Here is a 57,671-nt window from a genome sequence, read left to right as displayed (position 1 = left end):
ACTGTTGATGGTCAAAAAGAAGAAATGGTTAACCACGATGGATATTACGTAGGTATGGGAACAAAACATGTGATTTTTGAATCTGATGATGCCAAGAATCCTGCTAAATTCTACGTAGTTTCAACACCCGCACATAAGACATATCCAAATAAGAAGTTGCCATTCGCTAATGCTTTAGCTAAGCCAATGGGTGACCAAGCACATATGAACAAACGTACTATTTATAAGTATATTGATGCATCTCAAATGGATACTTGTCAATTACAAATGGGATACACAGTTCTTGAGCCAGGTTCATCATGGAATACCATGCCAGCTCATACACATGCAAGAAGAATGGAAACATACATGTACTTTGACTTCGGTGCCGAAGATACACGTGTATTCCACTTCTTAGGCAAACCAGACGAGTCTAAACACATCGTACTATCACCTGAGCAAGCCGTAATTAACCCTAGTTGGTCAATTCATTGTGGAGTCGGCACTACAAATTACTCATTTATTTGGGCAATGTGTGGTGAGAATCAAACATATGATGATATGGATCAAGTATCAATGGACGAACTTAGATAATTCAAATTGAGAAGGAAAATGGTGAATAAAAATGGAACAATCAAAAGAAGAAATTCAAGCAAATGAAGAAGCACTTGATCAATTCAAAATGAACTTTTTTGATTTAACAGGCAAGGTTGCCGTTATTACTGGTGGTAATACAGGATTAGGACAAGGTTACGCTGTTGCATTAGCTGAAGCCGGAGCTGATATCTTTATTCCTACATTTGGTACTGCTGAATGGGACAATACACGTGCAATGATTGAAAAGCGTGGACGCAAGGTTGAATTCATGGACGTTGATTTGACCAAGGAAGGCGTCGCTGAAGAGGTAGTTAAGAAGGTTATCGAAACATACGGACATATTGATATTCTTATTAATAACGCTGGTATGATTCGTCGTAATCCACTTCTTGAATCACAAGACAAAGACTGGGATATGGTTATCAACATCAACTTGAATGCTGTATATCATATGTCTATGGCAGCTGCTAAAGAAATGGCTAAGCAAAAATCAGGTAAGATCATCAATATTGGTTCAATGCTTTCATTCCAAGGTGGTAAATTCATTCCTTCATACACTGCTTCAAAACATGGTGTTGCCGGATTGACTAAGGCATTTGCTAGTGAATTGGGTGCATATAACATTCAAGTTAATGCGATTGCACCAGGTTACATCAAGACTGCTAATACTGCACCAATTCGTGCGGACAAAGCTCGTAACCAAGAGATTCTTGACAGAATTCCAGCAAATCACTGGGCAGAACCTTCTGAATTAATGGGAGTCGCAGTATTCCTAGCAAGTAAAGCATCAAATTATGTTAATGGTCATATCTTAGCTGTTGACGGTGGTTACTTGGTACGTTAATAGAAATTCAGTAAAGGCCGCTCATAAAGCGGCCTTTTTTCAGAGGTGGGGAATATGAAAAGCTTTTTAACTATTGGCGAACCCTTGATTGTTTTCAGCTCAGAAGACTTGAACGCCGGATTAATGGACGCAAAACATTTTACTAAGTATCTTGCTGGTGCGGAATTAAATGTTGCCGTGGGTGTTTCTAGATTGGGTATAGAGTCAAAATATATTACGGCTATAGGAAACGATCCATTGGGACAATCAATAAAACATGAGATTGAACAAAATGGAATACAAACAAATTATGTTGAAACAAAGGATGACTATTGGACTGGTTTCTATATGAAACAACGTGTTGATAAAGGTGATCCGGAGATATTCTATTATCGTAAGAACTCTGCAGCATCGCACTATTGTGCAAGTAATTTGGATAAAATAAATTTTGATAATGTTGGATTAGTTCATTGTTCTGGTATTATGGCGGGAATTTCTGAGGCTGGTTATGAATCAGTTGAAAGATTGTTAGAGCTGGCAGATAGTAAATCAATAGTTACTACATATGACCCCAACATACGATTACAATTATGGCCAAATGAACGTGAAATGATTAGAAAGTTGAATTATTTGGCAAGTAAGGCAACTATAGTTATGCCTGGAATACATGAAGGTGAACGACTGGTTGGAACTGATGATCCAGAAGCTATTGCTGACTTTTATTTAAACCAGAGTAATACTACACAAGCAGTAGTTATTAAGGCTGGTCCCAAAGGTGCATATGTTAAAACTAGAGATGACGCTCTACAACTTATAGGCGGTTATAAGGTTGATAACGTTGTTGATACAGTTGGCGCAGGTGATGGATTTGCCGTGGGATTCATATCTGGATTGTTAGAAGAAATTGGTATGAGAAATTCTATTAAACGTGCTTGTGCTATTGGTGCATTAGCCGTTCAAGATGCTGGAGATAGTGACGGATATCCAACTAGACCAGAATTAGAAAAATTTATGGGGGTAAACAATGGATAATAATATTACTCTTCAGTTGTTGAATGCTGATGAAGTTATTAAGGAAAATAGTGGCATTGACACTACATATCTGGAATTTCATCATCACTACAAATTGAATGATAGTCTGAATGTAATTATTGAAGATGCTCCCAGGTATTTGATGGTACAGATGGATGTTGCTCTGAAACCAGCATTAATATATGTAACTAAAAAAGAATGGAAGTACCAAGTACCATTTAATCTCCAACGTGAATGGCCGTATCCTGAGAGTGCCTTTCAAACTAGAAGCAATTATGTAACAGTGCGGTATGCAACCAGTGATGAGATTAATTCTTATCGTAATTTAGCGGAGAATAGCCATGATCAACATGATGCAAGTGATGCATATCCACATGCAACAGCTAATGCTGAAACTCGTGGTGAATATGTCTTCTATTGTAAGAATGCGATTGATGGAATAGTAGCTAATGAGAGCCATGGTAACTTTCCATTCCAATCATGGGGGATTAATCAACAAGATAATGCTGAAATGAAAGTCGATTTTGGAAGAAAAGTTGAACTGGATAAATTAGCAATTATATTGCGTGCTGATTATCCTCATGATAGCCATTGGACTAATATTTCAATTGAATTTTCTGATGGTTCAATCCAATCTTTCCGATTGAATAAAATCAAAGATAGACAGATATTTGAAATAGATCACAAGCAGGTTACGTGGATCAAGTTATTCAATCTGATCAAAGATAAAGATGCATCGACATTTCCAGCTTTGACACAAATTGAAGCATACGGAACAAATATAGATAAATAGAAACAAGCTCAGTATTTGTTAGTACAAATGCTGGGCTTGTTTTACAATTAGAAGTAATAAATGTGAATTGAGGAGTAACTATGGAAGTCTATTTTGTGAGACACGGTGAAACAGTTCTGAATTTGATGGATAAAATGCAAGGATGGTCAGATTCACCACTGACAGATAAAGGTATTGAAGATCTAAAAAAGACGGGACAGTATTTGAAGAATATCAAATTTGATGCTCTTTACAGTTCAGATTTAAAGCGAACTATGGATACAGCGGAAATAATTATTAATGAGAATAAAGTAAGTAATTTGAAGTTACAAACTAGTAAAAATTTTAGAGAAATATTTTTTGGCTCATTTGAAGGTTTCAATAGTGCAGATACTTGGAAGGTTATTGCCAAGCCTTATGGATTTTCTACTCAAAATGAGCTTATTAAGAATTATTCAATAGATTTTATTAGGGATGCTATGAGAAAGGCTGATCCATTGGATTTTGCTGAGGATGCCAAAACGTTTAGATCACGCGTCATGGCTGGACTTGATCAACTTAGGGATGAGAATGAACCTGATTCGAAGATTCTAGTTGTTACCCATGGAGGTATTATTAAATATTTAATAATGAATTACTTTGGCTCCAAGTTGGACCCTTACAGAGCATTTCCTATGAATGGCAGCGTTACTAAGGTTAAATTGAATAGCGATGATTATGAAATAGAAGATTTTAATTTGTTACCATAATTTTTAGACAAAAAAAGGAGTGATACGAATGTATCACTCCTTAACTTTTAGTTTTAAACGATTGAAGTTACAACTAATGAAAGTGCAAATAAAATAGCAATAATAATGTTTACAATATTCAATTCGTCTTTCTTACCGGAAGCTAATTTAGCAATAGGGAATGCAATGAATCCGAATGCCATACCAGTAGCAATACTACCAGTAAATGGAATCATAATAATGATTAAGAAGGCTGGTAGCCAGTCACTTAAATCATCCATATTGATAAATTTGATGTTACCCATCATTGAGCAAGCTGTAAAAATGATAATTGAAGTTGTTGCACATGTTGGAATATATCCAATTACTGGAACTAGTACAAGTGATAATACAAATAGAATACCAACAACGATAGATGTGATACCTGTCTTACCACCAGCAGCAATAGCTGCACCAGCTTCAGCAGCATCAACTGTAGGACTTGAACCAAACATTGAAGCAAAGATATTTGAAATACCAGTAGCTTGAAGTGTTGGTTTAACTTTTGTTTGATCTTCCAATAGTCCTTTACAAATACCTACACCTTCGAAGATCATCAACATCAGCATTGAGAATACAGCTGTGATGAACTTGATCCATGAAGGAATGGTGAATCCAAATTTAAAGAATATTTGGTTGTACATGCCTAAATCACCCATAGTGATATTAGTTGTAGCACCGGTAGATACATGCATTACCAAAGCAATGATAGTAATGATAGCCATACTTGCGATCATGCCCCAAGCATAACCTCTAATTTGGAATATTATAGTCAGTGCAATTCCCAGCAAGGCTAGCAAAATTACAGGTGATAATACGTTACCAAATTTTAGAATAGAACTATTACTTGGCAAAATAAGGCCAATGTTCTTCAAAGCAACGAATGCTAAGAATGCACCGATACCAGCTGTAATAGCTGATTTCATTGATTGTGTAATACTGTCAGCAATCTTATCAATTAAGGAACTAAATGATATTAATGTGAAGATAATACTACTTACAAGAGCAATCGTTAGTGTCGTTTGCCATGTAAATCCCATATCTGTTTTAATTGTATATGAGAATAGAGCGTTGATTCCCATTCCAGGAACAATAATCATTGGTGATTTTGCGAAGAAACCAGATAATAGACAGCCAACAGCTGCGGCAAAAATAGTCGCAAAAGTAACAAGTTTGACTGGCATTCCGGTAACTGCAACAATTTGTGGGTTAACGAAGATAACATACATTATTGCAAAATATCCTGTAATACCAGCAATAATCTCTCTTCTGAAAGCACTTTTATCTCTAACTACGTCCATTAATGAGTCTGATTTATTCTTCATACTCACACCCCTCTATCTATAAATATTAGTCGGATTAGGGATTAATATAATGTGCTTTCTGTGTCGCCTTTGAAGTCCTTGAATGATTTCATAGTCATGTCACGGTCGTGTTGTTCAAGCTTCAAAACGTCACCGTCTTTAGCGTCACCCTTGATGAATGTGTAAATGAAGTCATCACGGAATCCAATATCAGCAGCATCTTTAGCTGTATTACCATAGTAACAAGTCTTGATATTTGACCAGATGATTGCACCTAAGCACATTGGACATGGATAAGCATTTGTGTATAATTCACAGCCAGTTAAGTCGTGAGTACCTAATTTTTGACAAGCTTTTCTGATTGTCGTGATCTCACCATGTGCTGAAGGATCGTGATTTTGTAGTACGCAGTTGTGACCACTTGCTACGATCTCACCATCTTTAACAATAACAGTTCCGAAAGGTCCACCAATTTGTGTACCAACGTTGGATTGAGCTTCCTTTTCTGCCAATTCCATAAACTCTTTGTTATAAGCCATTGTAATAACCTCCGTGTAAATTAATTTATTTTACGGTGATAATGTTAGCACTTTCATAATAAAGTGAATTAAAAAAATATAGATTTCTGTGTAATATTTACCAAGTAATAAGGTTCGTGTTTTACAAAAAGCTATATTTACCAGTAGATTGACCGATAAAATGATATAAAGGTGATAAACCAAAAAAAGAGTGGTAAATATTTTTAAACCTCATTTATTCTAAATATTAATAGTGTTTTTTGATCATAATATATATGATGTCGAAAATATTTGGCTAATTAGTTAGCCGTTATAACGCCCAAAACATTCTAAATACCAATGCAACCAAGAAGTGCTACCCCAAAACATCGCTCATCAGATATCCTTAAATTGAATCGAGGAGATAATAATGCAAATAGGGAAACAACTGCAACAACAGCGTAAAAAACATAATATGTCCCAGGAAGACTTAGCTAAGAAAATGCATATCTCAAGGCAGTCAATCTCAAAATGGGAAAACGGAACTTCTTTACCTACGTTTGCGAACGTGGTTGTGATCGGTGAACTGTTTGATATTTCTCTCGACGAATTAATTAAGGGGGATGAAGCTCTGATGAACAAATTTGAAGAAACAACACCAAAAATGAATAAGGCAATGGAAATATTATTATTTGGAATTGGGATAGCGATGGTAGCATTTGTATTTTCATCATCAATATTCAATATATCTGAGAGTACTTTGGAAAACTGGTTGTTTCTACCGATACTTGTTTCGTTCTTTTGTTTTATATTCAGTATTAAATGGCAGAATATCGATAAGATAACGAATAAATGGACTGTAATTTTGGGTGTCATCTGGTTGGCACTAGTTATGTGGCCAAATATTTACAGCTTTATTGAAGGATTTACAAGAGAAATGAATACTTTAAATGGTTAGTGAAATGAATTCAATACGAATCTGAATGATTTGATTGAATTCATTTTTTTTGCTATCAATGCTCTAATAATAGGATTATGATATAACCCATCGTTGTAAAGTATGGTTTACATAACCACCGTTATAACGATGATATGCAAATGCAACTGTCAAGTTCTACTAAAACATAAGATGAACAGTTATTCTGAAATTGAATCGAGGAGAGAGCAATGCAAATAGGTAAACAATTACAACAGCGTCGAAAAGAACAAGGTATGTCCCAGGAGTTGTTGGCAGAAAAACTTCATATATCTCGCCAATCCATTTCTAAGTGGGAAAACGGGTCTTCATTACCAAGCTTTGCAAATGTCGTTGCAATCAGCGAACTATTTGACCTCTCTCTAGATGAACTAATAAAGGGAGACGAAGATCTTATGAAGGAACTAGAAAAAGGCTCAAAAATTAACAAAGCATTACTTATAGTATTGGTGGGAGTAGCAGGGGCAATTATCGCCTTTATTCTCTCAACTACTGTATTCAACATATCTTATGACGTATTATACAATTGGCTAGCGTTACCAATATGGATATCATTCTTTGCACTGATTTGGAGTATCAAATGGAAGAACATTGATAAGATAGTTTCAAAGTGGACAACTGTTATAGCAATCATTTGGATCACAGTATCATTATGGCCACATCTTTATGAACTAGTTGCTGGATTCTTAGATGGATTCAATCATCGTTAAAGGGCGTTACAAAACAGGTTTTGTAAAGGTACCGCATTTGTGTAGTTGTAAATGCGGTGCCTTTTTTACGGTTAAACGGAAGAAGTTATCACATAATTTCTTTAGAGATATATTCTGAGATAGATCTCTGAGGGAGTGAAATTATATCATATATGATATAATGTGCGATGAGAAAAGTTAAATTTGTATTTTTAGAATTAGATGGTAAGAGTGAAATATTGAATTTCATTAATGGATTACCAAGCAAGGATAAAGCTAAGCTGTATGATGTGATCAAATCAATATCTGAATTTGGCATTTCGATTGCTTCTAGACAAGAATGGGTTAAAAAAATTGATTCTGATATATATGAAATTCGTTCTAAATATGGCAACAATATTCAAAGATGTCTGTATTTTCATAAGCATGAGAATACATATGTGATAACAAATGTATTTACTAAGAAGACTGATAAAACACCACGACGAGAAGTTAGACGTGCCAGATTATTAATGAATAGGAGCAAATCAAGAGATGAATAAAGTTAAATATATTGACGCACTAGATTACATTGCTTCAGAAAAAGAGAATGATTCCGAGTTATCTAAGGTAATGGATGAAGAAAAAAGTAAGATGGATTTGGCGGTTGAGATTACTGAATTAAGACGTTCCATGGGTCTAACACAGGAAGAATTCGCCAAAAAGGTAAACAAACCACAGTCAACGATTGCTCGAATTGAAAGTGGTGAAGAGAATCCAACTTTTAAAACTATTTTTGAAATCGGCTATGCGGTGGGAAAACAAGTTAACGTCTCATATGAATAAACATAAAAAAGCACTTGGCTGAAAATCAGTCAAGTGCTTTAAATGTAACTGCGAAAGTACTTCCTTGAGGGGAGTTATCATAAACAGTTACTTGTGCCTCGTTTAGAACGGCTAGTTTTGAAACAATAGCTAACCCCAAACCACTACCTTTAATCTCGGTAGAATGCGATTCATCGACACGATAGAAACGTTGGAATATCTTATCTTTCTTATTATCTGGGATACCGATACCTTGATCTGTAACGGTCAAAACAATATTTTCTCCAGATTTATGAACGCCTAAAGTGATAACTTTGTTTTCAAGTGAATATTTACTGGCATTGTCCAATAAGGCAATACTCATTTGTTGAATCATGTCAGTATTACCGTTTACCTTCAAATTGGGTTCAATATCAGCATGAATTTGTTGAGGGATTGAAGACTGATAATGCTCACTTAGCTGTTGAATTATTTTGGATAAGTTGATCTCAGTGAGTTCTACTTCAGCTTTATCTGCACGAGATAGGTGGAGGAGGTTTTCGATGAGTTTTTGCATCCTCAATGATTCTTCATCAATAAAATCAAGGGATTCAGGGATTACTTCGGGGTGTTTATCGCCACGGCGCTTTATCAAACTGATGTTTCCGCGGATTGCCGCAATTGGAGTTCTTAATTCGTGTGAAGAATCGGAAACAAATTGTTTCTCACGGTCCAGACGTTGATTTTGAACGTTCAATAAATCATTGAAGGAATTACCTAATTCGTGGATTTCTAAAGGGCTTTTTGGAACTGTTAGTGTAGGTTGCTGAGTGTTCAAATTTTGAGTAGTCTTTTTGGTTTCATTAACAAGTTCAAGCGTTGGTGAACTTAATCGCTGCGCCAGTCTTTTAGCCCACCAAGTACCAAATCCTAATGTCACGAAAACTACAAGGACAATCACCGTCAACAGTAGTAACAGACTTTTTATTAGATTATTCAAGCTGACCCATAGTTGATAAGTTGTGTCATTGTTCTTTTGAGTGTAGTAAAGGAATAATCCATAGCTTGGAATGTAAACAATATTTTTGTTAAAGAAAATGTGTAATTTTTTCCGAGCTAAGAATTTTTTGGATGATGGAGAAGTCATGATGATACGTTTGCGTTTCAAAGATGCGGCGGTCACTGATTTGTCCTGTGTTTTAACACGGATGAAAGAATTTTGCTTAGTATGTCGTTCATTAGCGTTATTCCATTCGATGAAACTAGGAATACTCTCAATGTTGGAACGATTTAAGCTCATCATCAGGCCCTGTGCATCGTGTGCAGTTCTAAGAGACTGTTGAACGCCGACAAATGCGAGAATTATCAAGCTAATTGATAAGGTAATGATGACGACTAAGCGATTAATACCTTGATTGATCAGTTTCTCATAAGTTGTAGTCTTCTTATTCATTGGCTGTGTCCTCGATCGAATAGCCAACACCACGTATTGTCTGGATCAAAGGCTGCTCATTCTTACCATCGATTTTGCTACGAAGATATCCAATGTAGACATCGACGACGTTTTGCTGACCAAAAAAATCCTCACCCCAGACATTATCCAGTAATTCATCACGAGTGAATACTTGTCCAACGTGCTGTAGGAAGAACAATAGTAGGTCGAATGCTCGGCGTGTTAGTGGGATATTTTCATTATTTTTCACGACTTGATGAGATTTGGTATAAAGTGTTAAATCGGCTATTTGATATGTTTGGTCAGGTTCAGACATTTGCTCTGCACGTCGCTGAATCACACGCACTCTGGCTAGTAATTCTTCAATTTCAAATGGCTTAGTTATGTAATCGTCCGCGCCATTGTCGAGTCCAGTGACTTTATCGCCAACATAATCACGAGCAGTCATGATTATAACTGGAACTTGATCATGCTTACGAATTCTACGCAGAACTTCCATTCCATCTAATTTTGGCAACATCCAGTCAAGGAGGATAAGTAATAGTTCGTTTTGATTTTTTGCGTATTTGTCCATAGCCTCAAGACCGTCATTAGCGACGACGACGTTGAAGTCTTCGAATTGTAATTCTTTGGTTAGATAGCTTGAGAGACTAAGCTCATCTTCCACGATTAAAATGGTATTTTTCATTTGAACCTCCTAAAAGGTGTTAGTTGTATTCATTATAAGTGATAATTCCTTTAATGAAATATGTTTTGTGGTTTGTGGGGGAGTTCGCCTCCGGTTGAAAATAACAATCCTGCAGTGGGACCGATTCCAGCCGAAGGGCGGTCTGGAATCTCGATTTTGAACTTTACATAACCCGTAAATTTCAAAAGTCGTCCGGTGCTGTAAGAACGGTAAACCACCGTTCAACACCACTGTCACTGCCGAATTATTATTTTCAACCTGCGGCTGGTTTGGGTTTTTAGGTATGTATGGATGCTATTTTCCAAATTATTTATAATCATTTTTCACATAGTAAAAAAATAAGTTCCTTCTCAAAAAGAGACGGAACTTATTTATTATTCATCTTAAGATTTTAAATACTGTGTCTATTAAGAAATCATCTCAAGCGGAGGAGGTCGAAAATATATCCAGCTGTGAGATGGCGTTAGCTGACGATTTTGGTCAGCTTAGGCCATGGGTCGAGCTTTAAGACATGCGTTCTTCATGGCTTAAAGTCGAGTCGGAAGCCCGTCCTTTGGCTGGAGCGACCCCACAGCAGGATATATTTCCGACTTCCGGAGCAACCCCCACTATTTAATCCCCAATTTAACCTGACACTCAGGACACAGACCATAAACCTCCATGTGATTACCAGAAATCATATAACCAGATATTTCAGCGGTCTTTTCTTCAAGGGCTTTTTCGTCCTTACTGAACCCAGGATACGAAACGTCTACGATTTTACCGCAATTTGTACATATTGCATGGTAATGTGGGGTACCAAAGTAGTCATAATGGGTACTGCCATCACCATTTTGTAATTCAACGACCAAATGGTGATCGACAAAAGTATTGAGAGTGTTATAAATCGTTGATGCGCCCATGTTGGGAAGCTCTTTGCTTAGGCCGTCCCGAATAGTTTCAACAGTAGGGTGGTTATGATGACTTGCCAAATACGCCAAGATTATGTGACGTTGTGGCGTAACACGTAATTTGTGCTCTTTGAGAACTTTTAGTGTATCCTCCATGACAGAACTATTAGCCATAAGCAATCTTCCTTTCTGTTACTTATTATTAACTTGGAATCATTACAATCTAATTATAATACTTGCATTGTAATAATATCAATTAATGTTTACTTATGTAGTCGAAGATGGGCGTGTGTTATAGTTTTACTTTTTCAGAAAAAAGTATTAGTATGTATTCGTTAGTAAGTGAGAATCATTCCAATATAGAAATGATTACAACAAAGGACTATGAGATAGGGGCGATAAAAATGCAAAAAGCCAAGAAGAAAAATAGAAGTCTCGCTGAAAAGATCAATGTTATGCGTGCCAGTGTTATGGGCGCAAATGATGGAATCGTTTCAGTTGCTGGTATAGTTATCGGTGTTGCTGGGGCCAAGAGTAGTAATTATGCAATTTTCTTAGCCGGTATAGCTGGAATGCTTGCCGGAACTATTTCCATGGCAATGGGTGAATGGGTCTCAGTAAGTACCCAACGTGACAGTGAACGTCGTGCTATTGAGAAGGAGTCAGCGGCACTCGATGGTAATTATGATCGAGAGTTTGATTTTATTAAGAATAAATATCAAGCGACTGGCATTTCTTCTGAACTATCGTTGAAAGCTACTAAAGAAATGATGAGTGATGATCCGCTGGATGTGGCTGTGCGTGAAAGATTTGGGTTCAATCCCAAAGAGCACACAAGTGCGATCGCAGCCGCTATGGCATCAATGATTTCGTTCCCAACTGGATCGATTTTGCCATTAGTATCAATTACATTTTTCCCAGAAAATATCAAAATCATTGCGACAGTGATTGCCGTTATTATCGCTTTGACTATAACTGGTTATACAGCCGCAGCACTTGGTAATGCCAATAGATTGAAGGCTGTCTTTAGAAACGTTGTTTCAGGATTATTAACAATGCTTGTGACCTATTTGATAGGTTCGCTATTCGCACACTAAGACTAAGGATGTGACAAGTTTGATGAAGGCAATAAATGTTCCAAAAGCAAAGAAACAAAAGAAAACAATGGCAGAACGTTCCAATACACTTCGTGCCGGAGTTCTAGGTTCCAATGATGGAATTTTAACAGTTGTCGGAGTTCTATTCTCAGTCGCTGTTGCCACAACAAACCAGTTTACGATCTTTATTGCTGGTCTGTCAGATCTTCTAGCATGTGCTTTTTCAATGGCTTCTGGCGAATATGCTTCAGTTAGCTCCCAAAAGGATACCGAAAAAGCAGCTATTGAAAAAGAACGTGAATTGATCAAAACTAATTTTGCTGGAGAGGTACAATCTGTCGCTAATTTCTACGTTGAACGTGGTGTTACCGAAGATACCGCTAGAGAAATCGCTGAAGAATTAATGCAAAAGGACGCTTTGGGTACTGTTGTCAAAGTTAAGTATGACTTGGAGTTGGGTCACTACATGAGCCCTTGGGATGCAGCCTTTTCATCACTAGTTGCCGCAGCATCAGGTGGCATTTTCCCACTTGTAGCTATGACGCTTTTGCCGGTATCATTGCAATGGCCAGGAACTATTCTCGCAGTTACATTGTCGGTTGCTCTGACGGGGTTCTTGAGCGCTAAGTTAGGTGATGGACTAGTCAAAACAGCCATCATCAGAAATGTTATTGTTGGTATTATTACTATGATTATTCACTATTCTGTTGGTTTGATGCTGTAGTTTCGAGCAAATGATCTGTTAGATGATATAATTAAATAAATATATCAATTAAGGTCGGATCATAGTGTTTAAAACATTGAAAAAATATTATCGTGATTACTGGGGTGTTCATATCATTCGATTGGAATTTCATTCTCCAATGAGCTTTGATCCACGAATGTATCCTCAACTTATGCGTATGGGTACATGGAATCGTAATGAAGAACGAACAGCATGCTTGTTGTTAGCCACTAAGTCGTCAAATTACAAAGAAGATGTTTTGATCGATACACTGACTAATGCAGGCATTGAGAGTAATGAATATGACATAAGACGCTGAAATTGATTTTTCAGCGCCTTTTTTACATGCTATTCTTATTAGTAGACAAAAAGAAATTTGGTAAATGAAATGAATAAAGATAAATTAAAAAGATTCTCAAATAGTCAGGAGTTCTTCAAATGTCCTAACTGTGGTGAAAAACTAGTATTAAATGGCACAAGTTTGGTTTGTGAGAATGGTCATAACTTTGATATTTCTAAATTTGGTTATGTAAACTTTCTATTAAACATGAAGCAACAGAAGAATTACGATAAGGCAAACTTTGAAAACCGTGGTCTGATTTTGAAAGACGGATTATACGATCACATTTTGAATAAGTTGACAGAAATCATTTCCGGATTGCCAATTGAGACAATCCTAGATGCAGGTTGTGGAGAAGGATATTATTCACGTGAGATTCATGATTCATTGAATAAGCAGTTATTAGCCTTCGATATTTCTAAGGATTCTGTCCAACAGGCTGCTAAAAATGACAAAGAGAATGCGGTTAAATGGTTTGTCGGGGATCTAGCTCAGTTGCCAATTCAAGATAATAGTATTGATTGTATTTTGGATATTTTTTCACCTGCCAACTACAATGAATTTCATCGAATATTGACAGATAAAGGATATCTGATCAAGGTTATTCCTGGAGAAAATCATGTAATTGAATTACGTAAGCAGGCAAGTGAATTCCTTAGAAGTGACAGTTATTCCAACCAACGTGTTCGTGAATACTTTGAAGAACATTTTGATGTTGTAGATGAAGTGAATGCTACCCAGACTTATCATGTATCACCAGAAGTTCGCGATGCTTTCATTAAAATGACGCCGTTACTATTTAATGTAGATACAGATGCCATTGATTGGACTGGAATTGATCAAATTACGGTTGATTCAAAGATTTTGATTGGTAAAGCTTGATGTATAATCATGTTTTAGATTCAACAAAATGGGGATTGTAATCCAAAAACGGATTACAGTCCCCATTTGACTTAATATGCAAAAGTTTAGCATTAAGTTACACTCTTATTTTGTTTTCAGCATCAAATCTAGTGAACTTTGAAGATTTTTAAGCTCATTTTCATCAACACAATTAACATTTTTACGGATATTTTGGGCAATGACGAGTTTCATAGCCTTATCGACACCAGACTTAACGGCTGATAGCTGAACCAAAACATCATCACAAGAGCGCCCTTCGTCCATCATACGTAGAATACCGTCTAGTTGGCCTCGGGAACGTTTGATCTGACTAGTTATTTTTTTACTAGCATCTTCTTCTTCGATAGTTTGAGACATTTGTTGCCTCCTGTAATTATTTATTAATGTAATTATACCTAGTAGGGTAGTGTACTTCAAATAATATGCTAAAAATTCTTTTGGAAGCAAAGGAAGCAGAATGTTTGATTAATTCTACCCTAGGGGGTATATTGTTAATTGAAGATAAACTTGATTCTTAAGGAGAGTAATAATATGAGTAATATCAAAGAAATTAGCGATGCAACTTATAACGATGAAACGAATTCAGGCTTGGTGATCACAGATTTCAATGCCGACTGGTGTCCTCCATGTAAGATGATGAATCCTATTCTTGAGAAGTTATCATCAAATGAGGAATTGGGTGACAAAATCAAATTCACATCAATGAATGTTGACCATAATCCAGAGACACCTAACAACTTTGGTATTCAAGGTATTCCTACATTTATTATCAAGAAGGATGGTAATGTAGTTGGTCGTATGGTTGGCTATCAACCAGAAGAGAAGTTCCGTGCGGCATTGGCTCAGTATATGTAGGTTTTTCGTCTCCGGTTTGAAAGCGATGAAGCCTGCAGTGGGACCGGCCTCAGCCAAGGTCTGATGCCTCGATTTTGAACTTTGCATAACCCGCAAATTTCAAAAGTCGTCCTGTGCTGTAAGAACGGTGAAAATCACACCGTACTAACACCACTACCACTGCTGGCTTCTTCACTTTCAACCTCCGACTATTTGGATGTTGATATATAGTAAATTTGGAATAGATATAGGTCGGTAATACTATTTTGTTAATGTACAGTTACTGAATGGGTTATATTCCAAATTTATTTAAAACCAACCAAGCTGTAGGAAACAAGATGTTTCATCAGCCGTGAAGGTGATGTTGAACGGCAACGCCGTTCTTACAGCACAGGACGAGCTTGGAGATTTGCGAAGCAAAGCTTCAAGTCGAGGCTCCAGACCTTGGCTGGAGCCGGTCCTATGGCAGATGAAATATCTTGTTTCCGGAAGTGTCAATAAAAGCAACACAGCAAACTAAAAGACAGATACTTGCAATTAAGCAAATATCTGTCTTTTTTAGTACGTATTATCAGTGTAATAGGTAGTATCAAGCCCATTAGTATCGTAATCAGTATTATCAGGATCTTTGAAATAAGCAGAATTAATTTTGTTCAGCTTAGTTTCAGTATTGTTCAAAGTCTTCTTATCTAATCCAAGATTGTCACGCAGTATATCAGATGCTGTCTGTAATGTGTCTGTAGATAGGATTTGATATGAACTCTTGTTTATCCATGCACCCTGACCTTGCAATTGGTAAGTCTTAAAATTGCCACTAACACTGTGGTATTTAAGTGGGAAACTTTCCATTTGTTTATCAGTTAAATCTGAATTTACATCTGGACCCAATTCTGTAATCAAGTTTGGAAGTTTAACCAAATATTTTGGTTGTTCAAGTTTCTTCACGACAGCTTTGAGAACTTGTTGTTGACGAATTTGTCGACCGTAGTCACCACGCGGATCTTGGTAACGCATGCGGACGTAGCTAAGTGCTTGTTTACCATTCAAGTGGTGAGTTCCCTTAGGGGTGGTAATTCCGTCATAACTTACTTTAATAGGGGTCGTGACGGTAACTCCACCGACAAAATCAACAGTCTTTTTTAGTGCTCCCATGTTGATAGCAACACTGTAATCAACAGGAATACCTAGTAACTTGCTGACGGTATTTTTTGCCATTTCGGACTTACCGATATTGTAAGCAGCGTTGATTTTTTGGACGTCTTTTTTCTTCTTGCCAGCTCCAACGATTTCAGCCATTGTATCTCTTGGAATGGAATACATAATTGACTTGTGAGTTTTGGGGTTCAGAGTAACGATCATCATTGTATCGGAATTACCACGATCAATACGACCATCAGCTCCAGTATCGGCACCCAATAATAGGATAGAAATAGGCTTGCCTTCATTTATCTTGTTAGAAACGCTAGTGTCATTGGAATCAACAGAATCCAAGGCCTTTTTACCTTGATAGACATAGAATCCTAGTGCAGCAGCGATAACTACTAGGATTGAAACAATAACAATTATAACTCTTTTAAAAATTTTCATTATATTCTCCGACAAAACACATTTTATGAATAGATACATTGTAATCATAAGTACTTAATAATGTAAAGTAATAATTTACTTTTAAAAGATTCTTGAACAGTGTATGATTTGTCTAATTAAAAAACAACGAGGTTGCATTATGAAAAAAATCTATTTTATTTGTACAGGTAATTCTTGTCGTTCCCAAATGGCGGAAGGCTTTGCCAAAAAGTATCTTCCAGGATGGGAAGTACAAAGTGCTGGAGTTGAAGTCCATGGGTTGAATCCTAAGGCAGTCGAAGTTATGGCAGAAAAGGGAATTGATATTTCTCATAACACTTCTAAATTAATAGATCTAAATTATTTCAACAAATGTGATTTTGTTATCACTCTCTGTGGAGATGCAAAAGACAAATGTCCAGTGGTTCCCAAAGGAGTAACACACTTACACTGGGGACTTCCTGATCCTGCACAGGCTACTGGTAGTAACGAAGAAGTTATGAATGTATTTCGTGAAGTAAGAGACAAAGTTGAACGAAAAATAGAAGACTTTAGCGAAAATCCCCATATTATAGTTAATTAATTTAAGATTACTTGTTATTTTTGTCACAATAGGCTTTTTAATCAATGGGCAAAGTGTTATTCTAGTAGTGGAGAATGAAACCGCTTGCATAGATTAAACTTATTGGGGAGATGATTTTTTGACAGACGGCAAAGTAATGAGAAGTATTAAGAGATATGTGGATTCTTTGGAGGTCAAGATAGTCTTTTCCGAACCAACAAACTTTAATCCTATTAAATATCCAGAATTGGAAGAAATGGGTAAATGGAGTCACGATAGAGTAAGAAATACTTTGACTTTACAAACAAAACATCTGATTGACTATAACGAACGTGATTTGGTACAAGCTTTGACCGATTCACGAGTTGATCCTTACAAATACGCTATTGAGTCCAAAACATTCGCAGACGCACTATAGTCATAAAATAAAGAAAATCCAGAAATTGTCCGGAGTTTCTTTATTTTTTTTGCCCAAGTGTTTTAATTAAGACAAGTAATAGGAGGGGGAAGATTATGCCAAAATTAGCACAGGTTCTACTCGTATTAGATATGCAGACGGCTTTTAAGTATGGTTATAACTACGATGGAGTTTTGAAAAACATAAATAGTAGAATTGAAGATTATCGCTCAGCAAAGTTGCCGATTATTTTTGTTCAGCATGATAGTGCTGACTTAATCAAAGATTCTGACTTGTGGCAGTTTTCCGTGGGATTGGATAAGCACGACGATGATATGACTGTTGAGAAAAACCATCCCAATGCATTTTATCGGACCAATCTAGATAGCATGCTCAAAGAAAATGATTTGAGTACTATTGAAGTTTGTGGAGTACAGACGGAATATGGATGTGATTCTACCGTTAAAATGGCCCATGGATTAGGTTATAAGGTCTATATGAAACATGATGCAACGACAACTTTTGATAATGATTATATGAGTGCCGAGAATACGATCGAATTTTACGAGAGTATTTGGAATGGTACTTTTGTAACGTTTGTATAGGAAATCAAAAGGTGCTGTGACATAACTATTTTCACCTTAAACGTGCAGCATAAACGTGCAGCATAAACGTGCAGCATAAACGTGCAACGAAACATAGCTTTTTCCGCTTAAAACAAACAAGACTAGCAATCCAAAATCGGATTACTAGTCTTGTTTGTTTTAATACTCGAAAGCTGACCATGTTTCGTAACACTTCCTTTTTTATAGCGTTATATCGGCGGTTATATGACTTCTTTGATATGGAAAATGTGTGATAGAAATCTCAAAAGGTTGTCCGTCATCCAAATAACTTAACTGATTTATAACCATCATAGGTTCATCGACTTCTGTAGCAATGCCGATGTCGACGTCTAGCTGGGTAGCCTTTTCGGCACTAATAACACGATGAGATCCTTCGATATGAAGTCCTTCTTCTTGTAGATGTGCGTAAACAGATCCCAGTAGAACTTCTTTAGTAATGGTAGTTATTTTGGTTGGCATGATAGTGTTTTCGTATGCAAAGATTTCTTTATTAACATAACGAACGCGACGAATAACATATACAGGATCAGTTGGCTGAATAATTAATTTATCAGCTTCTTCAGTTGTGGGCATACGAGCGGATAACTCAAGAACTTTGCTGGTAACTTTTTTGCCTTGATTAGTATATGTTGCGCCTAACGGCTTATCTATAGGTGAGACAGAACCATAGTTGGTACTATCTTCATCGGAAATATAATCTTTTCTAACAAAGGTACCAGCACCGCGCTTCGAATAAACCATCCCTTCCACAACCAATAATTGAATTGCCTTATGGACAGTTATTCTGGTAGTACTAAAATCCTTTGCTAATTGATTTTGATCTGGTAGTAGTTCTCCAGGAACATAGTTGCCAGAGCGAATTTGATCTCTTAATTTGTTTGCTACTTCTTTATATTTATATGCCATGTTACTGCTTCTCCCTGAATGTATACGTATACGACTAACATTTTATCATGTTTCAAGAATAATGGTTGATTTAAATGTATATACTTTTATAAAATTAAATGTTTACATTCGTGAAACTTAGTGTATACTGAAAGCGTATTCAAGTTAGCGATTCAAAAATTTTTAAGAGGCGGTGTAGTATGACAAAGCAGTTACCAAAAGATTTTGCATGGGGGAATTCAACGTCCAGCATGCAAACGGAAGGTGCTTGGAATATCGGTGGTAAGGGTAAATCAGTTTATGATGATCGTCCTGCTACAGAGAATTCCTCAGATTGGCATGATGCTATTGATGAGTATCATCGCTATGAAGAAGACTTCGATTTGATGGCAAAGCAGGGAATGAACTTCTATCGATTCCAAATTTCTTGGAGCCGTGTTAATCCAGATGGTGATGGCGAGTTCAATGAAGAGGGCATTGAGTTCTATAGTAAATTGATCGATGCACTTCTAGCTCGTAACATTACTCCAATGATCTGCTTGTACCACTTTGATATGCCATTACACTTGGCAGAAAAATATAACGGATTTTTATCACGTCACGTGGTTGATGCATTTGTCCGTTATGGCGAAGAAATGGTCAAGAGATTCGGTAGTCGTGTTAAGTATTGGATTACTTTCAACGAACAGAATCTATATCATATGGGAGAAGCATTCCGCATTGCCGGTTATTTGGAAGGTGATAAGACAGACGACGAGTTGTATCAAATCAGCCATCATGTAATGCTAGCTCATGCGGGGGTAGCAAATTACATTCATGACAATACCGATTGTAAGATAGGTGGAATGCTTGCATATAGTGAAGCATATCCCGCATCTCCAGATCCTAAAGATGTTTTATATGCACGTCAGATCAACGAATTTATGAACCGTGATCTATTAGATGCATTTGTCTATGGTCGTTATTCAAATGAAGTAATGACTTTTGTTAAGAATCATGGGATCGATATGGACTTCCAGCCTGAAGATGAAGATGTTCTCATTAAATTAACATCTGATTTTATTGCATTTAGCTATTATAGAAGCGACACGATCAGTGCTGCACAGGTTCCTGAAGGAACGATTCCAAATCATTACCTAGATGAAGGTATCAAAAAGAACCCTTATCTTAAAGCCTCAGAGTTTGGCTGGCAGATTGATCCACTAGGATTCCGCGATATTTTGACAAAGGTTTACAACGAATATGGAGTACCAATGTTCCCCATTGAAAATGGTATTGGTGTTCGTGAAGAATTTGATGGTGGAGAAATTCAAGATGATTATCGTATCTCATATCATCGTGAACATATCCAAGCAATGGAAGATGCCATCTTTGAAGATGGTGTTGATGTAATAGGTTATCTCGGTTGGGGATTAATCGATATACCTAGTTCTAGCGGCAATATGGACAAACGTTATGGAACAGTTTACGTCAACCGTACAAACCATGATCTAAAAGACATGCGTCGTGTGCCAAAGAAGAGTTATTGGTGGTTGAAACACGTTATTGAAACAAATGGCGCAGATTTAAGTGATATTAATTAAAATTTTTGAGGGGTGTTAACATGGCAAAGGAATCAACTTCCGAAAAACTAGAACATAATAGTTTTTTGGATAAGTTCACACAAGTTTCTGTTACCGTAGGTAATTGGGTTTATCTAAGATCTTTGCGTGATGCGTTCGCTGTTATCCTTCCAGTCTTCATTATTGCTGGTTTAGGAACATTGTTGAACAACACAGTCTTTATGTGGATATTCAAAGGTGACACATTAGCAAAGGTTCAAGTATTTGGTAACGCTATTTCAAATGGTACTTTGAACGTTGCCAGTGTCCTAGTTGCTCCAATGATTGGTTATGCTTTAGCTAAAAACAAAGGCTTCAATAACCCAATCGCTGCCGCAGCTATGTCACTAGCTTCACTATTCATTATGATGCCAGGAACTGTATCATTATCAGATGCAGCAGGTAAGGCACATAACGTATCTGGTGGTTTGAGCTTCTTGAACACAGGTACACAAGGTATGTTCGGTGGTATTATTATCGGACTTTTAGCTACAGCTATCTTCATTAAATTAGCTGGAATCAAGAAATTACAAATCAATTTAGGTGAGAATGTTCCACCTGCAGTTAGTTCTTCATTTAGTGTTTTACTTCCTGCTTTGATCTTAATGTCATTCTTTGCTCTACTAGCAGCATTATTAGCAGGTCTATTCAACACAGATTTGATCAACTTGATCAAGAACTGGGTCCAAGAACCACTTCGTGGATTCAATACAAGTATTTTAGGATTCTGTGTAATTTACTTTGTTGCCAACTTCCTATTTACTTTAGGTATTCACCAAACAGTTATTTCAGGTTCTTTGATGGATCCACTTGTACTTATCAACATGAACCAAAACATGTTAGCTTATGCACACCATGCACAAATTCCTAACATCATCACAACTTCATTCGTTTCAAACTACGTTCTAGTTGGTGGTTCTGGTTCAACAATTTCTCTTATTATCGCTATTCTGTTATTTAGTAAAGTTAAATCAAGTAGAGATGTTGCCAAACTTTCATTAGCTCCTGGTATTTTCAATATCAACGAACCTATGATCTTCGGTTATCCTATCGTCTTCAACTTGCCAATGATGATTCCATTCGTATTGTTCCCAGTTATCGGAGCTTTGATGGGTTATTATGCAACATTAGCAGGCTTAGTTTCAAGAACCGTCGTCTTAGTACCATGGACTACTCCTCCATTGATCGGACCATATCTATCAACAGCCGGTGATTGGCGTGCTGTAGTTCTTCAAGTTGTTATCCTAGCTGTCGGTGTTGCTTTGTATCTACCATTCATGAAGATTTCTGAACGTGTTGCTGCAAAACAAGCTGAACAACTACATGCTGAAGAAGCTGCTGGTGCAGCTAAAGCTTAAAAATTAAGAAAAGAGGACATATATAATGAAATTTGAAAGAATTTGGTTCAGTTATATCGCAATTGCATTGCTGATATTATTGGGATTATTCGACCTAGTCAATTTTGGATTGAGTCTTACTACTATCAGCACATTCGTAGTTGCAATCCTCTTTATCATTACATTACGCAAGCATTTAGAAGAAAATAATGCAGCTAAGAAAAAGTAGAGTGATTGTACTTTTCAAAACCTCACGACCAAAAATCGTGGGGTTTCTTTTTGTTCATAGATAAACTATTCTGTAATTAATTAACTAGGAGGGGACAACTAATGCAAAAACACGCAGCTTGCTCATCTATTATGGTCGGTAAAAAGGCATCGATGGATGGCAGTACTTATATTGCTAGAAATGAAGATAACTATGTGGCTATCTATCCAAAGAAGTTCTTTGTTCAACCAGCGGTGACTAATAGAATTGAAACCTACAAGTCAGTCTACAATGGCTTGACTGAGAAGTTACCAACAAGTGGGTACAGATATACGAGTTCTCCAGATCTTAATACAACTGAAGGATTATATGAAGAGGACGGCATCAATGAGAAGAACGTCGCCATGAGTGCAACTGAGAGTGTCTATGGCAATGAGCGGGTTCTTGGATATGATCCATTGATCGAGAATGGCGTTGCCGAGGATTCAATTACTACACTAGTTCTTCCCTATATTGATTCTGCTAGGGATGGTGTCAAACGATTAGGAGAATTGATTGCTAAGTATGGTGCGACCGAAAGTAACGGCGTTCAATTCAGTGATCAAGATGAAGTCTGGTATATGGAAATTGCGACTGGTCACCACTGGGTAGCTATTCGCATTCCTGATGATTGTTATGCCTTTGCTGCCAATCAAATTGGTATTGAAGAGATCGACTTCGATAATCCTGACTATTATATGTGGTCAGATGGTATTCAAGAATTTGTTGACGAACATGGATTGAATCCAGATGAAGGCAAGTTTAACTTCAGACATATTTTCGGTACTAATACTAAATCAGACCATCACTACAACACACCACGTGTTTGGTATGCACAGAAGTATTTGAATCCAAGCATCGAACAAAACCCTGAATCATCAGAGCTTCCATTCTTACGTAAGGCTGAACGTAAGATATCAGTTGAAGATATTCAATATATTTTGAAGTCTCATTATAATGAGACCCAATTCGATCCGCTGGGAAATGGTAGTGATGATGATAAGAGACGTTATCGCGCTATTTCGTTATCAAGGACCGCTAATTCTCATATTTTGCAGTTAAAGCCTGACAAATTGAGTGTTGAATGGAAGTGTTATGGCATTCCTAGCTTTACAACTTTTGTGCCATTTTTCACAGATGCTAACGAAACAGATGAAAGTTACAGTACTATTTCCAATAGTATGAATCTTAAAGATGCATATTGGATCTATGAGGCGTTATCAATGGTAGTTGAGTCACATTACAATGAATTCATTGAAGAAGACTTGGATTATCAAAAGGAATTATCACAATGGTCGCGTCAGAAGATTCAATCAGTTGAAAATGATGCGGCATCACTATTTGGTACTGAATTAACTGAATATTTGACGCAACAAAATCATGAGATTGTGACGTATTTTAATGATAAAGCTAAAGAATTGTTGGCAAAACTAGTTACAGAAGGAACGGAATTATCAGGATTAACATTTAAGATGGATCCCAATTTATAAATAATTATAAGTTAGTGAAAAAGTGAGAGAACTCTGTGAAAGCAGGGCTCTTTTTTTGTAAACAGCTGAAAGCAATTGCTAATAATTATTAGAAAATCATTTCATGAAATATGATATAAATAATATTTGGCGTAGTGTCCACTGTTACTGAACAAGTGTATATCCTTTTATATCAGGCAATGTAACTGTTTACAAGTCTACAAACGTAACTGTCCAAGGTTCATAAACATGTGTGTGTAGTTAGTGTATTTTGAGATATATTTCAGAAAAGTGCTTGACTAAACATATGTGAAGAAGTTAACATAAAGTTGCAATTGCGAGAGAAGTAGAAAGGACTGAAAGATAATGCGTGTTGGTGTTGTTAAAGAACAAAAGGCCGGTGAAGGCAGAGTTGCAGTAACTCCTGAGAATGTTGCTAAACTCATTTCATCAGGTGCTGAGGTTCTTGTAGAAGAGAATGCCGGTGTCGGTGCAGGTTTCAGTAATGAAAGCTACGAAGAAGCTGGCGGTAAGATTGTGAGTCATGCACAAAGTTGGGAAGCTGATCTTGTTGTTAAGGTCAAGGAACCTGATGAAGAAGAGTATCAATACTTCAAACCTGGACAAGTAATTTGGGGATTTCAACATTTAGCTTCATCTCCAGCTACAGTTCAAGCAATGATGAAGGCCGGTACCAGTGCAATTGGTGGTGAAACAATCGTTGAAGACGGCAAGTTGGCATTATTGAGCCCAATGAGTGCCATTGCCGGAAGACGTTCAGTTATCATGGGAACTTACTATCTTGAAGCTCAACATGGTGGAGAAGGAATTCTTCTACCAGGAACTCCAGAAGTAGGAGCTGGTAATGTAGTCATCTTTGGTGGTGGTAATGCTGCTTTGAATGCTGCAACACTTGCTTTGAACATGGGATGCCATGTAACGATCATCGAGTTGAAAGAAGAAAGATTGAACTGGTTAAGAAAGCATTTTGAAGGACAAGAATTCAGAGGTGTTTCATCAACTCCAGAAAACTTGGCTAAAGAAATCAAAGATGCTGATTTGTTTATTTCAACAATTCTTATTCCAGGAGCACGTCCACCGAAACTAGTTACAGAAGCTATGGTTAAATCAATGAAACCAGGCAGTGTACTAGTTGATGTAGCGATTGATCAAGGTGGAACAGTGGAGACAATTGATCATCCAACAACAATCGAAGATCCAGTATTTACTAAGTTCAACGTTATTCACTATGCTGTTCCTAACCAACCAGGTGCTGTTCCACGTACAGCAACACTTGCATTGGCTGTTGGTAACATCAAGTATCTCCAAGAGATCGTTGAAAATGGCTTAGACAAAGCTATTGAAAAAGACGATGCACTTGCATCAGGTGTCAATGTATATCATGGGGAAGTTACAAATAAAGGTTTAGCAGATTCATTGAATCTAGATTATTCAGAATTAGGTGCACTAATAGACTAAGGAGGTGCGCACAATGATGTCCGTAGAAGAAGCAAAAGAAATGGAAAAGGATTCATTCATGGATCCTGTTTCTATGAAAGATATCGAAGAAGCTAGTCACATAATCCACAAAATTGGACGGACAACTCCTCTGATTCAATCAATGTTTTTAAGCCGTAATGTTGCACACGGTGATGTTTATCTGAAACTAGAAAATATGCAACTGACAGGTTCATTCAAATTCCGTGGAGCTTTCAACAAGATCCAACATTTGAGTGATCTTGAAAAATCAAAAGGGGTTATCGCTGCTTCAGCTGGTAATCATGCTCAAGGTGTCGCATTGACATCACATCTATTGGGCATCAAGGCAGTTGTCGTTATGCCTCATGGATCACCAATTGCCAAACAAGAAGCAACTGCTGGATATGGTGCAGAAGTAATTCTTCATGGTGACAACTTCGATGAAGCTCACAAGTTCATGGAAGAAGAAGCCAAGAGAAAGGGCTATACGATCGTTGATCCATACAATGATGATTATGTTATTGCTGGACAAGGAACAATCGGACTAGAGATATTAGATCAACTTTGGGATGTTGACACAGTTATCGTCCCAGTTGGTGGTGGTGGATTGATCTCTGGTATTGCTACAGCCCTCAAGTCATACAATCCTAATATCCATATTGTCGGTGTACAATCCGAGAATATTCATGGTATGACTGCATCATATGAAGCAGATAAAATCACAACTCAAAGTACTGCACCAACATTGGCAGATGGTACTGCAGTTGCTACACCGGGAAGCATTACATTCCCAATTACTAAGAATTTAGTTGATGAAATGGTTCTAGTTAATGAAGAAGAAATCGCAACTGCAATGAAAGACCTTCTTCAGAGAACTAAGACTGTTGCTGAAGGAGCTGGTGCACTTCCAACTGCAGCTCTAGAAGCAGGCAAGATCGATCCAAAGTGGCTTGAAGATAAAAAAGTCGTAGCTTTGGTATCAGGTGGAAATGTTGACTTAGAGAGAGTTTCTAAGAACATTGATCACTTCTTGACTAATGATGCTAAAGATCATTTTGTGGGTTAATTGTTAGAACTAATTAGTAAAGGAGGGAACTACTTTGAATAAACGGTTATCTCAATCGGCCTACGGTGGCGTTGATGGCAACAAATACGTCCCGTATGTAACCGACAAAAATAATAAAGGCGGTAATGGCGTCATCATGATCATGGGTGCCATTCTAGCAGTTATCTTCGCCGCTTCCACAGCATACTCTGGTATGAAAGCTGGACTTACAGTCGCAGCCGGAATTCCTGGATCGATCATTGGTTCTGGTATGGTCGGAGTATTCGCTAAGAAGAAGGGGATTCTTGGCAAGAACCTTTTGCAAGGTATGTCCAGTGGTGGTGAATCTATCGCCAGTGGTATGATCTACGTTTTACCTGCAATTATTATCATCGGTGGGAAGGTTAACTTCATCTCCGGTGTTGCAGTTGGTGCCTTAGCTGTATTGTTCGCTATTGGTACAGCATCATTAGTTCAAAACTACCTGATTGTTGAAGAACACGGTAGATTGGTTTACCCCGAATCAATGGCTATCTCTGAAGCCTTAGTTGCATCAGAAGCCGGTGGTGACTCATTGAAGTTCATGGGTATCGGATTCGGAATTGGTGGTATCTTGACAATGCTGACAACTCAAGTATTCGGTTGGGTAAACAGTGTTATCACTTATGTTGGTAGTTCATTCTACCGTTGGAAGATGTCCACAGAAGTTAACCCAATGCTTGCTGGTATTGGATTCGTTGTTGGACTAGAAGTTGCCTTGGTAATGTTTGCTGGATCAGTTCTTTCAAACTTCGCCATCACACCTTTGATTGCTTATTTCACACAAATGGCCGGTAGCGGTGCACATGTATGGAATGACGCAGCTTTAACTGTTTCACAAATGAATGTTGATCAAGTTGCAGGATCATATTCGAAATATATTGGTGCTGGTATGATGCTCTGTGGTGGTATCATCGGTGCTGTTAAACTTATTCCAGTTATTATTACATCTGTTAAGAAAACGCTTAACGCAAAGAACAGTGATGACAGTGAAAAGAATACTTTGGGTATTTGGGCACTGTTGATCGGTACTATCGCAATTTTTGTAGTAGGATTCTTCATTTCAGGCAACTTCCTTATGGCTATTGTTGCTGGAATCCTTTCATTATTATTAGCTCTATTGTTCGTTATCGTTTCAGCTCGTTTGGCTGGTACGATTGGATGTTCTAATGCTCCTGTTTCAGGTATGACAATTGCTTCATTAGTTATCATGACTCTTGTATTCGTAATCTTCGGATGGACTAATACAGAGCACAGTGAAATTCTCTTGTTGTTTGGTGTATTCATCGTTACTGCAATTTCTGTTGGTGGCGCTTACGCACAAACACAAAAAGTTAACTATGTAATCGGTGGTAACAACAACGAAATGATGAAATACTTCATGATTGCCGCTATGATTGGTGTTATTGTTGTTGTAGGTACTACAGTTATCCTTGAACCACAACTTAGAATCACAGGATCAAACCCACCATTCGGTATGCCACAAGCTAACTTGATTGCCACATTGACATCAGGAATCATGTCAGGAAATCTTCCATGGATCATGATCATCATTGGCGTTGTTATGGCTATTGTATGCTGGATGTTAGGTCTATCAATTATGACAGTTGCCCTTGGTTTCTATCTACCAATGTCAACTACATCAATTATCTTAGTTGGAGCTTTGATCAAACTATTGATCGAAAGAATCACTAAGGATAAAGAACTCAAAGAAAGACGTGTACAAAGTGGTGTTAGTCTTTCATCAGGACTTATTGCTGGTGGATCTATCATCGGTTTGATCGGTATTATCTTGCACGTTACTGGTGTTCTTGGTGACGCAGCACCTACCGGATTCGCCGGAAGCAACGAAATGGGATTGATCCTATTAGTAGTCTTAGTAGTGTCAATGATTATTCCATTGACGGGTATTAAAAAAGACAGTAAAACTGAATAAGGAGGTTAATTATTATGGCTAAACGTCGTTCTAAAGAACTTACTGAAGAAGATTTGAAACAATTGGTATTCCAGAAGAATCCACAAGTAAAATTCAAGAGAAAAGCTGGCATTATTACCATAATCCGCGAACAAAACCATCCAATCCAAAAATTCTTCCGAAAAATGCACATGCGTATCCCTGAAGAAAGCTACTTGGAACTGGATCCATATTGCTCCTTCGTATTCAGCAAGATCAATGGACGCCGCAATGCCTATGATATTGGTAGGGAATTAGTCGAGAAGTTCCCAGAGGCTGACCAATTCCGTTACACAAGATTAATCTTGTTTTTACAGCAGATCGAAAACGTCGATCATTTGATCGAACGAGTACCTAGTTCAGAACAAAAAATTGCTTAATTAAATTTTGGAGGGGAATTATTATGACTACAGATCGTCTAGAATTATCCGCATGTACTTCAATTATGGTTGGTAAAGATGCTTCAATGGACGGAGCAACTTATATCTCAAGAAACGAAGACCGTTTGGTAGCTATCCATCCTAAGAAGTTCTTCGTACAACCAGCTGTATCAGGACGTAAGGAAACATATGTATCACCATTCAATAATTTGACAGTACCACTACCAGAAGAAGGTATGCGTTACACATCAACACCAAATGGTGATGACAGTGAAGGTCCTAACGAAGAAGACGGATTCAACGAATTGAACGTTGGTGAAAGTGCTACAGAAAGTGTTTACGCTAACGAAAGAGTATTGGCATTCGACCCATTCGTAAAGAATGGATTCGCTGAAGACTCACTAACAACACTAGTATTGCCATTTATCAAATCAGCTAAAGATGGTGTTCGCTATCTTGGTGAATTGATTAAGAAATATGGTTCAGCTGAAGGTAATGGTATTCAATTCAATGATAAAGATTCAGTTTGGTACATGGAAATTGTTACAGGTCACCAATGGGTAGCTGTACGTATCCCTGATGACTGTTATGCAGTTGCTGCTAACCAAATTGCTATCGAAGACATCGACTTCAATGACCCAGAGAACTACATGTGGGCAGACGGTATCCAAGAATTCGTTGAAGAGCACCACTTGAACCCAGATAACGATCGTTGGGACTTCAGACACATCTTTGGAACAGATACTGAAAAAGATCACCACTACAACACACCTCGTGTATGGTATACACAAAAATGCTGGAACCCATCAATCGAACAAGACCCAGAATCACCAGAACTACCATTTATTCGCAAACCAGAACACAAATTATCAATTGAAGATATTCAATATATCTTGAAATCACACTACAATGAAACAAAATATGATCCACTTGGCAATGGTACAGAACATGAGAGAAGAGTATATCGTGCAATCTCACTTTCACGTACAGCCAACTCACACATTCTACAAATGCGTGACTCAGACAAGAACGGAGCTGCCGGTGTAGAATGGATCGCATTCGGTGTACCTAGCTTCAGTCCACACGTACCATTCTTTACAAATGCCAACGATACAGATGCATCATATCGTGAATTGACAGATAAGATGGATATGAAGAGTTCATACTGGATGTATGAAGCATTAGGTATGTTAGTTGAGTCACACTACAATGAATTCATTGAGCAAGACACAGACTATCAAAAAGCTCTTTCAGAATGGGCAAGAAGAAAGATCGAAGAAGTTGATAAGAAAGCTGTAACAATGTCAGGCGATGCTCTAACAGATTATCTAACAGAACAAAACCACGAAATTGCTACACACTACAACGAAGAGACAAAGAAGTTCATGGCAGACTTAGTTACACAAGGTTGTGAACTATCAAACCTTGTATTCAAGATGGATCCAAATCTATAGTCCTGAATTACAAAATTTACTGAATTAAATAAGGACCGGTATTTACTAATTTAGTAAATACCGGTCCTTTATTATTGCTATTATTCTAAAAATTACTCAGCTACTGCGGGCTTGAGATTATCATAACTGTATGTTTCGCCTTCAATAGTGACACAGTTTCTACCATTATTCTTAGATTGATAGAGATATTGGTCAACACGTTCAAGGATAGCCTTAGTAGTTTCGTCTGACTTGGTTACGGCAGTTATTCCGAAACACATCGTTACATCAAGCTTGGTTCCATTGATGAATAGAGGAATGTCGGCAAGTGTCTTACGAATGTCGTAAACGATTCTGGCTGACTCTGCAGTGTCTACGTTCTTAAAGATGATGATGAATTCTTCGCCACCATATCTGAACAATTCGCCGGTGGGCTCGCCTTGACGACTAAGTAGTTCACGCTCGACTAGATGCGCTACGTGTCGAAGAACCTCATCACCGGTTTCATGGCCATAAGTATCATTGAATTTTTTGAAGTGGTCGATATCAAACATAGCGATAGTTCCTAATTCATCACTTTGTTTGAATTCTTCGAATAGTTCTTTGGATCTAGTGTTGAGATTGGATCTGTTTCTAACACCAGTTAGGGCATCGTAATTCGCCTTGATTTCTAGGTCTTTGTAGTCCGCAAATGAAGCACGTAATCTGACCTCGGTTAAACGGAATATTGCCATAAAGACCTCGAAGAATATCATCGAAATAAGTATCTGAAGCGGATTGAAATGATAGTCGATCCAAAGAAGTATCCACCATGACATTCCGTAAACCGTTTGGGCAATTGTATACTTATAGCTTGATATGAGCATATCGTCTTTGTGACTGTATGCGTAATCAACTGTGGTAAGTAATACGAAGTATATTCCGATGAATAGCGGCCAAAGAGGGCTGTCCAATCTGGTGACATTCAATGATGGATTGTATAGAAACGGTAAGGCCAAAGTTACTAATTCGACCAGACGATTGTTAAGTATTAAGAAACCATAGAAGGAGACGGCGATTTGAGCATTAGCATATAACCATGCGTCTTGCATAAATTTGCCGTTGTTAACGGTGGTAAATACTTCACGAAGAACTAAGATACTGACGATAAGAATGGCACTTTCGAGAATGTGCACACCTAAACGGATGAAGAACGGAGACGCGGCACTGACCTTCTTCTCAATTGAATACGATACAAGAGTGATGACCGTTATTAATCCAACCGTAATCAATAGCACGACAAGATCGGTAATAGTTAGGTAATTGTTTATAAAGTTTTGCATTTTTTCATGGCTTTCAAAATATTAATATATTTATTTTAGCATTAAAGTTTACGTGGTTATAAATTAATATGATGATTTTTAAAATTAAATGATTTATGTAACAAAATAATGTACTATTTCAATGAATAACATTCAACTTGTTTAAAAAGGAGTACTTATTATGGGAGATTTACGTTTTAACAGTGTATTTGACATAATTGGACCAGTCATGGTTGGTCCCAGCAGTTCTCATACTGCCGGCGCAGCCAGAATTGGTAAAGTTGTACATGATATCTTTGGTGAAAAACCAGACAAAATTACGATTAACTTATATGAATCCTTTGCTAAGACATATCGTGGTCATGGAACTGATGTAGCTATTGTTGGTGGACTATTAGGCATGGCTCCGGATGATTCCAGATTGGCTGATTCATTAAAAATAGCTTATGAAGATGGGATCAAGGTTGCCTTTGTTCCTAAGAGCGACAAAGTCGACCATCCGAATACTACTAAGATCACTATGATCAAGGGTAAGCACAAGTTATCAGTTACTGGTATCTCCATTGGTGGTGGTAATATTCAAATTTCTGAAATCAATGGTCTCAAAATTTCACTAAGCATGGGTGTTCCTACCTATATAACAGTCCATCAAGATGTTGCAGGGATGATCACCAAGGTAACTGACATCTTCACAAAACGTGATATCAACATCGGTACGATGACCGTAACACGTGAATCTAAGGGTGAGCAAGCCATCATGATTATCGAAGTTGATGATACAAAGGATAAAAAAGAAATTATGGAAGAGTTGCAATCATTGGATAATATGGTTAATGTTACTTTCTTTGATTGAGGTTTGAGTTTTTGCCGCCTGCGTCTGAAAGTAACAAGTCTGCTGTGGGACCGACTTCAGCCGAAAAGCGGTCTGAAGTCTCGCTTTTGAACTCTGCATAAATCGCAGATTTCAAAAGACGTCCTATGTTGTAAGGATGGTAAATCACCATCCAACAACATTATCACAGCTGCCTTATTACTTTCAGACTCCGGCTAGTATGGGTGATTCTATTAATTTTAAATTTGATAAATTTTATTAGAAAAGTAATAGAATTCCAGCAGGAGGTTACAAAATATTTTATCAGCCGTGAGCGTGGCGTTGGAACGGTGGTTTTTCCGTTCTTACGCCACTGGACGAACTTGGAGATTTGCGTAGCAAAGCTTCAAGTCGAAGTTCGAGACCGCTCCTTAGGCTCGGACTGTTCCACACGGCAGATGAAATATTTTATAACCGGATGCGGCAAAACTTCTCCTTAAAAAATACGTAGTTCTTTAATTAAATAGAGAGTGGAACAAAGCGGTAACTCGTTTGGAGGACAAATTATGTTTTATACAGTAAGTGATTTAATTAAACAAAGCCAAGACTATTCTTCAGTTGCGGAACTCATGATCGTTACCGAAATGGAGAATACAGGTCGTACACGTGAAAAAATCAGATCTTTGATGGCTCGTAATTTGGAAGCTATGGAAGGGTCTGTTAAGCAAGGTATTGCTGGTGTTAAGTCGGTTACTGGCTTGACCGGTGGGGATGCCAAACGAATGGATGAATACATTGCCAAAGGTGACTTCTTAAGTGGACAACCGATCCTTGAAGCGGCCAGAAATGCTGTGGCTGTAAATGAAGTTAATGCCAAAATGGGTTTGATCTGTGCAACTCCAACTGCTGGTAGTGCCGGAGTTCTTGCTGGAGTTTTGATGGCAGTTCGTGATAGATTAGGGATGTCACGTGATGATCAAATCGACTTCTTGTTTACTGCTGGTGCTTTTGGATTAGCAATTGCTAACAATTCGTCAATTGCTGGTGCCGAGGGTGGTTGTCAGGCTGAAGTTGGTTCAGCTAGCGCCATGGCTGCTGCATCATTGGTTATTGCCAAAGGCGGCACTGCTGAACAAGCTGGATATGCCATTGCTATGACTTTACAGAACTTAATGGGATTGATCTGTGATCCAGTAGCCGGGTTGGTTGAGATTCCTTGTGTTAAGCGTAACGCAATGGGGTCATCACAGGCGATGATTTCAGCTGATATGGCATTGGCTGGAGTTAAGAATGTTATTCCTGTAGATGAAGTTGTTGAAACAATGCACCGTGTTGGTCAACAATTACCATCAATGTTCAAAGAGACAGCTGAAGGTGGACTTGCTGTTTCACCAACAGCTTTAAGATTAAAGAAAGAAATTTTTGGTGACGACAAAAAATAATGAAAAATCTAATCTTGTTACGGGGAAATTCCGGTTCAGGTAAAACAACAACGGCAGAACATTTGAAAGATGAACTTCCCGAGAATGTTTTGTACATCAATCAAGACAATGTGCGGATGCAAATGATAAGTAAGACTACCTCAAAGGATACTTATTCTATTTCATTGATGAACTCAATGGTTCATTGGGGATTTGAAAATGTTGACTACATTATAGTAGAAGGCATTTTGAAAAAATCTGTCTATCAAGATTTGTTGAAATCTTGGAAGCATATTATGGATGAAAAAATGTTGACGTATTATATTGATGTTTCTTTCGATGAAACATATCGTCGTAATCTTACTAAAAAACGTCATTTTGATGAAGCTACCATGCGTAGTTGGTGGCAAGAAAAGGATGAGCTTGGATTTGAGAATACTGTTTTCCATGATGAGGATGACCCTGCTAGAATCGAGATTATTTTAAAAGACTTGAAGTTGTTTTGAAGTTAAAGGCAACTTCTTTTTTTTGCGATTTTTGAAGAATAATAAGCACAAAATTATTTTAATTATTAGAATAAAATTAATTATTAAGCCTTTTACAACAGTTGTGACAAGAAAGCGTCTATAATAGATATTGGAGAGGTCCCGTGTGGAATCTTTAAAATCAATGAAAGGTAGCGAATGTATGCAGGTATATAAGAATTCAGCAGAATTAATAGACCAAATTAGAAAGAGTTATCACCAATTCATTGATCAATATGAAGGTATTACGGATGACGTTGCAGATGAGAGAATCGAGCAAGTCGAAAAGACACCGCGTGAGATGCTTTCGTATCAAGTTGGTTGGATCAATATGATCTTGTCATGGGAAAAGACCGAAGAGGGCGGCCAAGATATCACGACACCAACCCCAGGCTACAAGTGGGATCAGATTAGACAGTTGTACGATGATTTCAATGTCAAATATGGTTCACAAGGCTTGGACAATGAGAAAGAAGAACTAGGCAGAGTAGTTGAAGAATTAGTTGATTGGATCGAACACATGTCACATGATGAACTATTCAAACCCGGCGAAAGACAATGGGCCACGACTAAGGCTATGTGGCCTGTAGCTAAATGGATTCGCATTAATGCGATTTCACCCTTCACAAATTATAGCCGTCAGGTTAAAAAGTGGAAGAACTTTAATTTGCGCCAACGCGCTTAGAGCGTGTCGAGAGACGGGAATATCCGAGTATTACCTAGGTTAAGATTGTGCCAACGAAGTTGGTGCGATTGGTGACCGTAGTAAGCAGAAGATATTGTCTCTCGTAAACGCGTTTCTTATCCGTAGCAGGCGCAGGAAGTTGCTTTGTGCAACTCGTTTACGTAAAACTTTAACCACACAAAAATTCCCCAGTAGAATATACTGAGGAATTTTTGTTTTAACCGAATTTAACTGATTCCAAACAAAATAGGAAGACATTTTCTTTATTCTGTAGAAATTGTCTTCCTATATATTATCTTAAATAAAATCAGAAATAGAACACGAAACCTAACCCAAATTCTCAATTTCAAAATCATAGCGAGTCTGCATACCTAAAAGGTACCGAGACTTCTCGACATCTTTAATGAGATATTTTTGACCTTGTGGTGTGCCGATTTCGGCACCCTTTTTATAAGCTTCACCATCAAGAATCTTGGATTTAGTATTTTCGTAGAACCAGGCATAAGTGTAGAATCCATCTTTGCCATCTGGACGCATTGAGATCGATGTGTTTTTACTGCCTAGTAGCCATAGTGGAACAACAAGTACCACTAGACCTATAGCGTTGATAAGTATTGAGAATAATAATTGCATAATATCACCCTTTATTATTGATACTTCTATTATCGCTTATTTTTGCAGTAATGTAAACGCTTAATTATATAAAAGTATATACTTTTAATTAAAACCAAAATTTTAACTTAGCATTGATCTAAATGTAATGAAAGCCCTATCCAATAACTGCTAAAATAGTATTGTAAAAAGTAGAGGTGAATTGGATATGGCTTTTTTTGGATTTAAAGATTTAGATAAATTATCAGAAGTTGACTTGGCAATCTATCGTTTCATTGTCGAGCATTCTGAGCAGGTGCCATTTATGAGAGTTCGGGAAGTTGCACAAGGTGCACACGTTTCTAATTCATCTGTTATGAGGTTTATTAGGAAAATAGGATATGATAGTTTCCCAGAGTTCAAGGTATCATTTCGAAGTGAGAATAATGAATTAACTGATTCTCAAGGTGAGGGCATTCAAATTATTGACCGGGATGCATTCCCTGCTGATATTGATAAGGTTATTAAGATGTCAGTTAATCTGATGCTGGATGCAGATAATGTGATATTTCTAGGGATTGGTGCCTCTGGAGCAATTGCGGAATATGCTTCTAGGCAGGCGTCGTCATTGGGGTTCAATAGTTTTGCGGTCAAGGACCCGTTCTATCCGTTGTTACCACAGGTACGTAACTCAGCTAACAATATTCTGATCGTCTTCTCAGTATCTGGTAAAACAACTGAGTTGGTTGAATTGTTGAACGACTTCACCAATGATCCTGATACAGAGATCATTAGTATTACTGGTGATATCGAAAGTACGATTGCGCGCATGAGTCGATATGCTTTGACATATCATGTTCCGGAAGAGAGAATCCATCGTTATTATGACCTGACCACACAGATTCCAGCAATGTACATAGTTGAGACGCTTCTAAGGGAATTGCGTCATCAAGAGGTATCTCGTCGTCTAATTTGAGGTACAGGGTGTACCATTTGTGAAACATGAATCATAACCCCGGTATGAACAAGCAGAACGCCTCCAAAGTCTTCACAATATGGAAGCGCTTTTATATACTGTTCTTGTAAGTTATTTGAAGGGGGAACATCAATTATGATGAACAGTTTTAATGCGTTCATGGAAAAACACATTGTACCGTTCGCTGCTAAGTTAAATGAACAAAGACACGTTGCAGCGGTTCGTGATGCTTTCATGTACACATTTCCAATAACCATGGCCGCATCCTTGGTTATTCTTATCAACAACCTAGTATTTTCAAAGGACGGATTTATCGCCCAGATCCTATTTTTACCGAAATTTTTCCCACATCTTGATAGTGCACAAAAGTTACTAACATCAGTAACTAACGGTACTATGAATATTCTTTCGATATTCGTTGCCTATCTTGTAGCCAGAAACTTGGCTAAGTATTTCAAAGCCGACGATATGTTAACAGGTATGACAGGTATCGCCGCATTCATGATTCTTTATACACCCGCAATCGTTAAAGATGGTGTTAGCTACTTGCCAACAACATACTTAGGTGCTCAAGGATTATTCGTTGCCATGATCTGTGGTGGCTTAGTTGGTGAATTCTTACCAAGATTATCAAAAATCAAGAAATTGCAGATTCACATGCCAGATATGGTTCCACCTGCAGTTGCTCGTTCATTCAACAACTTGATTCCAATCGTTATTGTTATCATGCTATTTTCAATGTTGAACTTCTTTATTCAAATGATCTCACCACAAGGTATCAATGATGTTATCTACAAATCAATCCAAACACCATTGACACATATCGGTACAAACATCTTCGGTGTTATCATCATTGCTATCGTTCAAAACCTATTATGGCTAGTTGGTATTCATGGTCCTAATACTTTGAACGCCTTGAGATCAATCATCTTTACTGAGGCTGATCTTGCTAACCAAAACTATATTAACGTTCATGGTACTGCATGGGGTGTTCCAAACCGTGAAACATGGGGCGTTCTAAATGACGTCTTCGCTAACATGGGTGGTAGTGGTATGACACTTGGTCTTATTATCGCTATCTTCATTATATCTAAGAGAAAAGATTATCGTGAAATTGCTAAATTAGCTCTTGTTCCAGGACTATTCAATATTAACGAACCATTAATGTTTGGTTTGCCAATCGTCTTGAACCCTATCTTGGCTGTTCCATTCGTATTGACACCAGTTATCAACATTCTTGTTGGTTACTTAGTAACTGTTGTTTGGAATATTATTCCAACACCGGCGTTTGGACTGACGTGGACGACTCCAGGACCTTTGATGCCATTCTTAGGTACTGGTGGTAATTTGCTGGGATTAGTAATTGGATTCTTATGTTTAGGAATTTCTGTATTAACATACTTCCCATTCGTTGTGGCCGCTAACCACATGGTTGAATTAGATCCAGATGATGAAAAGAAAGATAAGAAAAAGAAGAAGGAAGTAAAAGCTGACGACACTGAAGTCGCTGAAGCTTAAAGAGGTTTTTTGTATGACACTGAGAGGTAAAGAATTTCCCGAGGACTTCTTATGGGGCGGAGCTGTAGCTGCCCACCAGCTTGAAGGTGGATATGACGAAGGTGGCAAAGGATTAAGCGCCGCCGATGTTACAACACTGGGTGGTAATGGAGTTCCAAGAAAGATAACTGACGGAATCGATCCTAATGAATATTATCCAAATCATCGAGCAATCGACTTTTATCACCGTTATCCTGAAGATGTTAAATTATTCGCAGAAATGGGCTTCAAATGTTTCAGAACATCCATTGCTTGGACACGTATCTTCCCAAATGGAGATGAAACAGAGCCTAATGAAGCTGGATTAGAGTTTTATGACAAATTATTCGATGAGTGCTTGAAGTATAATATTGAACCGATCGTAACTTTGTCTCACTTTGAAATGCCGCTTCACTTGATCAAAGAATACGGTGGCTGGCGTGATCGTCGTGTGATCGGATTCTTCATGAACTTTGCTCAGGTATGTTTTGAACGTTACCAAGACAAAGTTAAGTATTGGATGACTTTCAATGAAATAAATAACCAAACTAATTTTGAAACAGACGGTTCTATCTTCAATAATTCAGGTATTGTTCCAAAACCTGGTGAGAACCGTGAAAACTTAATGTATCAAGCAGCTCACTATGAACTAGTAGCTAGTGCACAAGCCGTTAAACTTGGACATGAGATCAATCCTAAGCTAATGATCGGTAGCATGATTGCTATGACACCAATCTATCCACTTACTTCTAAGCCAGAGGATGTGTTATTTGCACAACGTGCTATGCAGACGAGATTCTGGTTCTCAGATGTGCACGCTAATGGCTTCTATCCTAAATGGCTGTTGAACCATTTTAAGAAGCACAACTTTGATATGGATATAACTGCACAAGATCTTAAGGATCTTCGTGAAGGTACTGTTGATTATATTGGATTCAGCTATTATATGTCCTTTGCAGTCAAAGATACTGGTAAACTAGAATATAATGAGGAACATGATCTTGTAGAGAATCCTTATGTTAAAGCTAGTGATTGGGGCTGGCAAGTTGACCCAGTAGGTCTCAGATATTCATTGAACTGGTTCAATGACAGATATCACTTACCATTATTCATCGTTGAGAATGGACTTGGCGCAGTCGACAAATTGACGGATGATAAAAAAGTACACGATGACTATCGTATCGAGTATTTGACGAATCACATTCGTGAAATGAAGAAGGCTGTACTTGAAGATGGCGTTGATTTGATTGGATATACTCCTTGGGGATGTATCGATCTTATCGCCGCAAGTACCGGTCAGATGTCGAAACGTTACGGGTTCATCTATGTTGATGAAAATGATGATGGTAGTGGAAGTCTTGATCGTTACCGTAAAGATTCATTCTATTGGTTCCAAAACGTTATTAAAACTAACGGATCAGAAATAGAATAGGGTGAGGACATGAAAAAATATATTGGACTTGATATCGGTGGAACTTCTATTAAATATGGAATCGTTGATGGAGAAGGTAATGTCTCGCATAAAGACAGCTTCAAAACCACTGGTACAAAAGATGAACTTATAACTAAGATTTTGAATGCATTCTTCCAATTACACCAAGACTTTGGACCGTTTGATGGTATCGGAGTAAGTATGCCTGGAGTGGTTCAGAGTGATGGCTTCTTGACCATTGCTGGTGCGGTTAAACCATTCTATGGAATTAATCTTCAAAGTATTTTGGAAGAAAAGACAGAATTACCAGTTAAAATAGAAAATGACGCTAATGCTGCAGCAATTGCTGAAAAGTGGCTTGGAGCCGCTCAAGGTGTACATGATTACTTGAGTTTGGTACTTGGAACAGGTGTCGGTGGCGGAATCATTATCAATGATCAGATCTATCGTGGAGCGCATGCCCGCTCAGGTGAATTTGGCTGGATGATTGTTGAAGATGATGACGTTGATACTGAAATGGGATCACTGAACTTCCGTGGTGCTACAGTTATCGGATTGATTCGCCGTTACAACCAATTCAGTGATGACAAAGTCGATGATGCCCGTGTTATTTTCAAACGTGCTGATGAAGGTGAAGTATTAGCTCAAAATGTCTTCAAGAGCTACTATCACAGTTTGGCAAAAGGAATTATCAACTTGATGGTTTCGTTTGATCCAGAAGTAGTAATTATTGGTGGCGGAATCAGTGCCAACGAAGAGTTTATGAATAGATTGAATGATGAAATAAAAGCAGTTCAAAAAACTCATAATAGTATCGTTGATTTGGACTTGCCAAAAGTCGTTCCTGCTGAGTTGAAGAATGATGCTGGAATGGTTGGGGCAGTTTATCAGTTGGTTCAAAGTATAAGGTAGAGAGCGTCAAGTAACGGGAGCGTTTGAGCATTACCTAGACTAAGAAGCGTAACACGAAGTGTTACGTTTTTTAGTCGTAGTAAGCACAGAACACTGTTACTTGTAAGCTCGTTTTGGTAGAGAGCGAAAGAAGCCGGTAGATTCTGAGCACTGCCTAGGATAATGAAGGTACCGCGTAGCGGTGCATTCGTTATTCGTAGCAGGCACAGGAATCTGGCTTCTGTAGCTCGTTTCGTCTCCAGAACTAAAAATAATCTCCTGCTATGCAGACCGACCCGAGCCTGAGGTACGGTCTCGGATCTCGATTTTAAGACTTACAAGGTTCGTAAGTCTTAAAACTCGTCTGGTGCTGTAATGGCTAAAGCCATAACACCACTCTCATAGCGGGAGATTATTTTTAGTTCTTCCGACTATTTTGCATTAGTGTAATATTAAGCTTGGAGTAACTTAAGAATTTATATATTTAGTTAGTTTTTGAATAGTAATTATACATAGAAAAAGAGTTGTACCTTACTTGCTTTAATAGCATCAAGTAAGATACAACTCTTTTTTACACGATAAATAAAACTTTTATATAATTGTTTTTACCAACAAAAAAATTAATTGGTCGTAAGGATTGAGAATATTTGCTTGCTATGAAAGTGATGTTAGAGCTATGCTCTTACATCACCGGGCGTGTTTGTAGATTTGTTGATTTTAACAAGTCTACAAACCGAGAATTGAGACCGCACTTTTGGCTCAATTAGGTCCGCATAGCAGGCAAGTATTCTCAATCCTGGAGACAATCGTAAAAAATCCTATCGAATCAAATAAGTACTTCCTTTTTAGTATCACCCACAGAAGAAAACTCACGTAATAACTTTAAGAATTCTTCAAATGAACGATTAACGAAATGATCTTTGCGATAAATAAAATCCAATTGAATGGTTGAAAACTTCTCTGGCAATTCTGTCATGTAAAGTAAATGGCGGTCAACGAAAGGTTGAGCAATCTTCTTCGGCACAACACTTATTCCCAATCCAGCACAGACACTAGCCATTATGGCATCTAGATAGTTGAATTCTATGGGATGGTGTAGTGGGATATCTTGTGAGTGCAACCATGCTTCAGTTGTCTCACGATAAATACAGCCAACTGTGAAGACTAGAAAAGAGGCTGTCTTCAAGTCTGGAGTTCCAGGGTTGGCGGATACTAAGCAGAGTTCTTCTGTTGTTAAAGGAATCGAAATAAAACCAGATCTATCAATGTTCTCACCGATAACGGTGCCGTCTAATTCATAATCAAGAACTTTGCGGATGTTATCCATTGGATTACCAGTTTGGATTGCCAAACGTACTTTGGGGAAATTCCGATAATAATTCGTAAGAATTGGTGGTAAAAATGTTGCAGATGCCGATTGCAGAGTACCGATTTTTAGATTTCCTTCAACATTTTTGGGATGCTTGAGCTGATTGATCGTGTCATCAGTCAAACTGACGATATTGATAGCTCGATCATAGAATTTCTTTCCAGCATCAGTAAGAATAACTCCACGATTAGTACGATAAAAAATAGTTGTTTTCAATTCTTCTTCTAATTGATGTACACGTGCTGAAATATTTGATTGAGCATAGCCTAGTTGTTGTGCAGCACCGGAAATACTACCAGTTTGTACAATGGCAATGATCATTTTTAAAGTGTCTGTATTCATAACTATTCTCCTTGGTATCACTTTTTCAGATATCTACATTCTCATTCTCGTAGTTTATTATATATCTAATTGAACATATACTGTGCTTGTAAGTTAAGAGAAGGAAAATCTTAGGAGGAAATATTATGACAACAAAAATTGGTATTAACGGATTCGGACGTATTGGTCGTCTAGCATTTAGAAGAATTGCTACATTACATGATCAAGGCAAGACAGATCTTGAGGTTGTTGCAATCAATGATTTGACATCACCACATATGCTGGCACACTTGTTGAAATATGATACTGCTCATGGCAACTTTAAGATTGATTCAATCACCAATGAAGATAATGCAATCGTTGTTGATGGTAAGAGAATTCCTGTTTACGCAGAAAAGAATGCTCAAGATTTGAAATGGGTCAAAAGTGACGGTGTAGATATTGTACTTGAGTGTACAGGCTTCTATACATCAACTAAAAAGGCACAAGCTCATCTTGATGCCGGTGCTAAGAGAGTTATGATCTCAGCTCCATCAGGCCAAATGCCTACGATCGTATATGGTGTTAACGAAGATACATTAACAAACGATGTACGTATTGCATCAGTTGGCTCATGTACAACGAACTGTATTGCACTATTGGCCAATGCGGTTAATAAAGAGTTCGGTATCAATGCTGGTTCTATGACAACAGTTCACGCATATACTGCTACTCAAATGCTACAGGATGGTCCAGAACGTAATGGTAATGTCCGTGCTGCCCGTGCTGCTGCCCAAAATATTATTCCTCATTCAACTGGAGCTGCCAAGGCACTTGGATTAGTTATTCCAGAACTACAAGGTAAGTTAGATGGACATGCTCAACGTGTCCCTGTGATCTCTGGATCAGTAACTGAATTAGTAACAACGCTTGATTCTGAAGTAACAGTCGATGAAGTTAACGCTGCTGTGAAGAAATATACTGATAATAGTGAATCATTTGGATACAATGACGATGAGATCGTTTCATCAGATATTATTGGAACAAGTTACGGTTCAGTCTTCGATCCAACACAGACACAAATCGTTGGATCAGGAGCTGGTCAAGTTGTTAAGACCGTTGCCTGGTATGACAATGAATCAGGATTTACAGCACAAATGATTCGTTCACTTGAGAAATTCGCAACACTAGACTAATGAAACGCAAAACAAACTCAGTCAATAACGACTGGGTTTGTTTTTTTTACTCTAATAGAATCAGCCAATGATTTTGGCAATAGTTGTTTAGTATTGGTTCTCTTATTTAGAATGATCAACGTGTCATCTACGAAATCAAGGACACTTATCTGGTCATGGATTCTGATATCGATAGTTTCTAGCATACCGATAATTGTGGAATCCTCAGTAAAGCTCTCAATGGTCAATACATCCTGGAAATCGAAATTGTCAGTTAATAGATAATAATGATCCGTTGATTCGCCATTGTTGTTAGGGATGACATTACCGTGTGGACAATGTTGAGGTCGATCTAGATATGAATTTAGTTTATCAATGAAGTTAGTATCCACTTGATTGGTCAATTTACCAGCTTCTTCATACGCGAAGTCCAAAGAACTCCCGAGTTCATTAACAAGCCATACCTCCAAGAGCCGTTGTTGCTGGATGTATGGCTTTATTTTGTTTATACCATCTGATGTCAATTTGGTACCGTAGTATCGCTTATAGGTCAAATATGAAGTCGTGTCAGACAGATGCCTAGTTCGTTCAGTTACAGAAGCGTTGCTAAGGTTAGATTTCTTAGCAATATCACCATTGCTTACATTGTGAGTATCGCCGCCGAGTTCGTAGATCAGTTTCAAAAAGTTCAAGTCGTTCATAATAATCACCAGAATTCACTTTGATACTTTAATAGTATTTTTATCAACACGTTGTGTCAATGATAAATTAGGCATGTCTAAGACTTTATTTTGAATAGTTTAAATAATCTTCTATATTATGAACCGAGAAAAGTAGACGAAGTGTCCACAAATGCCTTTAATAAAGAAATTCAAAAATATTTCAAGGGCTTTCATTTTGAAGATAGATATTGTTAAATCAATATAGTTAACGATTTCATTTTTTGTTATTAATTAAAACAATTGTACTTTTTTATTAGATGTACCTAACAAAACTCTTTACAGTTTGATAATTTGATATAGAATTAGGGTCGTGGAAAGGAGTGATAAAGGTGTCAAAATCAAAAAATACGTTTGATAGAGTTTTAGTAGGTGTTGATGATTCAGATGATGCACAATTAGCATTTCGTTATGCAATGAGAAGATGTATCAATGATGATTCAACTTTGATCATTACTTCAATTTTGGAAAATGATGAGATGAACGTTTTTCAAGTTCTAACTAAGGATTATGTCCACGGTGAACGAGCTGAACTTGAAGAACACATAAGAGAATATCGTTCTGTAGCATTGGAAGCGGGGGTAAAGCATGTTGAAATGTTTATTGCTGAAGGTGATCCAGGTGAGACGATTGTTAAAGAAGTTATTCCAGAAACAAAGGCAGATCTACTTGTCATCGGATCCTTATCAAAGAAGGGTATTAGAAAGCATTTTGGTTCGCAAGCTGCTTATATGACCAAATATGCACCGATTTCAGTTATGACTGTACGTTAAAAATAGGGATTCATGTTAAAGGAGAATGTTATGGCAGAAAATAAGCATAAACTGATCCAATACGCCAACGGTCCTTCACTAGAAGAAATCAATGGGACGGTTGAAGTACCAAAGAACAAAGGATTTTTAAAGACATTATTAGCTTATTCAGGACCAGGCGCATTAGTTGCGGTTGGTTACATGGATCCAGGTAATTGGTCAACATCAATTACCGGTGGTCAGAATTTTCAGTATATGCTAATGTCAATTATTCTAATTTCTAGTTTAATTGCCATGTTATTACAATATATGGCTGCTAAACTAGGGATTGTAAGCAGTATGGACTTGGCGCAAGCCATTAGAGCCAGAACGAGTAAGGCATTAGGAATTGTATTATGGATCTTGACAGAGTTTGCAATTATGGCAACTGATATCGCTGAAGTTATCGGTGCCGCCATTGCATTGTACCTGTTGTTTCACATACCGTTGATTATTGCGGTATTCATTACCGTATTAGATGTTTTGGTATTGTTATTATTAACAAAAATTGGTTTCAGAAAAATTGAAGCAATTGTTGTTTGTTTGATTTTAGTTATCTTATTTGTCTTCGTATATCAAGTTGCATTGTCAAAGCCTGATTGGGGAGCAGTTATCGTTGGATTAGTTCCAAGTGCCAAGACACTTTCAACAAGCGATAGAGTCGCTGGTATGACACCACTTAGTGGTTCATTAGGTATCATTGGTGCGACCGTTATGCCTCACAACTTGTACTTGCATTCAGCTATTTCACAAACACGTAAAGTTGATCACAATGATGAAGATTCAGTTGCTCAAAACGTTAAGTTTTCAGCTTGGGATTCAAATATTCAATTAACAGCTGCCTTCTTTGTTAACGCATTGCTATTGATCATGGGTGTTGCTGTATTTAAGAATGGTGCCGTAAAAGACCCATCATTCTTCGGTTTGTTTGAAGCTTTATCAGATACATCAACTCTAAGTAATGGTATTTTGATCGGCGTTGCTAAGTCAGGTATTCTTTCAACATTATTTGCTGTCGCACTATTGGCATCAGGTCAGAATTCAACCATTACTGGTACATTGACTGGACAGGTAATCATGGAAGGATTCGTTCACATGAAGATGCCTCTATGGTTGAGAAGATTAGTAACACGTTTGATTTCAGTTATTCCTGTATTGATCTGTGTTATGTTGACAAGCGGTAAGAGTGCTGTCGATGAACATACGGCGCTGAATAACTTAATGAATAATTCTCAGGTATTCTTAGCCTTTGCCTTACCATTCTCAATGTTGCCATTGTTGATGATGACAGATAGTGAAATGGAAATGGGTAAGAGATTCAAGAATAGCTGGTGGGTCAAGGGACTAGGCTGGTTATCAGTCATTGGCTTGACCATTCTTAACTTGATCAGTTTGCCAGATCAGATTTTGGCATTCTTCGGAGATAATCCTGGTGCCAGTGAAGTTGATGCATCTCGTGTTATCGCCTACATCTTAATTGCCGCTGTATTGGCATTGCTTGTATGGACAGTGATCGATCTTCACAAGGGTAATAAGCGATTAAGAGAAAGTTTGGCTGCTGACAAAGTAGCAGAAGAATAATAAGTATCTATTCTTAAGATTGATCTGTGATTCGTCTATAAAAATATTTTATTAATTGTAAAAAAAGGAGCCATATTCTACTTGAGATTGTTATATCAAGTAGGGTATGGCTCCTTTTTGACGCTTGACTATAAGCGGTAGACGGGTAGTATTGAAACGTATGTAACCGTTTACTAAAAAGATGGAGGGGGGGACGGATCATGGCAATGATCGAAGTTTCGCATCTACAAAAGAATTTTAAAAAAACTACTAAAGCTCCCGGATTAATTGGAGCATTTCAATCATTAATTCACCCGCAATACCAAACTTTTGAAGCTGTTAAAGATTTGAGCTTTGAAGTACCGCAAGGTGAAATCTTGGGATTTATTGGGGCTAATGGTGCTGGTAAGTCAACAACGATTAAGATGCTGACGGGGATTCTGGCACCAACAAGTGGATTTTGTCGAATCAACGGCAAAATTCCCCAAGAGGATCGTAAGAATTACGTCAAGGATATCGGAGTGGTCTTTGGCCAGAGAACACAATTATGGTGGGATTTGCCGCTTCAAGAAACATACTCTGTTTTAAAAGAAATCTATGATGTTCCGGAAAAGGAATTTCATAAGAGAATGGATTTCCTTAATGAAATTTTGGACCTGAATGAGTTCATTACGAGTCCAGTTCGTACGCTGTCTTTGGGACAAAGAATGAGAGCTGACATTGCGGCTTCATTGTTGCACAATCCCAAAGTATTGTTCTTGGATGAACCAACAATTGGATTAGATGTTTCGGTTAAAGACAATATTCGTAAGGCAATTGCACAAATCAATCATGAAGAAAAAACCACTATCGTTCTTACAACTCATGATTTGGATGACATCGAATTACTTTGTAATCGAATTTTTATGATCGATCGAGGATCGGAAGTGTTTGATGGTACGATCAAAGAATTGAAAGGGCAATTTGGTCGGATAAGAGAAGTGGAATTCGAGCTAGTTGATTCTAATGACGGAGCAAAACTCGATTATTCAACTTTGCCGGTACCTGTTGAGATAAGACAAACAGGGAATACGGTAGTTGCTAAGTTCGACGATAGTTTGGTATCTGTTCCTAATATTTTGAAGTTAACTCTGGCGCAGGTTGAGGTTAAAGATATTAGTGTTAAAGATGCCGACATTGAGGAAATAGTTCGTCAAATTTTCCGAAAAGAGGCACAAGAACATGAGCAGCTATCTTAGAAGATACCGCCCCTTTATTGTCGCTGGGATCGAAGAAGCAACCGTTTATCGTTCCAACTTCATAATTTACTTGCTTGGTAATACCTTAGGTGCGTTTGTAACTTATTTTTTGTGGAAAGCCGTATTTACTTCAAGTGCCAATTCTAGTTTGAATGGTTTCACGTTTCCTGAAATGGTGCTGTATATATTCTTAAGCTTTTTTACGGGAGTTCTGACTAGTAGCGATAGTTCCACTAGTGTCGGGGATGAGGTTAAGGATGGTTCAATTGCCATGCGAATATTGAAGCCGATTAATTTTGCCGCTAATTATTTTTACGAAGAAATTGGCAATAAGATTATTAATCTTGGATTATTGATGTTGCCGTTCTTCGGAGGAATTGTTGCTTATCAGATCTTGGGACAGAATGCACCGGCAGTAAATTGGATTAACATTTTGTTATATTTCATTAGTGCTATTATTGCGTATTTGATTAACTTTTATTTCAATCTTTGTTTCAGTTTTACTGCTTTTTTCTTTCGCAATCTTTGGGGCTCGAACCTTTTAAAAAACGCTCTGGTTGTTTTTATGTCAGGAACTCTAGTACCTTTAGCGTTTTTCCCTGCAGTTTTACAAAATATTTTTAAGTTCTTACCTTTTTCATCGTTACTTTATACACCAGTTATGATGTACCTGGGAAAGTATTCACCAAAAATGATTGTCTCAATGCTATTCTTACAAATATTCTGGCTTGTTTTCTTTATTGTTCTTTCTAAGATAATTTGGTACTTCGCAATCAAGCATTTGAGTATTCAGGGAGGTTAATATGAAACGTGTTTTCCGTTTAGAGAAGATTTTTATTGCGCAATATTTGAAACAAACAATGGAATATAAAGCTGACTTTTTTGTTGGAGTTTTTGGTGTTTTGTTAAATCAGGGTCTGAATTTAGTTTTTTTGAAGATTATTTTTAGTCAGATTCCCAAACTGGATGGTTGGAGTTTGCAGCAGATTATATTCATCTATGGATTTGCACTGATTCCCAAAGGATTAGATCATCTTTTCTTTGATAATCTATGGGCGGTAGGACAACGACTGGTTCGAAAAGGGGAATTTGATAAATATCTAACGCGACCAGTTAATCCGCTCTTTCATGTTTTAGTAGAAACTTTTCAAGTTGATGCCTTTGGCGAGTTATTAGTCGGTGTTATTTTATTGGTCATGACGACAGGAACTGTACATTGGACTTGGGTCAAGCTGTTACTCTTTATTCTATCGATCCCGTTTGTGACTTCAATTTACACATCATTGAAGATTGGAACTTCAGCAATGGCTTTTTGGATGAAGAAGAGTGGTGCGATTTCTTATTTATTTTATATGTTCAACGATTTTGCAAGGTATCCCGTTTCAATTTTTAATAACGTTGTACGTTGGATAATTTCTTTTATAATTCCATTCGCTTTCACGGCTTTTTATCCTGCAAGCTATTTTTTGACTGATAAGAATATTGTTTTCAATTTGGGTGGTTTAGTTGTTATTTCAATTGTACTTTTATTCATATCTATCTCGATTTGGAATAAAGGCATCTCTGCATATGAGAGCGCCGGTTCGTAGTAAGTATGTTCTTCACTGAAACCAAACAGGGGATGTAATCCAAAATCGGATTACATCCCCTGTTTATTTTGATGCTCAAAAATTGAACATGCTTTATTGCACTCTTATTTGTTAATTTTTTCAGCTTTAGGCTCAATACGGTAGTTGTCTTTGACAAACCACAAAGCCGCGGCGACTAATAAAATTCCTGATACTACTAGGAAAATTCTTCCAAGATGAAATGTTGGATTAATTGTCATTTCGATAACTGTTAGGATCATCGATACTAATAGTAGGATTGATGTTTTCTTTAAGATCATTAGACGTCGTCCCCCTTTAACTTTTAAAGTAAAAGAATTATAGCAGAAAACATTTGAGAAGGGGAAGAAAAAGATTTACTTAGGCATAGCTAAGAATACACCATAAAAGATGACGGCAATACCTACTGATAATAGTGAGTAATAGATTAATTCTTTCTTTGCTTTGAATGAAATTGCTGAGATAGCTATTCCGATTATAAAAACTAGGATCGTTAAGAATATGTTCATTGTTGTGTCATCTCCCTGATGAGGTTGTGGGGCTTTTTAAACGCGTTACTGAAGCCAGATTTCTGCGCTTACTACGAATAACAATTACAGCACTTTGTGCTGCAATTATTATCCTAGGTAATGCTCAAAATCTAACCGGCTTCAGTAACGCTCTGTTATTTTAATTATATCTAAGTTAAAATATATAAGGACTTTTATTTTTCTATTTCAAAAAGTTTTAGAAATTACAATTTAAATTACAAAACTGGAACAATTATCTTTATACTATATAAGGTATTTCTTTTTTAGGGGAAGCGTAAATGGCTGTATTAAAAAGAGTTTTTTCAGATAAGGTCTTGTGGATTGCTGGGGCAGCAGCAATCCTCACGTCTATCTTTATAAGTCCGCCGCAATTAATGGATATTAATTGGAAAACACTTGCGTCAATTCTTTCGATGATGATCATCATTCAGATTTACGATTATCTCGATTTTTTAAAGTATTACGCGGCATATCTAACACATAAAGCAAAAACTACCCGGCAGATGATGCTCATACTGGCAAGTATATCGTTTTTCGGAGCTATGTTCTTAACTAATGATGTTACGATTTTAACGTTGGTACCTTTATATTACCAACTTTCTAAACATTTAAAAGTGAATCCGATATTTCCTGTCATAGTAATTGCTATGGCAGCCAATTTGGGTAGTATCTTTACTCCTTTCGGTAATACACATAATTTGTTCCTATTGACACATTATAACCTAGGAATTGGTCAATTTTTCATGATGTCGGCACCAATTACAATTGTTAACTTTTTGGCGATTTTCTTGGTAACAAGATTCTTTGCCAAAGACAAAGTTGAGTTGAGTGAATTACCAACAGTTGAATTGAACATTCCTAGTTTAACTTTGACAGCCTTCGTTACTGTAATTATTTTCTTAGGAATATTCAAAGTTATCCCAATGTGGGGTTCATTGATTGCCGCATTATTGTTGGTCATCTTTATCAATCCACATATTTTGGAATCAGTTGATTATTCGATAGTCTTGATCTTTATGTGCTTCTTCATAGCTGTTGGTAATCTTAATCGTGATCCAGCAATTGTTGATCACTTGCATAATTTTATTCAGACGAAAGGTAGCACATATTTAACTTCTATTATTACCAGTCAATTTATTAGTAATGTTCCATCAACAATTCTGATTTCTAAGTTTACTACATATGTTCATGCGGTATTCCTAGGTACCAATATTGGTGGATTAGGTACAGTCGTTGCCTCATTAGCTAACCTGTTGGCATTCAAACAATACAGATTCTTCTTCAAAGAACATCCTGGTAAGTATCTAATGTGGTTCAGTATTATTAACTTTTCAATGTTGATAATAATTGGAATTATTGGGTATTTCTTGATTGATTTGGGGTTATAGGACTAAAGAGTGGAACAATCCGGTAGATTATGAGCACTGTGCAATATCAGAGCGTGTCGAAAGACGGGAACAGCTGAGCATTACCTAGATTAGTGATTTTACTACGAAGTAGTGAAGTCACTAATCGTAGTAAGCGCAGGCTGTTGTCTTTCGTAAACGCGTTTCGGAAATAGACTTCAACATAATCAACATAACTTCACATATCTGTGGGGTTATTTTTTTTACGATCATCACAAAAAAATCATAGATTCTTAAGTTTTCCCAAACAAGTTGATTGTAATATTTAACTATTATCTAAGTAGAAAGTTAGTTAGAAGTTATAAGCTGAATATTTACCATTTGAGCTTTGATGGTGGTAATACAATGAATAAGGCTGTAGGTTTTAACTACTTCCGGTCACGAGATATTTCATCTGCCATGGGGACCGCTTCAAGCCAAGGTCTTGAAGCTCGACTTTAAGCTTTGCTTCACAAATCTTAAAGTTCGTCCCATTACGTAAGAACGGAAATTCACCGTTCCAACGTAATACTCATGGCTGATAAAATATCTCGCGACCTCCAGCTAATTTGGTTCCTAATTTTCAATTAGTTCATATTCTTGCTTAGATATATGAATTCATTATGGAATTAGTATAGTAGCCGGAGGCTGGAAGAACTGATCCAGCAGTGGTAGTGCAGTTGAACGGTGGGTTAGCCGTTCTTGTAGCACAGGACGACTTTTGAAATCTGCGGGTTATGCAGGGTTCAAAATCGAGAACTTCAGACGAAGGCTGAAGTCGGTCCCACAGCAGGTTCAGTTCTTCCAACCGCAGGCGGCAACAAAAAATCAAAACAAACAAAACTAAAACTTAAAAGAAAATCAAGAAAGGAGTGATGTCCATGCGTTGGATACCGTTATTGGTTATATGGTTTCTATCTTTATCAAGTGGGACATACATTCACAATAGTATTGAAGATTTCAACAGTAGAATAATTGCAATGGTCAGCTTATTTTATATGACATTTTTAGGAACCATTTTATTCACTCCACTAGCATTTGATGGGTTGAATATTTATATTATGCCAGCAGGTATTGGCAGAGTTAACTTATATCACATTTTTGTGGATATAGGATTTGTAGAGAATATCATCTTAACCATGCCTTTAGGATTTCTGATCAAAAGATTTTATTCTCGGACATCATTACTAGCAATGATTCCTATTGGCTTGATGACTGGTGCGACGATTGAGACGATGCAATACTATTTATCACATGTGTTCTGGATCAATCGGACTAGTGACATCAGTGATGTTGTTTCTAACGGAATTGGGATTGTTATTGGTGCATCAATTGCACTGGCTTATCATTATATTTACGACAAGAAATACCAAATAATTACCTAGAATTTGATACATAATTATCTTTTTGGTTTAGGTATTTTTTCCCAATTGGAGTGCATGTATTTCTCTGATATACTCAAGGAAAATATCAATTGGGGGAATATATGGACAAAGTCGAGAAACTACCTAGTAGTATTAAGACGATTTGGAGGATTCATGCTGTTCTTGAGTACGTTATTTTTGCTTTAATAATGGGTGGCGTGAGCTTCTTTAGGTTGGTAATTCCGAATGCGGCAACGGGTTATTTCAACATTATTTTTTACACTATTAATGTAATTGGATTCATTGCTTTGATCGGAAGCTTTTTCTTCGTGAACTATTTATGGACTTTTTGGACTTATTATATTGATGAACGACAAGTTGAATTGCACAAAGGATATTTTTTCCGGAAACAGGTTATTATACCGATTGCTCGAGTACAAAACGTCACTCTTAAACAGGGACCAATTTTGCGTTCCAAGGATCTTCAAAAAATTGTTATAGTAACTGCTTCGGGTATGAGTGAGATTGATGGAATCATGTCAGAACAAGCTGACCAGTTGAAGGAAACTATCATGGAACTGGCGCAGGAGGCCAAGAATGACATCTAAGCCTAGACGTCTGCATCCTGCTGCAATTCTATTTTTCTTTAACAAAGATATTAAGAACTTATTCATTCCAGTGGCTATTTTTGCATTCGCTGTTTTTCAGCAGGCAAAAACATGGACGATTATTGGACTGATTGCATTCTTTATATTAGTAGTCGCTGGTGATGTAGTTAGATATATGACTTTTAGTTATCAATTTTTTGATAAAGAGATTTTGGTCCACAAAGGTATTTTCATTAAAAAGGTTAACCATATTCCGTACGATAGGATTCAAAATGTTACAACCAATCAATGGTTCTTTTTGAAGCCATTCAAGTTAGAAGAATTGGAAATTGAGACAGCAGGGCATTCCGAGGGTCCAGAAGTGAGCTTGGTAGCTGTTCCTGTGGAACTGAAGGACGAACTAAATAGTTATAGACACAGATTCAGTTCTGAAGTTACACAAAATGTTTCACGGGAAACTTTTTCTGAGGGAAGTAAGACAAAACAATCTCTTGAAGCTACTAATGTTCTTTCATATTCGATAACTTGGAGAGAATTGATCAAATTTGCTTTAACTTCTCCAGCATTTTTATCAGGATTGTTAGTTGTTTTGGCAATTTATGGGAAAGTCCAGAATGGAATTAGTAACCAGATGTACAAGGTGGCTGCCAATGAGTTTGCCCAATTTGGGTGGGTACTTCTAGTGGTCGTGATGATAGTGATAGTTCTTCTGTTCTATGTATTATCTGTGTTTGCCCTGATTGCCAAATATTATCATTTTCATTTGACCAAGGAGAATGGTCAGTTTGAAATGCGGTACGGATTCTTCAAAACTAAAAGAACTAATATTTCTGAGAGCAGAATACAGGCCGTTGTGGTTAAACAAACTTTGTTGAGAAGTTTCTTACATATTTCTTCGGTGAAATTAGTTATTATTTCTAATTCGAATAAGGAAGAAACCGAGAAAGATATTATTGTGATGCCAGTGATTGAAACGGCGAAGCTGAATGATTTCTTTAAGAAGTTTTTTCCACACATTCCTGTGGAAGAATTAAAACAATCTCAGTCTGTGTCGGGGACTTTCTATTATGATTTACGTAATGCAGCAATTTTTAGTTTGGTAATTGATTTGGTGGTTGGAATGCTTTTTTATAGGATCTCATGGTTGTTAGTATTGTTATTGATTGCAGTATCGGCAGTGATTTTACTAATGCCGGCATATCTGAATGCTAGACGAGCTCGATTGTCCATTATGAATGGTCAATATTTGTTTTTGCAGAATAATCAGGTGACCTCTAAGAATTCGTATTTTGTTCCTAAAAATAGTATTCAATTGGTAGAACGTAGACAAAGTATTTGGTTGAGTAAGAAGAAGTTTGCTCATATTCGTTTGAGCTGTCGTTCAGGTATTGCTGAGAGAATTTTACAGGTTAAATATTTACCGGAACAACAGGTTGATGGTGTTGTTGAGTGGTATAAAAAATGAAAGTGTGACAAACATGGTCAGCTTTCTAGAATTAAAACAAACAAGACTAGTAATCCGATTTTGGATTGCTAGTCTTGTTTTTAAGTGGAAAAGGCTATGTCACAGGTCTATTTGTAAAACGCGCTTATGAAGAACAACTCTCTCCGCTTATCTAGAATAAGAAATGCGTCACTACGTGCCACTTTTCTTATTCTAAATAATGCTCAAGAGTTCCCGTTCTTCAACACGCTCTAATATTCTCCCTCTGCAATCATTTCCAATGTATCTTTTGAAGGTATAAAGAATAAGTTACCGGTAATTGGTGTACTGAAATCTAGCAGTCGGTCACTTTTTGTGAACATGTTTGTCAGCATGCGGTTTGTAATTGAGAAGTCTTTGGAATATCCGATGAAGTATGTTCCTTTGATATCTTTTGCGGGTTCTGAATATGGAACGTTCATACGAACAATTTTGTGCTCAACTCCGCCGGCTTCGTCTTTTGATGCTACGTTGTGAGCATTTTTTAGTTTTTCATCGTCGGCTAATTCTCGGTCATTGAATTTGTGGCGTCCGATAGATTTTTCTTGGTCTTCAGTTTTTAGTGAATCCCATGCTTCCATATTATGCGTATATTTTTGAGCGAAAGCGTATGATCCGTTAACGAATTCTGGATCCTCGTCGTCATCGATCAGGGTGTAATCCATTGATTCAATTCCGGCAGGGTTCTCAGTTCCATCAATGAATCCAATAATGGCACGGCCTTCAAAATAACGGAATCCGTGGGTCTCATCTTCAACGGTTGTTACAGGACGAAGAATTCCCATGAATTGATCCATTAGTTCATAACAAACCGCCATTTTACTAGCTCTGACATGGATGAAAATATCTCCGGGTGTTGATACGGCAGTGTATTTTGGTCCTTTGATTTCTTTGAATGGTGTAAGTTGTTTTGGCTTTGGTGCAGCTGGGAACAAGTAGTCCCAAGCATCTGAACCGAATCCCCAGGCAATGTGTGCTTGAGCCTCAGGTGCTCGAACTCTCATACTATTTATGATGGAATTCGACATGTCTGCGAATTCAGCGATTGCATCCTTCGTGGCAGTGTGGTCATCATGCTTGAGCATTAAAGTAGCAAAGATAACACTTTCTCCAGCATCTTTATAAACATCTTGGGCACGTTTAATATCAACGGTCATATTATTACCTCCGAGTTTTTAATCAATCATTCGCAATAAATATATCATATTCGGAGGCTTATTAATGAAATTATGGTTTGTGAAATTAGAAGTTGAAATTCGTCGCCTGCCACGGCAGAAGCATTCAAGCAAAAGATGACATTCCGGATATGTCGGGCTTTAGATGTGACTAATTAAGAACTTACTGATAAGCTTCTTAGTGACGTTGCACAAGCCACGTCATTTAGGTATACGGCTTGGTAGTTGTATACTATTGATGTAATTTATTGATGTTGTTTGCGGAAAAAGCATTATCTGATTCATAAGTATTTTAATAAAATTTAATTTTCGTAAAATAAATTTGTTGATTTTGTTAACAAATTGCATAATAATTAGCCATAATATAGTAAAAATCCGAAAGGAAGCAATGAGTATGTGTACAAGTATTAGTTATGAGGCTTTAGATGGATCAAAATTTTTGGCAAGAACAATGGATTTTGCCTTCGAATTAAATGGTCAACCAACATTTTTACCTAGAGATTACGATTGGATCTCATCATTTGACAATAAGACTTACCAAACAAGTTATGCGATTATGGGAACTGGTGCCAAGTATGGCAATAACTATATGGTAGCTGATGGTTTCAATGAATATGGATTATCTGCCGCAGAGTTGTATTTCCCACATGAATATGTTTATGATGCCACACCAACTGACGGTGCGATGAATCTTGTATCTGAGGAGTTCATTCTTTGGGCCCTTGGAAATAACAAGACAATTGATGAATTACGTGAGAATATCAAGAATGTTCATATCATTGAATCTGATAAGGGTGTAATGGGTGTAAATCAACCATTACACTGGATCTTCAGTGATTTAACAGGTGCTACATATATCATCGAACCAGAAGGTGATGGCCTGGTTCTTGAAGAAGATAAGATTGGTGTAATGACTAATACTCCTGACTTCGATTGGCACAGAACTAACTTAGCTAATTACTTGGGTGCTTCAGTTAACAACTTCAATTCGGCTCAATTCGGTGATGAAGAAATCACAAAATTAGGTCAAAACGGTACATTCAGATTACCTGGTGGATATACTGCCGTTGATAGATTTGTTAGAACAGCTTTCAATCGCACACATATTGAAAAGCCAGAAAACGCAGACGAAGCAGTAACAACCATCCTACATATTTTGGATAGTGTTGTTGTTCCTAAGGGTGTAAATATTGGTGATCGTGGTCCAAGTTATACACAATATCAAGCCATTCTTGATATGAGTAATAAGACTATGTATTACATTCCATATTCAAACCAAACTGTTTTCTCTGTATCTATGACAGATGATTTGATTGAGAATCAAAAAGAACCAAAAGAATTTGATATTCCAATGAAACAAACTTTTGCTTCATTAGATGAACAAGAAGTTAAATAAATTAGTTTAGTCGATAAATTCTATTTAGAATTTATCGGCTTTTTTTGTTTTTGTTTTCGCTTCCGATTACGAAATATTTAATCTGCTGTGGGGACCGATTCCAGCCAAAGGGCGGTCTGGAATCTCGACTTATAGCTTTGCTTTGCAAATCTCTAAGCTCGTCCCATTCCGTAATGAACGGTCAGTTCACCGTTCAAACGGAATTTTCACAGGTGCGCCCGGCATGGGCGCTAACTTGGTGGTGGAAGTCCACCGTGAGCCGTAGTAGTCGGAATCACTAGCTGAGGACAAGGGTGTCTGTTGCGAAGCAGAATCTGAAGGAAGTCTAAAGCAAAATACTGAGCTGATGTACAAGAAGTGGCTATAAGGCTGTATCTATTGGATAAGGATGCCTGGCAATCCAAAGTCCAATACTACTCGAAAATAGATACAGTAGAGCCAACAGCTACATGGTATGAAAGTTAGCGTTCTTACCCGGGGAGGTCTGTTCCATATGTTTGGCAAGGAAACGGAATGTATCCTACAAACAAACTAGGCAGTGATGTCTAGCTGAATGGTACAGAAGTCAGCCGAGGTCATAGTAGTCGCTTGCGACGAAGGACCGAACATTAATAACTCTTGTCGATATTGGAGGT

Annotated in this window: 60 protein-coding genes (1 of these 60 running past the window's edge); 45 read left to right on the top strand and 15 right to left on the bottom strand. The window is 37.4% G+C overall.

Going from position 1 to position 57,671, the window contains the following annotated elements; translation table 11 throughout:
- The 5 genes from kduI to EKM66_RS07220 form a co-directional block, all read left to right on the top strand.
- Nucleotides 1-573: the 3' portion of a 5-dehydro-4-deoxy-D-glucuronate isomerase gene (gene kduI, locus EKM66_RS07240; RefSeq protein ID WP_125763097.1), read on the top strand. 273 nt of this gene lie to the left of the window's left edge; the window shows 573 of its 846 coding nt (coding positions 274-846); its start codon lies off the left edge, out of view; it ends in the stop codon at nt 571-573.
- A 31-nt stretch (nt 574-604) separates the two neighbouring features.
- Nucleotides 605-1,420: a 2-dehydro-3-deoxy-D-gluconate 5-dehydrogenase KduD gene (gene kduD / locus EKM66_RS07235; protein ID WP_125763095.1), complete on the top strand. Its 816-nt coding sequence runs from the start codon at nt 605-607 to the stop codon at nt 1,418-1,420.
- 54 nt (nt 1,421-1,474) lie between these two features.
- Complete coding sequence (locus EKM66_RS07230; protein WP_125763093.1) at nt 1,475-2,431, top strand: sugar kinase; 957 nt, start codon at nt 1,475-1,477, stop codon at nt 2,429-2,431.
- Complete coding sequence (locus EKM66_RS07225; RefSeq protein ID WP_125763091.1) at nt 2,424-3,224, top strand: hypothetical protein; 801 nt, start codon at nt 2,424-2,426, stop codon at nt 3,222-3,224. Before EKM66_RS07230 ends, EKM66_RS07225 begins: the two co-directional genes overlap by 8 nt.
- Before the next feature lie 80 nt (nt 3,225-3,304).
- Nucleotides 3,305-3,952: a histidine phosphatase family protein gene (locus tag EKM66_RS07220; RefSeq protein WP_125763089.1), complete on the top strand. Its 648-nt coding sequence runs from the start codon at nt 3,305-3,307 to the stop codon at nt 3,950-3,952.
- Nucleotides 3,953-4,005: 53 nt separating this feature from the next.
- Here the strand turns inward: EKM66_RS07220 and EKM66_RS07215 are convergent, their stop codons facing one another.
- Nucleotides 4,006-5,295: an NCS2 family permease gene (locus tag EKM66_RS07215; RefSeq protein ID WP_125763087.1), complete on the bottom strand. Its 1,290-nt coding sequence runs from the start codon at nt 5,293-5,295 to the stop codon at nt 4,006-4,008.
- Nucleotides 5,296-5,336: 41 nt separating this feature from the next.
- Nucleotides 5,337-5,813: a nucleoside deaminase gene (locus tag EKM66_RS07210; RefSeq protein ID WP_125763085.1), complete on the bottom strand. Its 477-nt coding sequence runs from the start codon at nt 5,811-5,813 to the stop codon at nt 5,337-5,339.
- A gap of 388 nt (nt 5,814-6,201) precedes the next feature.
- On the opposite strand from EKM66_RS07210, the gene EKM66_RS07205 reads away from it, so the two are divergent.
- From EKM66_RS07205 to EKM66_RS07190, 4 genes are all read left to right on the top strand, one after another.
- A complete protein-coding gene (locus EKM66_RS07205) occupies nt 6,202-6,729 on the top strand; it encodes a helix-turn-helix domain-containing protein (protein WP_125763083.1) in 528 nt (175 codons plus the stop codon).
- A gap of 209 nt (nt 6,730-6,938) precedes the next feature.
- Nucleotides 6,939-7,457, top strand: a complete 519-nt coding sequence (locus EKM66_RS07200) for a helix-turn-helix domain-containing protein (protein ID WP_125763081.1) — start codon at nt 6,939-6,941, stop codon at nt 7,455-7,457.
- Nucleotides 7,458-7,624: 167 nt separating this feature from the next.
- On the top strand, nt 7,625-7,978 hold the full coding sequence (locus tag EKM66_RS07195; RefSeq protein ID WP_125763079.1) for a type II toxin-antitoxin system RelE/ParE family toxin: 354 nt from the start codon (nt 7,625-7,627) through the stop codon (nt 7,976-7,978).
- Entirely contained in the window at nt 7,971-8,261 is a 291-nt protein-coding gene (locus tag EKM66_RS07190) for a helix-turn-helix transcriptional regulator (protein WP_125763077.1), read from the top strand. The genes EKM66_RS07195 and EKM66_RS07190 overlap by 8 nt, the downstream gene beginning before the upstream one ends.
- Before the next feature lie 25 nt (nt 8,262-8,286).
- On the opposite strand, the gene EKM66_RS07185 is transcribed toward EKM66_RS07190, so the two are convergent.
- The 3 genes from EKM66_RS07185 to EKM66_RS07175 form a co-directional block, all read right to left on the bottom strand.
- A complete protein-coding gene (locus EKM66_RS07185; protein WP_125763075.1) occupies nt 8,287-9,672 on the bottom strand; it encodes a sensor histidine kinase in 1,386 nt (461 codons plus the stop codon).
- Entirely contained in the window at nt 9,665-10,360 is a 696-nt protein-coding gene (locus EKM66_RS07180; RefSeq protein WP_125763073.1) for a response regulator transcription factor, read from the bottom strand. The genes EKM66_RS07185 and EKM66_RS07180 overlap by 8 nt, the downstream gene beginning before the upstream one ends.
- A gap of 608 nt (nt 10,361-10,968) precedes the next feature.
- Nucleotides 10,969-11,424, bottom strand: coding sequence for a Fur family transcriptional regulator (locus tag EKM66_RS07175; protein WP_125763071.1), 456 nt, complete (start codon nt 11,422-11,424; stop codon nt 10,969-10,971).
- A 230-nt stretch (nt 11,425-11,654) separates the two neighbouring features.
- Here EKM66_RS07175 and EKM66_RS07170 point away from each other — a divergent pair, with 230 nt between their 5' ends.
- The 4 genes from EKM66_RS07170 (at nt 11,655) to EKM66_RS07155 (ending at nt 14,293) form a co-directional block, all read left to right on the top strand.
- Nucleotides 11,655-12,347: a VIT1/CCC1 transporter family protein gene (locus EKM66_RS07170; protein WP_125763069.1), complete on the top strand. Its 693-nt coding sequence runs from the start codon at nt 11,655-11,657 to the stop codon at nt 12,345-12,347.
- Nucleotides 12,348-12,369: 22 nt separating this feature from the next.
- Nucleotides 12,370-13,071: a VIT1/CCC1 transporter family protein gene (locus EKM66_RS07165; protein WP_125763152.1), complete on the top strand. Its 702-nt coding sequence runs from the start codon at nt 12,370-12,372 to the stop codon at nt 13,069-13,071.
- Between the two features lie 64 nt (nt 13,072-13,135).
- On the top strand, nt 13,136-13,390 hold the full coding sequence (locus EKM66_RS07160) for a hypothetical protein (protein ID WP_125763067.1): 255 nt from the start codon (nt 13,136-13,138) through the stop codon (nt 13,388-13,390).
- A 69-nt stretch (nt 13,391-13,459) separates the two neighbouring features.
- Nucleotides 13,460-14,293: a methyltransferase domain-containing protein gene (locus EKM66_RS07155; RefSeq protein WP_125763065.1), complete on the top strand. Its 834-nt coding sequence runs from the start codon at nt 13,460-13,462 to the stop codon at nt 14,291-14,293.
- A gap of 105 nt (nt 14,294-14,398) precedes the next feature.
- On the opposite strand, the gene EKM66_RS07150 is transcribed toward EKM66_RS07155, so the two are convergent.
- Nucleotides 14,399-14,671 (bottom strand): metal-sensing transcriptional repressor, encoded by a 273-nt coding sequence (locus tag EKM66_RS07150; RefSeq protein ID WP_125763063.1) that lies wholly within the window; start codon nt 14,669-14,671, stop codon nt 14,399-14,401.
- A 174-nt stretch (nt 14,672-14,845) separates the two neighbouring features.
- Between EKM66_RS07150 and EKM66_RS07145 the strand changes: the two genes are divergently transcribed.
- Entirely contained in the window at nt 14,846-15,169 is a 324-nt protein-coding gene (locus EKM66_RS07145; RefSeq protein WP_125763061.1) for a thioredoxin family protein, read from the top strand.
- 537 nt (nt 15,170-15,706) lie between these two features.
- Here the strand turns inward: EKM66_RS07145 and EKM66_RS07140 are convergent.
- Complete coding sequence (locus tag EKM66_RS07140; protein ID WP_125763059.1) at nt 15,707-16,735, bottom strand: LCP family protein; 1,029 nt, start codon at nt 16,733-16,735, stop codon at nt 15,707-15,709.
- Between the two features lie 139 nt (nt 16,736-16,874).
- Between EKM66_RS07140 and arsC the strand changes: the two genes are divergently transcribed.
- The 3 genes from arsC to EKM66_RS07125 all read left to right on the top strand — a co-directional run bounded on the left by arsC (nt 16,875) and on the right by EKM66_RS07125 (nt 18,278).
- On the top strand, nt 16,875-17,297 hold the full coding sequence (gene arsC / locus EKM66_RS07135; RefSeq protein ID WP_125763057.1) for an arsenate reductase (thioredoxin): 423 nt from the start codon (nt 16,875-16,877) through the stop codon (nt 17,295-17,297).
- Nucleotides 17,298-17,415: 118 nt separating this feature from the next.
- The gene (locus tag EKM66_RS07130) at nt 17,416-17,694 is read left to right on the top strand and encodes an alpha-amylase family protein (RefSeq protein ID WP_125763055.1); all 279 of its coding nucleotides are present in this window, start codon (nt 17,416-17,418) and stop codon (nt 17,692-17,694) included.
- 95 nt (nt 17,695-17,789) lie between these two features.
- Nucleotides 17,790-18,278: a cysteine hydrolase family protein gene (locus EKM66_RS07125; RefSeq protein ID WP_125763053.1), complete on the top strand. Its 489-nt coding sequence runs from the start codon at nt 17,790-17,792 to the stop codon at nt 18,276-18,278.
- A 201-nt stretch (nt 18,279-18,479) separates the two neighbouring features.
- On the opposite strand, the gene EKM66_RS07120 is transcribed toward EKM66_RS07125, so the two are convergent.
- A complete protein-coding gene (locus EKM66_RS07120; RefSeq protein ID WP_125763051.1) occupies nt 18,480-19,205 on the bottom strand; it encodes a GntR family transcriptional regulator in 726 nt (241 codons plus the stop codon).
- 179 nt (nt 19,206-19,384) lie between these two features.
- On the opposite strand from EKM66_RS07120, the gene EKM66_RS07115 reads away from it, so the two are divergent.
- The 9 genes from EKM66_RS07115 to EKM66_RS07075 all read left to right on the top strand — a co-directional run bounded on the left by EKM66_RS07115 (nt 19,385) and on the right by EKM66_RS07075 (nt 30,189).
- Complete coding sequence (locus EKM66_RS07115) at nt 19,385-20,767, top strand: glycoside hydrolase family 1 protein (RefSeq protein WP_125763049.1); 1,383 nt, start codon at nt 19,385-19,387, stop codon at nt 20,765-20,767.
- Nucleotides 20,768-20,787: 20 nt separating this feature from the next.
- Nucleotides 20,788-22,143: a PTS sugar transporter subunit IIC gene (locus tag EKM66_RS07110; protein WP_125763047.1), complete on the top strand. Its 1,356-nt coding sequence runs from the start codon at nt 20,788-20,790 to the stop codon at nt 22,141-22,143.
- Nucleotides 22,144-22,168: 25 nt separating this feature from the next.
- Nucleotides 22,169-22,351 (top strand): hypothetical protein, encoded by a 183-nt coding sequence (locus EKM66_RS07105; RefSeq protein WP_125763045.1) that lies wholly within the window; start codon nt 22,169-22,171, stop codon nt 22,349-22,351.
- A gap of 101 nt (nt 22,352-22,452) precedes the next feature.
- The gene (locus EKM66_RS07100) at nt 22,453-23,859 is read left to right on the top strand and encodes a C69 family dipeptidase (RefSeq protein WP_125763043.1); all 1,407 of its coding nucleotides are present in this window, start codon (nt 22,453-22,455) and stop codon (nt 23,857-23,859) included.
- Nucleotides 23,860-24,204: 345 nt separating this feature from the next.
- Nucleotides 24,205-25,317 carry an alanine dehydrogenase gene (gene ald / locus EKM66_RS07095; RefSeq protein ID WP_125763041.1) on the top strand — a complete coding sequence of 371 codons (1,113 nt, stop codon included), beginning with the start codon at nt 24,205-24,207 and terminating at the stop codon, nt 25,315-25,317.
- Between the two features lie 58 nt (nt 25,318-25,375).
- Complete coding sequence (tdcB, locus tag EKM66_RS07090) at nt 25,376-26,383, top strand: bifunctional threonine ammonia-lyase/L-serine ammonia-lyase TdcB (protein ID WP_125763150.1); 1,008 nt, start codon at nt 25,376-25,378, stop codon at nt 26,381-26,383.
- A 34-nt stretch (nt 26,384-26,417) separates the two neighbouring features.
- Entirely contained in the window at nt 26,418-28,337 is a 1,920-nt protein-coding gene (locus tag EKM66_RS07085; protein ID WP_164505079.1) for an OPT/YSL family transporter, read from the top strand.
- Between the two features lie 14 nt (nt 28,338-28,351).
- Entirely contained in the window at nt 28,352-28,735 is a 384-nt protein-coding gene (locus tag EKM66_RS07080; protein ID WP_125763039.1) for a PqqD family peptide modification chaperone, read from the top strand.
- A gap of 23 nt (nt 28,736-28,758) precedes the next feature.
- Nucleotides 28,759-30,189 (top strand): C69 family dipeptidase, encoded by a 1,431-nt coding sequence (locus EKM66_RS07075; RefSeq protein ID WP_125763037.1) that lies wholly within the window; start codon nt 28,759-28,761, stop codon nt 30,187-30,189.
- A gap of 92 nt (nt 30,190-30,281) precedes the next feature.
- On the opposite strand, the gene EKM66_RS07070 is transcribed toward EKM66_RS07075, so the two are convergent.
- Nucleotides 30,282-31,490: a GGDEF domain-containing protein gene (locus EKM66_RS07070; protein ID WP_125763035.1), complete on the bottom strand. Its 1,209-nt coding sequence runs from the start codon at nt 31,488-31,490 to the stop codon at nt 30,282-30,284.
- Nucleotides 31,491-31,650: 160 nt separating this feature from the next.
- On the opposite strand from EKM66_RS07070, the gene sdaAB reads away from it, so the two are divergent.
- From sdaAB to EKM66_RS07050, 4 genes are all read left to right on the top strand, one after another.
- Nucleotides 31,651-32,322: an L-serine ammonia-lyase, iron-sulfur-dependent subunit beta gene (sdaAB, locus tag EKM66_RS07065; RefSeq protein WP_125763033.1), complete on the top strand. Its 672-nt coding sequence runs from the start codon at nt 31,651-31,653 to the stop codon at nt 32,320-32,322.
- 524 nt (nt 32,323-32,846) lie between these two features.
- Complete coding sequence (gene sdaAA, locus EKM66_RS07060; RefSeq protein WP_125763031.1) at nt 32,847-33,722, top strand: L-serine ammonia-lyase, iron-sulfur-dependent, subunit alpha; 876 nt, start codon at nt 32,847-32,849, stop codon at nt 33,720-33,722.
- Nucleotides 33,722-34,207, top strand: coding sequence for an AAA family ATPase (locus EKM66_RS07055; protein ID WP_125763029.1), 486 nt, complete (start codon nt 33,722-33,724; stop codon nt 34,205-34,207). Before sdaAA ends, EKM66_RS07055 begins: the two co-directional genes overlap by 1 nt.
- Before the next feature lie 145 nt (nt 34,208-34,352).
- Nucleotides 34,353-34,910 carry a ClbS/DfsB family four-helix bundle protein gene (locus EKM66_RS07050; RefSeq protein WP_225426573.1) on the top strand — a complete coding sequence of 186 codons (558 nt, stop codon included), beginning with the start codon at nt 34,353-34,355 and terminating at the stop codon, nt 34,908-34,910.
- 327 nt (nt 34,911-35,237) lie between these two features.
- On the opposite strand, the gene EKM66_RS07045 is transcribed toward EKM66_RS07050, so the two are convergent.
- Nucleotides 35,238-35,543 carry a hypothetical protein gene (locus EKM66_RS07045; protein WP_125763027.1) on the bottom strand — a complete coding sequence of 102 codons (306 nt, stop codon included), beginning with the start codon at nt 35,541-35,543 and terminating at the stop codon, nt 35,238-35,240.
- A gap of 187 nt (nt 35,544-35,730) precedes the next feature.
- On the opposite strand from EKM66_RS07045, the gene EKM66_RS07040 reads away from it, so the two are divergent.
- The 4 genes from EKM66_RS07040 to EKM66_RS07025 all read left to right on the top strand — a co-directional run bounded on the left by EKM66_RS07040 (nt 35,731) and on the right by EKM66_RS07025 (nt 40,357).
- Entirely contained in the window at nt 35,731-36,477 is a 747-nt protein-coding gene (locus EKM66_RS07040) for a MurR/RpiR family transcriptional regulator (protein WP_125763025.1), read from the top strand.
- A gap of 138 nt (nt 36,478-36,615) precedes the next feature.
- Nucleotides 36,616-37,995: a PTS sugar transporter subunit IIC gene (locus tag EKM66_RS07035; protein WP_125763144.1), complete on the top strand. Its 1,380-nt coding sequence runs from the start codon at nt 36,616-36,618 to the stop codon at nt 37,993-37,995.
- Nucleotides 37,996-38,008: 13 nt separating this feature from the next.
- On the top strand, nt 38,009-39,445 hold the full coding sequence (locus EKM66_RS07030; RefSeq protein WP_125763023.1) for a 6-phospho-beta-glucosidase: 1,437 nt from the start codon (nt 38,009-38,011) through the stop codon (nt 39,443-39,445).
- A 9-nt stretch (nt 39,446-39,454) separates the two neighbouring features.
- Complete coding sequence (locus EKM66_RS07025) at nt 39,455-40,357, top strand: ROK family protein (protein WP_125763021.1); 903 nt, start codon at nt 39,455-39,457, stop codon at nt 40,355-40,357.
- An 805-nt stretch (nt 40,358-41,162) separates the two neighbouring features.
- On the opposite strand, the gene EKM66_RS07020 is transcribed toward EKM66_RS07025, so the two are convergent.
- Nucleotides 41,163-42,047 (bottom strand): LysR family transcriptional regulator, encoded by an 885-nt coding sequence (locus EKM66_RS07020; protein ID WP_125763019.1) that lies wholly within the window; start codon nt 42,045-42,047, stop codon nt 41,163-41,165.
- Between the two features lie 125 nt (nt 42,048-42,172).
- Between EKM66_RS07020 and gap the strand changes: the two genes are divergently transcribed.
- Complete coding sequence (gap, locus tag EKM66_RS07015) at nt 42,173-43,201, top strand: type I glyceraldehyde-3-phosphate dehydrogenase (protein WP_125763017.1); 1,029 nt, start codon at nt 42,173-42,175, stop codon at nt 43,199-43,201.
- A 17-nt stretch (nt 43,202-43,218) separates the two neighbouring features.
- Here gap and EKM66_RS07010 read toward each other — a convergent pair whose 3' ends face one another.
- Nucleotides 43,219-43,881 carry a metal-dependent transcriptional regulator gene (locus EKM66_RS07010; protein WP_125763015.1) on the bottom strand — a complete coding sequence of 221 codons (663 nt, stop codon included), beginning with the start codon at nt 43,879-43,881 and terminating at the stop codon, nt 43,219-43,221.
- Between the two features lie 350 nt (nt 43,882-44,231).
- Between EKM66_RS07010 and EKM66_RS07005 the strand changes: the two genes are divergently transcribed.
- From EKM66_RS07005 to EKM66_RS06985, 5 genes are all read left to right on the top strand, one after another.
- On the top strand, nt 44,232-44,672 hold the full coding sequence (locus EKM66_RS07005) for a universal stress protein (RefSeq protein WP_125763013.1): 441 nt from the start codon (nt 44,232-44,234) through the stop codon (nt 44,670-44,672).
- 30 nt (nt 44,673-44,702) lie between these two features.
- The gene (locus tag EKM66_RS07000; RefSeq protein ID WP_164505078.1) at nt 44,703-46,271 is read left to right on the top strand and encodes an Nramp family divalent metal transporter; all 1,569 of its coding nucleotides are present in this window, start codon (nt 44,703-44,705) and stop codon (nt 46,269-46,271) included.
- Nucleotides 46,272-46,471: 200 nt separating this feature from the next.
- Nucleotides 46,472-47,488 (top strand): ABC transporter ATP-binding protein, encoded by a 1,017-nt coding sequence (locus EKM66_RS06995; RefSeq protein WP_125763009.1) that lies wholly within the window; start codon nt 46,472-46,474, stop codon nt 47,486-47,488.
- A complete protein-coding gene (locus EKM66_RS06990) occupies nt 47,472-48,290 on the top strand; it encodes an ABC transporter permease (RefSeq protein WP_125763007.1) in 819 nt (272 codons plus the stop codon). Before EKM66_RS06995 ends, EKM66_RS06990 begins: the two co-directional genes overlap by 17 nt.
- A gap of 1 nt (nt 48,291) precedes the next feature.
- The gene (locus EKM66_RS06985) at nt 48,292-49,077 is read left to right on the top strand and encodes an ABC transporter permease (protein WP_125763005.1); all 786 of its coding nucleotides are present in this window, start codon (nt 48,292-48,294) and stop codon (nt 49,075-49,077) included.
- 104 nt (nt 49,078-49,181) lie between these two features.
- Here EKM66_RS06985 and EKM66_RS06980 read toward each other — a convergent pair whose 3' ends face one another.
- Together EKM66_RS06980 and EKM66_RS12555 are read right to left on the bottom strand one after the other, a co-directional pair.
- Entirely contained in the window at nt 49,182-49,376 is a 195-nt protein-coding gene (locus tag EKM66_RS06980; RefSeq protein WP_125763003.1) for a hypothetical protein, read from the bottom strand.
- Between the two features lie 75 nt (nt 49,377-49,451).
- Complete coding sequence (locus EKM66_RS12555; protein WP_164505077.1) at nt 49,452-49,604, bottom strand: hypothetical protein; 153 nt, start codon at nt 49,602-49,604, stop codon at nt 49,452-49,454.
- A 299-nt stretch (nt 49,605-49,903) separates the two neighbouring features.
- On the opposite strand from EKM66_RS12555, the gene EKM66_RS06975 reads away from it, so the two are divergent.
- The 4 genes from EKM66_RS06975 (at nt 49,904) to EKM66_RS06960 (ending at nt 54,447) form a co-directional block, all read left to right on the top strand.
- The gene (locus tag EKM66_RS06975) at nt 49,904-51,013 is read left to right on the top strand and encodes an SLC13 family permease (protein WP_125763001.1); all 1,110 of its coding nucleotides are present in this window, start codon (nt 49,904-49,906) and stop codon (nt 51,011-51,013) included.
- An 878-nt stretch (nt 51,014-51,891) separates the two neighbouring features.
- Nucleotides 51,892-52,395 (top strand): VanZ family protein, encoded by a 504-nt coding sequence (locus EKM66_RS06970; RefSeq protein ID WP_125762999.1) that lies wholly within the window; start codon nt 51,892-51,894, stop codon nt 52,393-52,395.
- Between the two features lie 101 nt (nt 52,396-52,496).
- Nucleotides 52,497-52,982, top strand: coding sequence for a PH domain-containing protein (locus EKM66_RS06965; RefSeq protein WP_125762997.1), 486 nt, complete (start codon nt 52,497-52,499; stop codon nt 52,980-52,982).
- Nucleotides 52,972-54,447: a PH domain-containing protein gene (locus EKM66_RS06960; RefSeq protein ID WP_125762995.1), complete on the top strand. Its 1,476-nt coding sequence runs from the start codon at nt 52,972-52,974 to the stop codon at nt 54,445-54,447. The genes EKM66_RS06965 and EKM66_RS06960 overlap by 11 nt, the downstream gene beginning before the upstream one ends.
- Nucleotides 54,448-54,677: 230 nt before the next feature.
- Here EKM66_RS06960 and EKM66_RS06955 read toward each other — a convergent pair whose 3' ends face one another.
- Nucleotides 54,678-55,622 carry a Dyp-type peroxidase gene (locus EKM66_RS06955; protein ID WP_125762993.1) on the bottom strand — a complete coding sequence of 315 codons (945 nt, stop codon included), beginning with the start codon at nt 55,620-55,622 and terminating at the stop codon, nt 54,678-54,680.
- 412 nt (nt 55,623-56,034) lie between these two features.
- On the opposite strand from EKM66_RS06955, the gene EKM66_RS06950 reads away from it, so the two are divergent.
- On the top strand, nt 56,035-57,036 hold the full coding sequence (locus tag EKM66_RS06950) for a choloylglycine hydrolase family protein (RefSeq protein ID WP_125762991.1): 1,002 nt from the start codon (nt 56,035-56,037) through the stop codon (nt 57,034-57,036).
- Nucleotides 57,037-57,671 lie beyond the last annotated feature (635 nt).

It is taken from the genome of Companilactobacillus hulinensis, assembly GCF_003946555.1.
GTDB lineage: Bacteria > Bacillota > Bacilli > Lactobacillales > Lactobacillaceae > Companilactobacillus > Companilactobacillus hulinensis.
This window is presented reverse-complemented; position numbering and strand designations above follow the sequence as displayed.

Coding starts and splice junctions, on each gene's coding strand:
- kduD (WP_125763095.1), top strand. CDS start 605: ATGGAACAATCAAAAGAAGAAATTCAAGCAAATGAAGAAGCACTTGAT.
- EKM66_RS07230 (WP_125763093.1), top strand. CDS start 1,475: ATGAAAAGCTTTTTAACTATTGGCGAACCCTTGATTGTTTTCAGCTCA.
- EKM66_RS07225 (WP_125763091.1), top strand. CDS start 2,424: ATGGATAATAATATTACTCTTCAGTTGTTGAATGCTGATGAAGTTATT.
- EKM66_RS07220 (WP_125763089.1), top strand. CDS start 3,305: ATGGAAGTCTATTTTGTGAGACACGGTGAAACAGTTCTGAATTTGATG.
- EKM66_RS07215 (WP_125763087.1), bottom strand. CDS start 5,295: ATGAAGAATAAATCAGACTCATTAATGGACGTAGTTAGAGATAAAAGT.
- EKM66_RS07210 (WP_125763085.1), bottom strand. CDS start 5,813: ATGGCTTATAACAAAGAGTTTATGGAATTGGCAGAAAAGGAAGCTCAA.
- EKM66_RS07205 (WP_125763083.1), top strand. CDS start 6,202: ATGCAAATAGGGAAACAACTGCAACAACAGCGTAAAAAACATAATATG.
- EKM66_RS07200 (WP_125763081.1), top strand. CDS start 6,939: ATGCAAATAGGTAAACAATTACAACAGCGTCGAAAAGAACAAGGTATG.
- EKM66_RS07195 (WP_125763079.1), top strand. CDS start 7,625: ATGAGAAAAGTTAAATTTGTATTTTTAGAATTAGATGGTAAGAGTGAA.
- EKM66_RS07190 (WP_125763077.1), top strand. CDS start 7,971: ATGAATAAAGTTAAATATATTGACGCACTAGATTACATTGCTTCAGAA.
- EKM66_RS07185 (WP_125763075.1), bottom strand. CDS start 9,672: ATGAATAAGAAGACTACAACTTATGAGAAACTGATCAATCAAGGTATT.
- EKM66_RS07180 (WP_125763073.1), bottom strand. CDS start 10,360: ATGAAAAATACCATTTTAATCGTGGAAGATGAGCTTAGTCTCTCAAGC.
- EKM66_RS07175 (WP_125763071.1), bottom strand. CDS start 11,424: ATGGCTAATAGTTCTGTCATGGAGGATACACTAAAAGTTCTCAAAGAG.
- EKM66_RS07170 (WP_125763069.1), top strand. CDS start 11,655: ATGCAAAAAGCCAAGAAGAAAAATAGAAGTCTCGCTGAAAAGATCAAT.
- EKM66_RS07165 (WP_125763152.1), top strand. CDS start 12,370: ATGAAGGCAATAAATGTTCCAAAAGCAAAGAAACAAAAGAAAACAATG.
- EKM66_RS07155 (WP_125763065.1), top strand. CDS start 13,460: ATGAATAAAGATAAATTAAAAAGATTCTCAAATAGTCAGGAGTTCTTC.
- EKM66_RS07150 (WP_125763063.1), bottom strand. CDS start 14,671: ATGTCTCAAACTATCGAAGAAGAAGATGCTAGTAAAAAAATAACTAGT.
- EKM66_RS07145 (WP_125763061.1), top strand. CDS start 14,846: ATGAGTAATATCAAAGAAATTAGCGATGCAACTTATAACGATGAAACG.
- EKM66_RS07140 (WP_125763059.1), bottom strand. CDS start 16,735: ATGAAAATTTTTAAAAGAGTTATAATTGTTATTGTTTCAATCCTAGTA.
- arsC (WP_125763057.1), top strand. CDS start 16,875: ATGAAAAAAATCTATTTTATTTGTACAGGTAATTCTTGTCGTTCCCAA.
- EKM66_RS07125 (WP_125763053.1), top strand. CDS start 17,790: ATGCCAAAATTAGCACAGGTTCTACTCGTATTAGATATGCAGACGGCT.
- EKM66_RS07120 (WP_125763051.1), bottom strand. CDS start 19,205: ATGGCATATAAATATAAAGAAGTAGCAAACAAATTAAGAGATCAAATT.
- EKM66_RS07115 (WP_125763049.1), top strand. CDS start 19,385: ATGACAAAGCAGTTACCAAAAGATTTTGCATGGGGGAATTCAACGTCC.
- EKM66_RS07110 (WP_125763047.1), top strand. CDS start 20,788: ATGGCAAAGGAATCAACTTCCGAAAAACTAGAACATAATAGTTTTTTG.
- EKM66_RS07105 (WP_125763045.1), top strand. CDS start 22,169: ATGAAATTTGAAAGAATTTGGTTCAGTTATATCGCAATTGCATTGCTG.
- EKM66_RS07100 (WP_125763043.1), top strand. CDS start 22,453: ATGCAAAAACACGCAGCTTGCTCATCTATTATGGTCGGTAAAAAGGCA.
- ald (WP_125763041.1), top strand. CDS start 24,205: ATGCGTGTTGGTGTTGTTAAAGAACAAAAGGCCGGTGAAGGCAGAGTT.
- tdcB (WP_125763150.1), top strand. CDS start 25,376: ATGGATCCTGTTTCTATGAAAGATATCGAAGAAGCTAGTCACATAATC.
- EKM66_RS07080 (WP_125763039.1), top strand. CDS start 28,352: ATGGCTAAACGTCGTTCTAAAGAACTTACTGAAGAAGATTTGAAACAA.
- EKM66_RS07075 (WP_125763037.1), top strand. CDS start 28,759: ATGACTACAGATCGTCTAGAATTATCCGCATGTACTTCAATTATGGTT.
- EKM66_RS07070 (WP_125763035.1), bottom strand. CDS start 31,490: ATGCAAAACTTTATAAACAATTACCTAACTATTACCGATCTTGTCGTG.
- sdaAB (WP_125763033.1), top strand. CDS start 31,651: ATGGGAGATTTACGTTTTAACAGTGTATTTGACATAATTGGACCAGTC.
- sdaAA (WP_125763031.1), top strand. CDS start 32,847: ATGTTTTATACAGTAAGTGATTTAATTAAACAAAGCCAAGACTATTCT.
- EKM66_RS07055 (WP_125763029.1), top strand. CDS start 33,722: ATGAAAAATCTAATCTTGTTACGGGGAAATTCCGGTTCAGGTAAAACA.
- EKM66_RS07045 (WP_125763027.1), bottom strand. CDS start 35,543: ATGCAATTATTATTCTCAATACTTATCAACGCTATAGGTCTAGTGGTA.
- EKM66_RS07040 (WP_125763025.1), top strand. CDS start 35,731: ATGGCTTTTTTTGGATTTAAAGATTTAGATAAATTATCAGAAGTTGAC.
- EKM66_RS07035 (WP_125763144.1), top strand. CDS start 36,616: ATGAACAGTTTTAATGCGTTCATGGAAAAACACATTGTACCGTTCGCT.
- EKM66_RS07030 (WP_125763023.1), top strand. CDS start 38,009: ATGACACTGAGAGGTAAAGAATTTCCCGAGGACTTCTTATGGGGCGGA.
- EKM66_RS07025 (WP_125763021.1), top strand. CDS start 39,455: ATGAAAAAATATATTGGACTTGATATCGGTGGAACTTCTATTAAATAT.
- EKM66_RS07020 (WP_125763019.1), bottom strand. CDS start 42,047: ATGAATACAGACACTTTAAAAATGATCATTGCCATTGTACAAACTGGT.
- gap (WP_125763017.1), top strand. CDS start 42,173: ATGACAACAAAAATTGGTATTAACGGATTCGGACGTATTGGTCGTCTA.
- EKM66_RS07010 (WP_125763015.1), bottom strand. CDS start 43,881: ATGAACGACTTGAACTTTTTGAAACTGATCTACGAACTCGGCGGCGAT.
- EKM66_RS07000 (WP_164505078.1), top strand. CDS start 44,703: ATGGCAGAAAATAAGCATAAACTGATCCAATACGCCAACGGTCCTTCA.
- EKM66_RS06995 (WP_125763009.1), top strand. CDS start 46,472: ATGGCAATGATCGAAGTTTCGCATCTACAAAAGAATTTTAAAAAAACT.
- EKM66_RS06990 (WP_125763007.1), top strand. CDS start 47,472: ATGAGCAGCTATCTTAGAAGATACCGCCCCTTTATTGTCGCTGGGATC.
- EKM66_RS06985 (WP_125763005.1), top strand. CDS start 48,292: ATGAAACGTGTTTTCCGTTTAGAGAAGATTTTTATTGCGCAATATTTG.
- EKM66_RS06980 (WP_125763003.1), bottom strand. CDS start 49,376: ATGATCTTAAAGAAAACATCAATCCTACTATTAGTATCGATGATCCTA.
- EKM66_RS12555 (WP_164505077.1), bottom strand. CDS start 49,604: ATGAACATATTCTTAACGATCCTAGTTTTTATAATCGGAATAGCTATC.
- EKM66_RS06975 (WP_125763001.1), top strand. CDS start 49,904: ATGGCTGTATTAAAAAGAGTTTTTTCAGATAAGGTCTTGTGGATTGCT.
- EKM66_RS06970 (WP_125762999.1), top strand. CDS start 51,892: ATGCGTTGGATACCGTTATTGGTTATATGGTTTCTATCTTTATCAAGT.
- EKM66_RS06965 (WP_125762997.1), top strand. CDS start 52,497: ATGGACAAAGTCGAGAAACTACCTAGTAGTATTAAGACGATTTGGAGG.
- EKM66_RS06960 (WP_125762995.1), top strand. CDS start 52,972: ATGACATCTAAGCCTAGACGTCTGCATCCTGCTGCAATTCTATTTTTC.
- EKM66_RS06955 (WP_125762993.1), bottom strand. CDS start 55,622: ATGACCGTTGATATTAAACGTGCCCAAGATGTTTATAAAGATGCTGGA.
- EKM66_RS06950 (WP_125762991.1), top strand. CDS start 56,035: ATGTGTACAAGTATTAGTTATGAGGCTTTAGATGGATCAAAATTTTTG.